The organism is Shinella sp. SUS2 (genome assembly GCF_001262505.1).
Taxonomy (GTDB): Bacteria; Pseudomonadota; Alphaproteobacteria; order Rhizobiales; family Rhizobiaceae; genus Shinella.
In genome coordinates, this window is sequence record NZ_KQ410741.1 from 57,059 (window position 1) to 111,907 (window position 54,849).

The following is a 54,849-nucleotide window of genomic DNA, read 5'->3' on the forward strand; positions in this document are numbered from 1 at the left end:
CCGGCTTTATCGGCCGTTACATGGCGCAAGTCGGCGCGGATGGGCTGCAGAGCGCCAATCTCTGCCGGGTCGACGGAGAGGGGATCCAGCTCGTCGATAGGATCGAGGGCGACTTCCTCACCGCCGCCGGGGTTCCGATGCTGCCCTTGCTTGCCGAACTGCGTCGGATCGGCGCCGTCGATTTTTGAAGCAGCCCGGTGCGATTCGGAGCGGCCAGTCCCTGGCACCAATCCCTTGCCGCGCCGTTTGCGAGAGAGAATCTCAATGACAGTTGTGACATCCGAACGCCTCAGTCGCGACATGCAATCCTCGGCGCGCAGGCTCGTCGAACAGGTTGGGCTCGTTCCCCAATCGCAAGACCAGCCGTTGAATGCGAACGATCTTCTCTTTTATCTCAGTGAAACATCGATGCCGATGGCAGGTTTTCTGCAGGAGCAGGGCCTGTTCGTCGATGGAGAGGGCCTGCATTTCGATCCGGCGCAGTTTCCGAAAATTCGTGCCATCGCTGAAACGGTGATCAGCGAATACAAAGCCGGGAACCGTGACGACCTCTGGGCGCGGTTCGATCTTTCCGAGGAGGAGGATGTCGACGGCAACGGGACCTATTTTCTGATCGTGCTCGCCGCGCTTGATCTCCTTTATGGTTCCGCCGCATGATGTTCATGGTCTTGCACATCGTGGTTGTGGCGGCGGCGGCCGTTCACATCCTCTTGCGACCGCATCGGCAACCGGAATCGCGTGCTGCCTGGCTCGTCCTTGTGCTGCTGCTCCCGTATGTCGGCGCGCTGGTCTATCTTCTCGTCGGGCAGACGAATGTCGGTCGCAGGCGGGTGGAGCGACTGAAGGCCGCCTTCCGTAAGCTGCCGCCTCCGGAGACGGCGCCGGGCTGGCCGTCGGCGTCACAGGTGCAGAACCAGCACGCCGCGCTCTTTGCCGTCGGGCGCTCGATCAGCGGCTATGCGCCAACCGGAGGCAACAGCGCCCGACTGATGGAGGACTCGGATGCCGCCATCAGAGCGTTGGTCGCGGATATCGATGCGGCGGTCGACCATGTCCACCTTCTCTTCTACATCTGGCTCGCCGACCGTAACGGCACGGCGGTCGCTGAGGCGGTGCAAAGGGCGGCGCGTCGCGGGGTCGCCTGTCGCGTTCTCGTCGATGATCTTGGCTCACGTGCGCTCGTGCGTGGCCCGCTCTGGCGCGATATGGCGGGAGCGGGTGTAGAGGTCCGCCGGGCGTTGGTGATCGGCAATCCGCTTTTGCGCGCCCTCACTGGCCGCATCGACTTGCGCAACCACCGCAAGATCGCCGTCATCGACAACCGCATCACCTATTGCGGCAGTCAGAACTGCGCTGATCCCGAATTCCTGCCCAAAGCAAGATTCGCGCCCTGGGTCGATGTGCTGATGCGTTTCGAAGGGCCGGTGGTACGGCAGAACCAGCATCTTTTCGCCAGCGACTGGATGGGCAATGGCGGCGGCGACATCGGGCACCTCCTACGCCAGCAGATGGTGGATACGAAACCTGGTTTTACCGCCCAGGTGGTCGCCACCGGCCCCACATTCCGAAATTCCGCGATGCCGGAAATGTTCGAGACCTTGATCTATGCCGCAAAGCGTTCGCTCTTCGTAACGACACCCTACTACGTACCGGATGCTGCCATGCAGGCCGCACTTTGCGCCTGCGCCAACCGGGGTGTCGAGACGACCATCATCTTTCCCGCGCGCAATGATGACTTCGCCGTTGCGGCGGCAAGCCGCAGCTATTATCTCGACCTTCTCCAAGCAGGCGTGACGATTTTCGAATACGAGGCCGGGCTGCTCCATGCCAAGACCCTGACCATGGATGGCGCCATCTCGCTGATCGGCTCGGCGAATATGGACCGGCGCAGCTTCGATCTCAACTACGAGAACAACATCCTTCTCGAAGATGTCGACCTGACAACAACCTTGCGCGCCCGGCAGGAGGCCTATCTCGAGCGATGCCGGCAGATCCTGCCGGAGGAGGTGGGACGCTGGTCTGTCTGGAAGCGCCTGAGGAACAACGGCCTCGCCATCGTCGGACCCGTTTTATAGCCTCGGTGGAGATGTGTGCCTCGTTGCCCTTTCGGCGGTATTGCCGTCCCCCGGTTTCCGGAGCGGTTGTGACAAGCGCTTCAGGTCGCTAGGCCCCGCCTTCCTCGATCTTCGGCAGGAACCAGGCGAGGAGCCCTGCGAGCGGCAGGAACGAGCAGATGGCATAGACCGTTTCGACGCCATAGCGGTCGGCGAGAATCCCGAGGAGGGCAGCGGCGATACCGCCAAGTCCGAAGTTCAGGCCGTAAAACAGTCCTCCGATCAACCCGATGCGATGTGGCAGCAGCTCGATTGCATAGATCAGGATCGATGCGAAGGCACTGGCCATGATCAGGTTGATCATCACTGTCAGCACGCCCGTCCAGAACAGATCGGCATAAGGCAGCATCAGTGTCAGAGGAAGCGGCCCGAGGACAGAGATCCAGATGATGCGGTAGCGCCCGATGCGGTCGCCGACGATGCCGCCGACAAGCGCGCCGACGGCCGAGGCGAGCAGGAAGATGAACAGCATCATCTGCGCGGCCGGGATGGAAAGGCCGAACCTCTCCATGAGATAGAAGATGTAGAACGACTTGAAGCTTTCGCCGTAGGCGTTCTTGGTGAACATGAGTGCCGTGAGGACGACGAGGCCGATGGCGATCGTCGCGGGCGCATGGCGTGCCGCTCCGCCCGCCTTCTTTACACCTATCCGCATTGCCGCGAACTCGGCACTGATCTGGCGCTGTTTGCTGCCGATCCAGGCCAGAAGCGTCATGGCGAGCAAGGCAAGGGCGGCGAACCAGGCGAGGCTCGGCTGCCCCAACGGCACGATGATCAATGCTGCAAAGACCGGGCCGAGCGCGCCTCCGGCCTGACCGCCAACCTGGAAGAGACCCTGGGCCAACCCCTGCCGGCCGCCGGCCGCATAGCGCGCCATACGGGTCGCCTCAGGGTGGAATATGGATGATCCGATGCCGATCAGCGCCACCGAGACAAGAATTATCGCATAGCTGTGGGCGAATGCGAGACTCACGAGTCCGGAAAGGGTGAACATCATGCCCACGACAGGCGAATAGGGTGCGGGGTGCTTGTCGGTCACCATGCCGATGACCGGCTGCAGCAGCGATCCGGCAATCTGGAAGGTCATGGTGATCAGGCCGATTTGCACGAAATCGAGCGCGTACGCATCCTTCAGGATTGGGTAGGCAGCCGGAATCAGCGACTGCATCAGATCGTTGAGGAGATGGGTTAGCCCCAAAACCACAAGAACTGCGAGGTGCGTCCTCGGCTGCGTCGTGGGCGTGCGGATGGCGACGGTCATATCTGCATTCGAGACCGTTCGGATGCGGTGGTCGAACGCCGTGGCGACGTCCATGAACCATACGCATCCGAGGTCGTCATCGAATAGCGCGCGCTCTTAGAGCGTTTGAACGTTTTCAGCCTTCGATTTGCCGGTCTTGCGATCCTGGCCGATGTCGTAGCTGACCTTTGCGCCATCCCGCAGCGGGCCGCCGGACTGTACCGCAGATATGTGAACAAACACGTCTGCTCCGCCATTGTCGGGGGTGATGAAGCCGAAGCCCTTGTCCTGATTGAAAAACTTAACCGTTCCGGTAGCCATGGTATCCTCAGTGATCGAGCGGCACCTTGCCGCAGCAGGAGCTTATTCGTCGTACGCTGGTCCGGCAACCGCTTATTCACGCTGGAATGGTGTCTGTGGAAATCTAGGCCTGGAAAAGTGCTCGCGACGAAGGGCTTTCGCCATCCGTCATGGGGATAACTTGCGTTTCGCAACCGAGCGATCGAGCTAACTGTTGACGGCGGAATTGCGTCCTATACCATATTTAGTGTTCGAGGTTCCTCCGATTCGAGAGAGTCGGAGGCTAAGACGGGAATCCGGTGTGGCCATGATGGCTGCGTCAATCCGGAGCTGCCCCCGCAACTGTAAGCGGCGAGCATACGTTCGACAAAGCCACTGAGGCGCAAATGCCTTGGGAAGGCGGACGGATGCCGCGACCCGCAAGCCAGGAGACCTGCCTCGTTCATGAACGTCCACGGGCGGGGTGTCCGGCAGGCGAGCGATGGGTTGTGGAATGATGCCGCCCCGCCGTCTCCCCAGATGCTCCGTATGAATAGCTTCGGGGTGAAGTCATGTCGAATTTGTTTCCAGTGCCTCCGCGCGAGTAAGCGGCGCCCCGCGTCCGGCCGTCCTTGAGGGCCGCCGTCTATCCTATTTTCAGTTCACGAACGGTCATCGGCGGATGACCGAACGCCTCTCCATGCCCAATCGCCAGAATATGAGGAAACCATGCCGATCACCGTTTACTCCAAGCCCGCCTGCGTTCAATGCTCAGCGACCACCCGCGCGCTCGACCGCCACGGCATCGATTACAGTGTCGTCGATATCTCCGAGAATGCAGATGCCTTCGCGCTCGTGCAGGGCCTCGGCTACCGTCAGGTTCCCGTCGTCGTTGCCGGTGAGCAGCATTGGGCCGGTTTCCGCCCTGATATGATCAGCGCACTGGCCTGAGGGCGGGGCGATGGGTGAGCTCGTCTATTTCTCCTCCCGGTCGGAAAACACCCATTGCTTCGTGCAAAAGCTCGGCCTCCCGGCCTCCCGCATTCCCCTTCGCGCCGACGAGGCGCTGAGGGCGCGCGCGCCCTTCGTCCTCGTCGTGCCGACCTATTGCGGCCAGGATGGCAAAGGCGCCGTTCCCAAGCAGGTGATCCGCTTCCTCAATGATGCGGAAAACCGCGCGAACCTTCGCGGCGTGATTGCCGCGGGCAACAGCAATTTCGGGGCGACCTTCGGGCTCGCCGGCGACGTCATCTCCGCCAAGTGCGGTGTGCCGTATCTCTACCGCTTCGAGCTTCTCGGCATGGATGAGGACGTCGACAACGTCAGACAGGGACTGGAACGATTTTGGACACGATGACGCTCGAGAAACCGACGAAGACGCCGGAAATCACCGCGCTGGACTATCATGCGCTGAACGCGATGCTGAACCTTTACGATGAGGATGGAAAAATCCAGCTCGACAAGGACCGGCAGGCGGCAAAGCAATACTTCCTCCAGCACGTCAACCAGAACACGGTCTTCTTCCACAATCTCAGGGAAAAGCTCGATTATCTGGTGACCGAAGGGTACTACGAGCAGGAGGTGCTCGACCAGTATTCCTTCAACTTCGTACGCGATCTCTTCGACCACGCCTATGACAAGAAGTTCCGATTCCCGACCTTCCTCGGCGCGTTCAAGTACTACACGTCCTATACGCTGAAGACCTTCGACGGAAAGCGCTACCTTGAGCGCTACGAGGACCGCGTCTGCATGGTGGCGATGACGCTGGCGCGCGGCAGCGAGCAGCTTGCCCGCGATCTCGTCGATGAGATCATTTCTGGCCGTTTCCAGCCGGCAACGCCGACCTTCCTCAATGCCGGCAAGAAACAGCGCGGCGAGCTCGTCTCGTGCTTCCTGTTGCGCATCGAGGACAACATGGAAAGCATCGGCCGCTCGATCAATTCGGCGCTCCAGCTTTCCAAGCGGGGCGGCGGTGTCGCGCTCTCCCTCACCAACCTTCGCGAGATGGGCGCGCCGATCAAGCAGATCGAGAACCAGTCGTCGGGCGTCATCCCTGTCATGAAGCTGCTGGAGGACAGTTTCTCCTATGCCAACCAGCTCGGTGCGCGGCAGGGGGCGGGGGCGGTCTATCTCCATGCCCATCATCCCGACATCCTGCGTTTCCTCGACACCAAGCGCGAGAATGCCGATGAGAAGATCCGCATCAAGACCCTGTCGCTCGGCGTCGTTATCCCCGACATCACCTTCGAGCTCGCTCGCAACAACGATGACATGTATCTGTTCTCGCCGCATGACATCGAACGCGTTTACGGCGTGGCCTTCACCGAGATTTCGGTGACGGAGAAGTACCGCGAGATGGTCGAGGACGGCCGCATCCGCAAGAAGAAGATCAAGGCCCGCGACTTTTTCCAGATCCTTGCCGAGATCCAGTTCGAGAGCGGCTATCCCTACATCATGTTCGAGGACACGGTGAACCGCGCGAACCCCATCGCCGGCCGCATCACCATGAGCAATCTTTGCTCGGAGATCCTGCAGGTAAGTGAGGCGAGCGAATTTAACGACGACCTTTCCTATGCCAGGATGGGCAAGGACATTTCGTGCAATCTCGGCTCGCTCAACATTGCTGCTGCGATGGACTCGCCGGATTTCGGACGAACGATCGAAACCTCGATCCGTGCGCTGACCGCCGTCTCCGAGATGAGCCACATCTCCTCGGTCCCCTCGGTCGAGAAGGGTAACGACGATAGCCACGCCATCGGCCTCGGCCAGATGAACCTGCACGGCTATCTCGCCCGCGAGCGTATCTTCTACGGCTCGGAGGAAGGCATCGACTTCACCAACATCTATTTCTACACGGTGACCTATCACGCCGTCCGCGCCTCCAACCGGCTGGCGGTCGAAAAGGGCGTTAGCTTCAAGGGATTCGAGAACTCGAAATACGCTTCGGGCGAATACTTTGACAAATATACCGAAGCCGAATGGTTGCCGGTGACGGAGAAGGTGCGGGGCATTTTCGAAGAGGCGGGCATTCATATCCCCACGCAGCAGGACTGGCTTGAGCTGAAGGCGGCCGTCATGGACGGCGGCCTCTACAACCAGAACCTCCAGGCCGTGCCGCCGACGGGCTCGATCTCCTACATCAATCACTCGACGTCCTCGATCCATCCGATCGTCTCGAAGATAGAGATCCGCAAGGAAGGCAAGATCGGCCGCGTCTACTACCCGGCCGCCTTCATGACCAACGACAATCTCGACTATTACCAGGACGCCTACGAGATCGGCCCGGAGAAGATCATCGACACCTATGCGGCGGCGACCCAGCATGTCGACCAGGGCCTGTCGCTGACGCTGTTCTTCCGCGACACGGCGACGACCCGCGATATCAACCGGGCGCAGATCTACGCCTGGAAGAAAGGCATCAAGACCATCTACTACATCCGCCTTCGCCAGATGGCGCTGTCCGGCACGGAAGTGCAGGGCTGCGTTTCCTGCGCGCTGTGAGATCGGGGAAGCAAATGAACATCCAAGTGAAGACCAAGGCGCCGAAGGCCGCCGTCGCCATCCGCGCCATCAACTGGAACCGCATCGAGGACGACAAGGACCTCGAGGTCTGGAACCGCCTGACCGGCAATTTCTGGCTGCCGGAAAAGGTGCCGCTCTCCAACGACATTCCCTCCTGGGCGACGCTGAAGCCACAAGAGCAGAAACTCACCATCCGCGTCTTTACCGGTCTGACGCTGCTCGACACAATCCAGAACGGTGTCGGTTCGGTAAAGCTCATGGAGGATGCTGCCACGCCGCATGAGGAGGCGGTGCTTTCCAACATTTCCTTCATGGAGGCTGTACATGCCCGCTCCTATTCCTCCATCTTCTCCACGCTCTGCCTGACGCCCGACGTCGATGACGCCTATCGCTGGTCGGAGGAAAACGAGTTCCTGCAACGCAAATCCGCATTGATCATGGAACAATATACGACGAGCGACCCCTTGAAGAAGAAGGTCGCCAGCGTCTTGCTCGAAAGTTTCCTGTTCTATTCCGGCTTCTATCTTCCGATGTACTGGTCGAGCCGCGCCAAGCTCACCAACACGGCGGACATGATCCGCCTCATCATCCGTGACGAGGCCGTACACGGTTACTACATCGGCTACAAATTCCAGCGCGGACTGGAGCGCCTGAGCATGGAAAAGCGGCAGGAGATCAAGGATTTCGCCTTTGATCTTCTCCTGGAACTTTATGACAACGAGGCGCGATATACCGAGGATCTCTATGACGACGTCGGCCTCACCGAGGATGTGAAGAAGTTCCTGCACTACAACGCCAACAAGGCCCTGATGAACCTCGGATACGAGGCACTTTTTCCGCCGGAAGCCTGCAAGGTGAACCCGGCCATCCTCTCAGCGCTGTCACCGAATGCCGATGAGAACCACGACTTCTTTTCCGGCTCCGGATCGTCCTACGTCATCGGCAAGGCGGTCGCCACCGAAGATGAGGACTGGGATTTCTAAAGGAGGATCCGGCAGGGTTTTCCCGCCAAGCCGCTCAAGGCCCCGATACCCAGACCTCTCAGGCTATCTTCCCCGGTTCGACGTTCAGTTGCTCGAGCAGGGCTCCGTGGTATTCCCAGAACCCTGCGATAAAGCGCTCCGCAAGCTGGTTGTCTGTTGCGTCGCTGCGGCGAATCGCCAGGAAGCCGGCATCGATGAAGTCGGTGAAGGGGCGGACCACGACGCCTCTGCCTCGATAGTCCGTGGCGGAGGAGGGGTCGATGATGGTGATGCCGACGCCTTCCGACACCAGCGTCAGCGCGGTGTGGGAGAGGCGTGTCTCGATCGTTGAAGCCCTCGGAATGCCCGCCAGTGCGACCTCCACGCGCATGGCAAACAACGTCCCCGGTTCCAGCGTGATCATGTGCTCGCCTTCGAGGTCTGCCGGCCCGATCCGGGATCGGGCGGTAAGTCTGTGGCCCTGCGGCATGGCGACCACGGCCGCAACGGGGCGGGATTCCGTCAGGAAACCGGGGCGGTCGAGCGGGCCGTCGGCGAAGCCGATATCGGCCTGGCCGGAAGCGACGGCTTCGATGACCATGGTCGAGGGGATGCCGCTCAGGGAGACATGAATGTTCGGGCGCTCGCGCAGGAAGCGTGCGAGGTAGCGCGGCATGATGCCATTGGCGAGCGCGGGCATCACGGCGATGCGCAGCATGCCGGCATTCTGGCGGCCGATCTCCTCGGCGAAGGCCTTGATGCGGTTGAGCCCGACATAGGCACGCTCCACCTCCCTCAGAAGCGTGGTGGCCTCGGGCGTCGGGACGAGTTGGTTGCCGCGCCGCTCGAACAGCCGCAGCTTCAGGTCGAGCTCGAAGTCGCGGATCAGCCGGCTCACCGCGGGCTGGGTAATCGCCATGAGCTCCGCTGCCGCGGTCATCTTGCCGGTGAGCATGACCAGGCGAAACGCTTCGACCTGCCGCAGGTTCATGAGCCTCTCCATAATATTTGGTTATTCTCTACCCGTAATTTCGAATTTGACGGTATGGAGCGTCACCTGCCAAAGTCAAGCCCATAACGCGCCGACACGCTATCGGCGCAAGGGAACGGACCAGGTGGACGCGTGGGCGCTTACTTCGATTTGATGGGATTTGCCGATGGTGGCTGGGGCTTCGATATGCTTCGCGCCACCGCTATCACGCTTGCCGTGGCCCTTTGCGGTTTTGGGCTGGGAGCGCTTTTCGGCATGCTCTCGGCGGCCGCGTCGCTCTCGCCGGTTTCCTCGCTACGTTATCTTGCCGACGGGTATACGACCGTGCTGCGCGGCGTGCCCGATCTTCTCGTCATCTATCTGTTCTATTTCGGCGGCAGCGCCGTCATAACGCAGCTTGGCCACCTGTTCGGTGCGGAAGGCTTCGTAAGCGCGCCGGTGTTCCTGACGGGGGCTATGGCGATCGGCGTCGTGTCCGGCGCCTATCAGGCGGAAGTCTTTCGCGGTGCGGTGCTCGCGCTGTCGCGCGGCGAGATCGAGGCGGCCAAGGCCTATGGGATGGGTGCATTCCTCCGCTTCCAGCGCATCATCCTGCCGCAGGCAGCCCGGTTTGCGATCCCCGGACTTGGCAATGTCTGGCAGCTGGTTTTGAAGGAATCGGCCCTTATTTCCGTCGTCGGTCTGGTCGAGCTCATGCGTCAGGCGCAGATCGGCGCCGGCTCGACCCGCAAGCCGTTCACCTTCTTCCTGACGGCCGGCGTGCTCTACCTGCTGATCAGCCTTGTTTCCGGTGCTGTCTTCCGGCGCGCCGAAGCCCGTGCGATGCGCGGCATCCGGAGGGCATCATGAACCTCTTTGATATTCCCTTCCTCGCCGAGAGTTTCCTTGCCCTGTGTCGCGGCATTCCGCTCACGCTGCAACTGACCGCGCTCTCGGTCGCCTCGGGCGCGCTTCTTGCCATGCTTCTGGCGGGCTTCCGCCTCTCCGGCAACCGGGTGCTCGATGGTCTCGCGCGGGGCTATATCTTCGTCTTCCGCGGCACGCCACTCCTCGTCCAGCTCTACATCATCTATTACGGGCTCAGCCAGTTTCCGGAGCTGCGCAAGAGTGTCGCCTGGCCGTTCCTGCGCGAACCCTACTGGTGTGCCGCGCTGGCGCTCTGTCTGAATACGGCCGCCTATAGCGCCGAGATCATTCGCGGGGGCGTCATCGCCGTGCCGCTCGGGCAGATCGAGGCCGCGAAGGCCTATGGCATGGGCCGGCTCACGCTTTTGCGCCGGATCATCGCGCCGCAGGCTCTTCGCCTGATGCTGCCAGCCTATTCGAACGAACTGATCCTCGTCGTGAAGTCGACGGCGCTCGCCTCGACCATCACGATGATGGAAGTCACCGGCATCGCCGCCAAGCTGATCTCGGCCAGCTACCGGCCGGTCGAGATCTTCGTCTGCGCCGGCGCGATCTACCTTCTTCTGAACTTTTCCATCACGCGGTTGCTCCGGTTTGTCGAGCACCGGCTTTCCTGTGACCAGCGTCCCTTTGTCGTCGCGACCGGAGAACAGGCATGACAGATCAGACCCGCATCCCGGCCGTGGAAATCGCACGCCTGGAGAAGTGCTACGGCCCGCTCAAGGTCCTGCATGACATTTCCCTCACGGCGCAGCCCGGGGAGGTCGTTTCCATCCTCGGTGCGTCCGGTTCCGGAAAATCGACGCTGCTGCGCTGCGTCAACATGCTGGAAGTGCCGAATGCCGGCACGGTCTCGATCTTTGGCGAGGCCTACAGACTGGATCAGCGCCCCAACCAGTCGGCACGCGTAATCGACCGGCGCCAGCTTCAAAGGCTCCGCTCCCAGGCGACGATGGTGTTCCAGTCCTTCAATCTCTGGTCCCACCTGACAATCCTTGAAAACCTGATCGAAGCTCCCGTCCACGTCCAGGGGCGAGATCGCAAGGCATGCATCGCCGAGGCAGAGGCGCTTCTGGAGCGCGTCGGCATCGCGGACAAGCGCCATGCCTATCCGGCCCATCTTTCCGGTGGCCAGCAGCAGCGGGCGGCCATCGGCCGGGCACTCGCGATGCACCCGAAAATCATGCTGTTCGACGAGCCGACCTCCGCGCTCGATCCCGAACTGGTCGCAGAGGTCCTCAAGGTCATGCGGGACCTGGCCGCAGAGGGCCGCACGATGCTCGTCGTCACCCATGAGATGGGCTTTGCCCGCGACGTCTCCAGCCGGGTCGTCTTTCTTCACAAGGGTTACATCGAGGAGGACGGCACGCCTGCGGACGTCTTCACCCATCCTCGCAGTGAACGTTTCCGGCAGTTCATTTCGACGCACGCCCATTGAGACCGGAGAACAACAAGAGGTGAACCCATGAAACTGACCCTTCTTCTCTCGGCGGTGGCCTTCGCCGTGTCGCTGCAGCCCGTCCATGCGGCGGACAAGATCCGCATTGCGACCGAGGGGGCCTACGCGCCCTGGAACTTCTCCGGCCCGAACGGCACGCTGGAAGGTTTCGAGATCGACCTGGCCAATGACCTGTGCAAGCGGATGAACCGTGAATGCGAGATCGTCGCCCAGAACTGGGACGGGATCATCCCTTCGCTGACCGCCGGCAAGTACGATGCGATCATGGCCGGCATGAGCGTCACGCCGAAGCGCGAGGAGGTTATCGCGTTTTCGACCCCCTATGCGGCAGCGATCAACTCCTTCGCCGTGCTCGGTGACAGTGATCTCGCCAACCTGCCGATGGCCGGCAAGCCGCTTTCGGTGGATTCGGACGCCGCCAAGCCCGTTCTCGAGGAGATCTCCAAGCTGATCGAGGGCAAGACGGTCGGCGTGCAAGGCTCGACGACCGCCTCCTCCTTCATGGAACAATACTTCAAGGGCGCCGATGTCCGGGAATACAAGACGACGGAAGAGCATAATTTCGACCTCGTCAGCAGCCGCCTCGATGCCGTGGTCGCCAATGCGACGGTGCTCGCTGCGGCGATGGAGAAGGAAGACATGGCAGGCACGAAGCTCGCCGGCCCGCTGTTCTCCGGTAAGGTCTTCGGCATGATCGGGATTGGCCTGCGCAAGGAAGATGCTGCGCTGAAGGCGGATTTCGACGCTGCGATCACGGCCGCCCGCGCAGACGGTACGATCAAGACCCTGTCCGAAAAGTGGTTCAAGCTCGACGTCAGCCCGCAGGACTGACGTCGCAGCGCAATTCCAGCAAAAGCGCGAAGCGGTTTTGCTGTGAAAAAACAGGCGCATTTTTGCAAATCGAAAAAAGCGAAAATGTTCTGGCGCCCATCCCGCCTTGCGGGCGGGCGCTCTCCTTTCCCTTTCAACAGCACAGACTGCGGGTATGCGGACCTTACCGGATCAGGAAATCGTCGTCGTCGGAGGCGGCCTTGTCGGCGCGGCCATCGCATGGGGGCTGGCGCGCAGAGGGCTGGCGCCGCTTGTTCTCGACGGAGAGGATCTGTCGCACCGTGCGTCACGAGCGAATTTCGCGCTGGTCTGGGTTCAGGGCAAGGGTGTGGGCGCTCCGCACTATGCCCGCTGGACGATCGCGGCCGCTCGCCGATGGTCGACGTTCTCGGCCGATCTGATGGAGACGTCAGGGATCGATGTCGGCCTTCGACAGAGGGGCGGCTTCACTTTCGCGCTTGCCGAAAGTGAGATGGCGACGTGGACGGAGGAGGTCCGTTGCGTGGCCGAAGCGCTAGGCACGGATGCACCCGACCACGCCGTGCTCGACCATGTCGAGACCGCGCGCATGCTGCCTGCGATCGGCAGGGATGTCATCGGTGCCATCTACTCGCCGCTCGACGGGGACGTGAACTCCCTTCGCCTCCTGCAAGCGCTGCATGTCGGCATGCTCAATCTCGGCGCAGGTTACCGAGCGCACTGCGATGTGACCGAGATCGTTCCTGATGCAGGCGGGTTCCTCCTCAAGGGAACCTGGGGCGAGGCCCGTGCCGGCCGGGTTGTGCTCGCGGCCGGAAACGGCAACACGCGGCTTGCGCCGATGGTAGGGCTTTCGGCCCCAACCCTCCAGAGCAAGGGGCAGATCCTGGTGACCGAGAAATGCGCACCCTTCTTTCCTTATACATCGACCACCCTGCGACAGGCCGATGAGGGTGGGGTGATGATCGGCGACAGCCAGGAGGCCGACACCCGCTCGATCGCCACCGACCAGGATATCAGCAGCGTGCTTGCCGACAGGGCGATCCGCACCTTTCCGCAGCTGGCGGCGGTGAATGTTCTGCGCAGTTGGTCCGGCTTCCGGGTGAAGACGCCTGACGGATTGCCGATCTACGAGTGCTCGCCCACCCATCCTGGGGCCTGTCTGGTCATGTGCCATTCCGGCGTGACGCTGGCCCCGAACCACGCCCATCTTGTCGCCGATGCGATCGCTTCCCGAAACCCCGTGCTGGCCGATGGCCTCTTTCCCGGCGGGAGGTTTCATGTTCCGGCGCATTGAACCCCCGAAGGACCACGTGACCATCGTCATCGATGGCAGCAAAATCGAGGTCGATGCCACGGCAAGCGTCGCGGCCGCGCTTCTTGGCGCAGGCATGACCACGCTGCGGCGTAGCGTGGTCAACGACCAGCCGCGTGCACCCTATTGCCTGATGGGCGTCTGCTTCGAATGCCTGGTGACGATCGATGGCGTGCAGAACCGCCAAGCCTGCATGGTTCCCGTCCGTGATGGAATGACGGTTGCCTTGCAACGCGGTGCGCGGACGACAGAAGGAAACGATCGATGACGCTGACGACACTCCGCAATGCCGACGCCCTTGCCGTCCGCTACGACATCGCGATCGTCGGCGCCGGCCCCGCTGGTATGACGGCGGCGAGCGAATGCGCAAGGCTGGGCCTTGCGGTTGTGGTGTTCGACGAGAATGCCGAGGCGGGTGGGCAGATCTATCGCGCCATCGAAAGAAACACGCGTACCAAGCGCCCGTATCTCGGAAGTGATTATGCGCACGGGGCCGCCCTTTGGGAGGCCTTTTCCACGGCGACAGCCACCTATGTGCCTTCCGCCATGGTCTGGAGCCTGGAGCAACAGGAAGAGGGTGGGGAAGCGATGGCCGAGCTGCGGGTTTCCGTGGCCGGCCGCAGCCGGATCGTTTTCGCAAGGCGCGTGATCCTTGCAACGGGCGCAACGGAACGGCCTATGCCGGTCCGGGGCTGGACATTGCCGGGCGTCATGTCCGTCGGCGCCGCGCAGATCGCCCTCAAAGCCTCCGCTCTTCTGCCGCAAGGGCCGGTCGTTCTCGCCGGCAGCGGCCCGCTGCTTTATCTCTATGCGGACCAGGTGCTTGCGGCCGGCGGCGCAATCGATGCGATCCTCGAAACCACGCCGCGCCGCAACTGGCTTCGCGCCGCCCCGCATGTTCTCTCCTTTTTTGCATCCCCCTATGCGTGGAAGGGCCTTGGTCTGATGCTTCGGGTAAGACGGGCGCTCCAGGTGTTCCGTGCCGTGACGGCGCTGGAAATCAACGGTACCGACCGGGCAGACGGCGTGACCTTCGTGACCGGCGGCAAGACGGTGTCGCTGCGGGCAGGGAGCATTTTTCTCCATCAGGGCGTCATTCCCCATACCAATCTGGCGAATGCCGCGGGCTGTGCGCTGGTCTGGAAGGATCGGCAGATGTGTTTTGCGCCGGTCGTGGACGAGGAAGGGCGCAGCAGTAAATCTGCGATTTTCATCGCGGGCGACGGCAGCGGCATCGGAGGCGCCGTCGTTGCGGCGCTTGACGGCCGGATCGCTGGGATCGCAGCAGCACAGGAGATTCTGGGCAGGCAATCGTCCGAGGCGTTGCGCCACATTGTTCGGTCGCGAAAAAAGGCGCTGCGCGGACGGGACTTTATCGACCTTGCCTATCAACCGGCCCTGGCATTTCGGGCGCCGCAAGCCGACGACATCGTCGCCTGCCGATGTGAAGAGGTTTCCGTCGGGGCCGTCCGAGAGGCCGCTGCGCGCGGCGTCGCAGGGCCGAACCAGCTGAAGACTATGCTGCGCTGTGGCATGGGGCCGTGTCAGGGCCGCATGTGTGCTGCGACCGTCACGGAGCTGCTCGCCGATGCACAGCAGCGCCCCCCTGCCGATGTCGGCACCTATCGCCTTCGCCCGCCGGTCAAGCCCGTGCCGCTCTGCGAGATCGCCGCACTCCCCCATACATCCGAAGCGGTTTACGCCGTGACGGGTGGTCATTCCGGACACTGAACCACGAAAGGTATCGAAAATGGTCCAACGATTTCTGCGAACGCCGATCATGCACAGAGTAGTCGAGCACAACGGTATCATCCACGTCGGTGGCACGACCTGCGACGACGAGAGCCTTGATATGGCCGGCCAGACCCGTGAGATCCTCGCGAAGCTGGACCGCTACCTGGCCGAGGCGGGTACCGACAAGACAAGGCTGCTCTCAGCCAGCATCTTCGTCACCGATCTCGGCAAGAAGCCGGAAATGGATGCAGTCTGGAAGGAATGGCTGTCGCCGGAAACCTTGCCGACCCGCGCAACGGTCGGTGTTGCTGACCTTGGCGGCGATACGATGATCGAAATCGTGGTTTCTGCGTATAAGTAGAAATACAGACCTCTCAGTCCAGATGAAACCGTCTGCCAGCGCTGTCAGACGGTTTCATCGATGCGCTCGGCGGGACCGGGGTGTTGACCTTCCCCTTGCGGGAACCTTTAGGCTCGGGTGACGTGAAGTGCGGAGCCTGCGACATGAGCAACGATCATATCCACCACGATCACGAGCGCCACACATCGCTCGTGCCGGCAGCCGAGGCGCATGCGGATAGCGGGACGGCTCTGCGCGACCCGGTCTGCGGCATGATCGTCGATCCCGCTGCGGGCAAGCCGATGCTCGACCATGCCGGCCACCGCTATCATTTCTGCAGCAGCGCCTGCCGCGACAAGTTCAAGGCGGCGCCCGACATCTACGTCAGTGCCAAGGATCCCGTTTGCGGCATGGATGTCGCCTGCGACACGGCCCGACATTTCCTCAAACATGAGGGGCGTGGCTATTACTTCTGTTCGCCAGCCTGTGAGGGCAAGTTCACTGCCGAGCCGGCACGATATCTGTCCGGTACGCCCGCGGCGCAGGCCATGCCAAAGGGCACGCAATATACCTGCCCGATGCATCCCGAGATCGTCAGGGACACGCCTGGTTCCTGCCCGATCTGCGGCATGGCACTCGAACCGGTTATGCCGGGCGCCGATGACGGTCCTAATCCCGAGCTGATCGACTTCACCCGCCGCTTCCGCGTCAGTGCAATCCTCTCCATCCCGCTTCTTGTTATCGCCATGGGGCCAATGGTCGGCCTGCCGGTTCGCGACTGGATCGGCGAGCCGCTGGCCGCCTGGCTTGAGCTTGCCCTGGCGACACCGGTCGTACTGTGGGCGGCATTGCCGTTCTTCCACAGGGGGCTGGATTCGTTCCGCAACCGCAGCCCCAATATGTGGACGCTGATCGCGCTGGGCGTCGGCGCGGCCTATCTCTATTCTGTGGTCGCAACCCTCTTTCCCGACCTGTTCCCCAACCAGTTCCGTGGCCATGGCGGTTCGGTACCGGTCTATTTCGAGGCGGCCAGCGTCATCGTCGCTCTGGTCTTCCTCGGCCAGGTGCTCGAACTTCGGGCACGCGAGCGCACCGGCTCGGCGATCCGCGCGCTGCTCGATCTTGCGCCAAAGACTGCCCGTCGCATTGCCGGTGACGGTTCCGAAAGCGAAGTGCCGCTTGATGCCGTTGTCGGTGGCGACCGCCTGCGCATCCGTCCGGGCGACAGCATTCCGGTTGACGGTCTGGTGCTGGAGGGACGTTCCTCCGTCGATGAATCGATGATCACCGGCGAGCCCGTTCCTGTCGAGAAGACCGAGGGTGACAGGCTCACGGGCGGCACACTCAACAAGAACGGATCGCTTGTCATGCGCGCGGAGCGCGTCGGCAGCGAGACCGTTCTGTCGCAGATCGTCGACATGGTCGCAAAGGCCCAGCGCAGCCGTGCGCCCATCCAGGGGCTGGCTGACCGGGTCTCTTTCTATTTCGTCCCGGCCGTGGTGCTCATCGCCGTCGCTGCCTTCATCGTCTGGGCGCTTGTCGGACCCGAGCCGAGCATGGTGTTCGCCATCGTCTCGGCGGTCTCTGTGCTCATTATCGCCTGCCCCTGCGCCCTCGGCCTCGCCACACCCATGTCGGTGATGACCGCCACCGGGCGCGGTGCCCAGGCCGGGGTGCTCATCAAGGACGCCGAGGCGCTGGAGCGCTTCGCCCGCGTCGACACGCTCATCGTCGACAAGACCGGTACGCTGACGGAAGGGCGGCCGACGCTCACCGATGTGATCACCGCTGTAGGCGTCGAAGAAGCCGACCTGCTGTCGCTCGCCGCCGGGCTTGAAAAAGGCTCCGAGCACCCGTTGGCCGAGGCCATTGTCGAGGGCGCGGCAGCGCGCGGCGTTCCAGCCCCTGACGTCCATCATTTCCAATCGATTACCGGCAAGGGTGTTACAGGTGCCGTCAGCGACCGCAGGGTTGCGCTCGGCAACGCGGCCCTCATGGCCGACCTCGGCATCGATTTCGGCGATCTTACCGCCCGTGCCGATGCGTTGCGTGAGGAGGGAAAGACAGCGATGTTCGTTGCTCTCGATGGCCGGCGGGCTGGCCTGGTCGCCGTTGCCGACCCCATCAAGGCCTCGGCTGCCGCCGCCATCCGCGAGCTGCACGCCCTTGGCCTGCGCATCATCATGGCCACGGGCGACAATGTCCGCACCGCCAGGGCAGTTGCTCAAAAGCTTGGCATTGATGAGGTCCGGGCCGACATGCTCCCCGAAAGCAAGAAGGCGCTGGTCGACGAGCTTTGCGCCAAGGGGCAGGGTGTCGCCATGGCCGGCGACGGTGTCAACGATGCGCCGGCCCTTGCCGCGGCCGATGTCGGTATCGCCATGGGCACCGGCGCCGATGTTGCCATGGAAAGCGCCGGCATCACGCTGGTCAAAGGGGACCTTGGCGGGATCGTGCGCGCCCGCAAGCTCGCCCAGGGTACCATTCGCAACATCAAGGAAAACCTGTTCTTCGCCTTCGTCTACAATGTGCTGGGCGTTCCTGTTGCCGCTGGCGTCCTCTACCCCGTGCTGGGCACACTTCTCTCGCCGATGCTCGCAGCCGCTGCGATGAGCCTGTCCTCGGTATCGGTCATCGGCAACGCGCTGCGGCTGCGGGCGATCAAGCTCTGAACCATGGCTTTTCCCCGTGCCGGACGACAGAGCGGGGAGGAGGGCCGCGGCACACAAGCATGCCGCGACTAATCCATGGTTCATGCGGCGCGGACTGTGACGCCGTAGCCTTCCAGACGCTTGACGAGATGAGCCGGATCCACGAGCGTCTCGGGCAGGAACAGGCCCTTTTCAGGGCGATCCCGGCCTGCAAGACCAAGCAGGGTTTCGATTGCGACGGCCGCGCCGCGTGCACTCATGGCCGCGTAGCCTTCGGGATCGATCAGTTCATAGCGGAAGCGGCCGGATGTGCCGTTCTTCTGCGTGCCCGTAATCTCGATGATCACCTCGTTGGACGGTCCGCGGCCCTCCTTGCTCGACGCGACCAGTCCCATCGCAAGGTCGATCCGGACACGGGCTGCGCGCGTCGCAGTGCCAAGGCTGAGAACATCCTGCAGGCCCGCGGCCTGCGCAGCGTGCGGAGAACCATCGACGCTTGTGATGAACCGCCCGGACAGCGGTGCACGCGCCCATTGCCACTGCCCGTCTTCCTTGACCAGCGGCAGCGGACCGATCTTCTCGATCCGCTCCAGATCCTTGCCCGATACCGCACCGAAGGGATCGCCGGGGTCGAAGAGGATCGCGATTTCCACGGCCTCGACGGTTTCGAAATCACGAGCGAAATGCAGCGCCGCCAGGGTTGGAGAGCCGCCGTTGCTGTGTCCGAGCAGGAGGATGGGGGAGGCCTGCGGATGGTAGGCGTGGTGGGCGACGATCGGGCCGAGCTCGAACACGCCGTCCGAAAGGGCGATATAGGGAATGCCTCGGGCCTGAGCGTAGCGCAATGTGTTGAGCGAGTGGTCCCTCAGCGCTGTCACGACGATGCTGTAGCGGGCGCTGGGATCAAGACCGAGATCGGATGCGGTGATGTCCAGTCTGGCGATCGTGGCGTTCCCGACCTCGGAAGCGAGCGCTGCCGCCTTTTCCATGTCGCGAGCGCCAATCGTGATGGATAGATCCGGATGGAGCTTGCGCAGCATCCTGGTGGTGCGGGAGCCGAGGCTTCCCGTCGCGCCGAGGATCAGGACGGAGGAATTGATTGTATCGGTCATGTCGATCCTCCTTAGCGGGCCACGTCGAAGCGGGCGCCGATTGCCATCATTTCACCGACGAAGTAGCTCGGATCGATCAGCAGTTCCGGCAGGTACAGCCCCGCAGCCGGTGCATTCGCGCGCAGGCCGAGCAAGGCCTCGAGGCCCAGAACGACACCCAGCGCGGTCAGCGGTGCCTGGCCGCGTGGATGCACGATCTCGATGTGCGAGGATGTTTCCGTGCCGTCCTTGGCGCGCCCGACAATGTCGATGATGATTTCGGTCGAGTAACTCTCTCCGCGACGGCGGCTGGCCGACTGGCCGTAGGCGAAGTCGAAACGGATCGATTCGGCGTTCGTAGCGGCCCGCAGGCTCAGGACGTCGAACGGAGAATAGGCCCGAGCGTCGAGGGGCACGCCGTCGACGCTCGTCACCGTGGTTCGTCCCTGCTCTGCTGTCAGCCAGAGATCCTTGCCCTGGTGAACGGTCAACGAGGCCGGAGCGGCCGAGGTCAGACGATCGTAGTCGGCTGCTGCCGCCGGGCCGCCCATATCCTGTTCGTCGAAGACTGCGCCGATGCGGATCGAGGTGATGCTTTCGTATCGGGATGCGGCCTGCAAGGTCGGAAAGACAGCGGCGCCGGCCAGCCACTGGCTTGCCAGAAGGACGGGTGCACGGTCGGGATGATGGATGAAGAGAGCCGCTTCAGGGCCGATCTCGAAGGCGCCGGTGGAAATATCGATATACGGGATCTTGTGGTCGAGAGCGTATCGCAGGGAATTGAGGGTTTGGTCCTTCACGAAGATCGCGATCGCGCCGAAGGTGGCATGGGCAAGGCCGAGGTCTGAACGCGAAAGATCTACGGCCGTCGCGGTGGCGTTGCCGATCTCGGCGACGGCCTTCTGCGCCCGGCCGATATCGCGGCCACCGATGGTGATGGGCAGGTCCGGATATCGGCGGCGCAGTTCTCTGGCAGCCTCGAGGCCGACGATGCCGGATCCTCCGATCAGGAGCACGGGTCGTTGTGTCTGTGGCATGTTTCCTATCCTCTTTGACGATATCTTGCAGGTGGATGTTGCACCTGATAAGCTACTATCCGTAACTTACGATTGGTAAGTTGGGTATGCGCCATTGGTTCCGTCAAGGGGGCGTTCTGAAAAAGATGATCGGCGTGACAGCAAACGAGAAGAGCGAGGCGAAGCGCCGCCTCACGAAGGAAGCGCGCCGCGAGCAACTGATTGAAAACGCGTTCGATATCGTGCGCGAATTGGGAGCTGATGCCCTGACACTGAGCGTTCTTGCCGAGAGGGCGGGGGTCAGCAAGCCGATAACCTACGAGCATTTCGAGACCCGGTCAGGTCTGCTTGTCGCGTTGTACCGGCGGATCGACCAGCAACAGGTCAAGGTGCTGCAGGAAAGCCTGTCGAGGGCGGGCGGGCAGCTAACCGAAACTGTACGCCTTATCGCGAACGCCTACATGACCTGCCATTCGGCTTCGGGGTCGGAAGGCCATGCGATTTCGGCGGCCTTGATGGGGGACCCGCAGATGGGGGCAGTCCAGCAGGAACTGATGGACAACTGCGTCGGCATTTTTGCAGACGCTCTGGCCCCGTTCTCGCGACTTTCCCACGAGGCGCTCCAGCAGCGTTGTATCGGCATTGTCGGCGCTGCGGAGGCGCTGTCTCTCGCGATGACGCGCGGCCGGATGAGCCAGGCCGCGGCCATCGAAAACCTGTCTGCCTTGTTGCTGATCGGTATCGAACCGGGTTGATATGCCGGAAAGGCCCTCTGCACGTGCGACAGCGCTTGCCGGGCGGATGTTAGTGTGCGTTGACCTTCAGCTTGGCCTGTTCGAGCGACCAGTATTCCATGTCGAAGAGATCCGCCTCGCCGATGGGTGTGAAGCGACCGTAGGCTTCTGCGGCATTGATAGCCCGGGTTGCCTGCTCGCAGAGATCTCCGCCGATCTTGGCGGCCTTGTTGCTGGCGCCGAGGGCGTAGATTCCCTGTCCACGCACCAGCACGACGCGGGGATAGACGTCGAGCATCTGCTTCGGTTCGCTGGAGCGCGTCGCATTTCGTGCGAAGTAGACCCGGTAGCGGTCGGCATAGGCGGCAAGCGCCGCCTCGATCGCGGCTTCGTCCGCATCCGGCTCGATGATGAGCGGCCAAGGTTTGATGCGGATGACGTGATCCGGCGTGACGGTCCCGCGCAGGCTGATTGCCTCCACATTGTCTTTGGCGGCATGTTCGCGGATCGCCGCGGTGGAGCGGTAGTCGAGGAACGCACCTTTGGCGAAGGGCGATCCTTCACGGACGAGGGCTTTCTCCAGCCGCGCCCGCAGCGCCATGTCCTCGGTGCCATCACTTAGCTGCGGGCCGGAGAGCGCAACGCCCTTACGGGCAAGCTCGCTCTCGGCCATGGTGACGAATTCGATCATCAGCTCGTAGGAAAGACGGGCATCATCGGCGAAGGTGAAGAGGCCGTGATTTTCCAGCCAGAGACCCTGGCAGCCTGGATGCTCACGGTAAATGCGGTCGGCAACGATGGAAAGATCGAAACCGGGCATGACATAGGGCACGTAGGCGAGGCGATCTCCATAGATATGCCTGACGGTCTCGCGCATATCAGGCTGGTCGGCAAGCGCCAGGATCGCCGTGGCATGTGTGTGGTCCACGAAGGCGAACGGCAGGAAGGCGTGCAGCAGCGCCTCGACGGAAGGATTGGGCGCGTCCGCTTCGATCAGGCTGGCGCGCAGCAGCGAGACCATGTCCGGATCCGAGAGCTTCGGGCCGTCGCGGGTCTCCAGAAGCGGCACAAGGCGCACCGCTGGCAGGCCCGGCGCTTCGATCGTGTCGAGATCCCAGCCGCTGCCCTTGATGTGCATGAGCGTTTCGCCGCCAGCGGACGTCACCTTGACGGACGTATTGCCGCCGCCATGCAGCACGAGGTCGGGATCGCCACCGATGATGCGGGAGGTGTAGATGCGAAGGCCGAGGGCCTCGCTTTGTCCCGCCGCGCGCGCGGCCTCTACGTAGCGGGCTGCATCCCCGTCGTTCCAGCGGCTTTTCATGCGTGTCGTCCTGTCCTTGAAAAAAGAATTCGGCGGGCAGCCGGAGCCGCCCGCCGTCCATGCGTGATCAGAAGTCGAAGTTTGCGATGTTGTCCTTCGTGAAGACGGTGCGTTCCGGCAGGAGGATGATTCCGTTGCCGTCGGCTTCGTAATCGTAGCCCTGCACCTTGTTGGCCGAGACCTCAACGGTGCCGATGCCGGGCACTTCCAGCTTGTCGCCGACCTTCATCGGGCCGTTCTTCAGGACGTGATCGGCAACGAAGACCGAAATCTTGCCCTGCTGGGTGACGTCCCACAGGCCGAAGCGCTGGATCGTGCCGCGTTCGATATAGGGGCGCATGACGTTCGGCGTGGAGAAGCCGACGATGGTGACGCCTTCTGCGCGCTTCAGGTTTTCCGCAGCCTGAGCGGCGGCCGGCAGGGCATTGGCGTCGGGCGCGATGATCGCGTCGAGATCCGGATAGGTCTGGAGGATGCTTTCTGCCGTCTGCAGCGACTTCTGCGCATCATTGTAACCGTACTGGGTGGTGACAATTTCCCAGCCCGGGTGCTCCTTGGCGATCTTCGCCTTGGCCGCTTCCGCCCAGGCGTTCTGGTCGGTCACGGTGGGGCTCGAATAGAAGAAGGCGACCTTGGCCTTTTCCTTCGTCACGCCCTCCGCCGCCATGTCGACCAGAAGGCCGCCGAGCTGCTCGGGCGTACCCTGGTTGATGTAGTAGCTCCGGCAATCCGGGTTGACGTCGCTGTCCCAGGTCATGACGAGCACGCCGCGGTCCATGGCGCGCTTCAGTGCCGGGCACAGGCCGTCCGGAGAGACGGAGGAGACGATGAGCGCGTTGTAACCCTGGTTGACGAAGTTGTTGATAAACTGAACCTGACCGGAAACACTGGGCTCGGTCGGGCCGTCATAGGTGACCTTCGCGCCGACTTCCTCGCCGGCCTTCACGGCGCCGGCGCCGCCGGACGTGAAGAAGCCGACACCCACCAGCTTGGGGATGAAGGCGATCTGGTTTTCGGCATGTGCCGTGCCCGAAGCGAGCATGGTGCCGGCAACAAGGGCCGCGGCGAGGGCGCTGGATTTCAGTACAGTCTTGATCATTCTCATTCTCCTCCTGAAGTGACTGCCGCCCGGGCTTGTTTTTTTTGCCGGGCGACGGCGATGAAATCAGTCAACATTGCGCTTCCGTGGCGCAATGCGACCGCGACAACCAGCAACCCTCCCGAAAGTGCGCTGGAAATCTGGCTGGGCACGCCGGCTGCCTGCAGGCCTTGCTGCAGGTAGCCGATGACGAAGGTGGCGATGAGCGTGCCGAGGATGGATCCCTGGCCGCCATAGATGGAGGCACCGCCGAGCACGGCCGCGGTAACGGCCGGCAGGAGCGTCGCCGAGCCGAGATCGACACGCGCGGAGCCGAAATAGGCTGACATGACGAGGCCGGCGATGGCGGCAGAGACACCCGTGATGACATAGGTGATCGTCTGCACGCGGCCGACCGGGATGCCGGCGAAGCGCGCCGCGCTTTCCGACTGGCCCGAGAGGAAGATGGCACGGCCGAAGCGCGTGAAGTGCAGCAGCACGACCAGCACGAGGGAAAGGGCAAGGAAGAGGGCGAGAGGTGCCGGCAGGCCGAGAATTTCGGCATAACCGAAGGCATTGAAGGCCTCCGGGAAGTTGCCGATGCCCTCATAGCCGCCCGCCCCCACGAGGCCGGAGGCGACCGTTGCCGTGCCCTGGAAGAGATAGAGGCTGCCGAGCGTGACGACGAGCGGCTGGATCTTCGACAGATGGATGACGGTGGCGTTGAGAAGGCCGCAGAGCGCGCCGGAGACGAGCGCAAGCGCAATCGAGAGCGGCAGGGGCACGCCATAGAAAGTGGCAACGCCGAAGACGATGGCGGCAAGACCAATCACGGAGGCGAAGGAGACGTCGATGCCGCCGGCGATGATGACGAGGGTCAGCGGCAGGGCGACGAGGCCGATCTGCACGAAATCCGACGTGCCGTAGATGAGGTTCGCGACATTGAGGAAGCGCGGATTGACGAGGCCGAAGATGACGAGCTCGGCGACAAGCATGGCGAGGAGGGCGGTTTCCCAGCGGAAGATCAGCTTCTTCATCGGCCTGCCTCCACAGTGCGCGCCGTCGTCGTTTCGGTGGATGGGACAGGGCTGCGCTCGTGCACGGCGTAGCGGCGGGCGCGGATGCGGCGGTCGATGATCTGGCGGATGCGCCCGTCGAGCAGCAGCACCGACAGCAGGATCGCGCCGGCGATGAAGTCGTTCCAGTAGGCGGGAATCTTCAGGAAAACGAGGGCGCTGTCGATCGAGGTGATGAAGATGACGGCGGAAAAGACACCGGCGACAGAGCCCGTGCCGCCGAGCAGACTTACTCCGCCGAGCACGTTGACGGCGATCGCCTTCAGTTCGATACCACTGCCGGCCTGATTGGGAATGAAGCCGATCTGGGCGGCGAAGACGAGGCCGGCGAGCGCCGCGCAGAGGCCCGTCGCAATGAAGGCGGTAAACTGCACGCGCTTGACGGGTACGCCAAGATGGTGCGCGGCCGCGCGATTGTCGCCGACGGCATAGAAGTAGCGACCAAAGCGCGTCTTGCGCAGCACCAGCCAGGCAAGCACGACGAGAACGAGAACGACGATCGTCAGCGCCGAAAAGCCGAGGCCGAGATTGGCAGCGAGCCCCTTCAGGTCTTGTGGCAAATCCTCGATCCAGCGACCACCGGTCAGGACCAGCATGATGCCGCGATAGAGGCCGAGCGTGCCGAGGGTGGCGACGATGGAGGGGATGCCGAGATAGGCGACCATCAACCCGTTGAAGGCACCGGCGAGCGCGCCGGTCGCAAGGCAGAAGGCGATGGCGAGTGGCAGGCCGATGCCCGCATTGAGCGAGAGGCCGAGCACAGCGGCGCTGAGGCCGAGCACCGAGCCGCTCGACACGTCAATGTTCCGTGTCAGGATGACGATCATCGTGCCGAGGGAGATCAGCATCAGGACGAGGCTGTTGGAGAGGACGACCGAGGCGGTGGCGCCGGAGAGGTAGCCGGGTGCCGCAGCGCCGATGGCGACATAGGCAATGGCAAGGACGACGATGAGTGTTGCGACGCGGTTGCGCGCGAAAAGGTCAAGCATGGCGGGCCTCCGAGGCGCCGAAGGCGAGGCGGGCGATGGCATCGACCGAGATGTTTTCCGTGAGCTCCCCGCCGGATTGGCCAAACGCCATGACCTCGACGCGGTCGGCGAGCTGCTCGATCTCATCGAAATCGGACGAAATGAGAATGATGGCCACACCGTCGGCGGCGAGCTGGCGAATGAGGGTGTAGATGTCGTTGCGGGCCGCAACGTCGACACCGCGCGTCGGCTCGTCGAGGATCAGCACCTTCGGCCGGGCCGAGAGGCACTTCGCCAGCAGCACCTTCTGCTGGTTGCCGCCGGAAAGGCCACGGGCCTCCTGGCTGGCGCCGCTGCATTTGATGCCCATGCGGCTGCGGAATTCGTCGAACACTTTCCGCTCCGCGCCGGGTCTCAGGAAGAAGGGCAGGCGGTGAACGAGATAGGATGAGACGTTCCAGAAGAGCGGTGCCTCCAGGAACAGCCCGTGCTGCTGGCGGTCCTCCGGCAGATAGACGAGGCCGCGGTCGATGCACAGTCGCGGCGACCGCTTCTTCAACTCCGCGCCGTCGTAAACGACGCTGCCGGCCGTCTGGGGGCGCAGGCCAAAGAGCGTCTCGGCGAACTCCGTGCGCCCGGCGCCCACAACGCCGGCAAGACCAAGGATCTCACCGGCCCGCACGTCAAGGCTGATATCGCGAAACCCTTCGCCGCTGAGCCGGCGCACGCTGAGGCGCGGCTTGCCAATTTGCGCGACCTTGCGGTCGGCGCGGTCCTTCCCGGAAGCGTCAGTGATCTGCACACGGCTCATCGCGTCGATGACCTCCGCGTCGGTGTAGCCATCGAGCGGGCCGGAAAGCACGATGACGCCGTCGCGCAGCACACTGATTGTTCCGCAAATCTCGCGGATCTCGCGCAGCTTATGCGAGATGAAGAAGATGCCGACGCCCTGCGCCTGCAATTTGCGCACGCGCTGGAAGAGGGCGCTCGTTTCGAACGGGGTGAGGGCGGAGGTGGGCTCATCGAGGATCAGCACGCGCGCATCACGCACGAGGCCGCGCAGGATCTCGACGATCTGCCGCTCGGCAATTTCCAAGGCGGCGGCCTGCGCATCCAGATCGAGCGATACCGAAAGTTCGGCGACCAGCTGTTCGACGCGCGGACGCAGCGCCCGAGGCGAGGCGGCAAGGCCAAGGCAGATGTTTTCCAGAACGCTCTGATTGGGCAGGATATGCGCTTCCTGCGGCACGAGGTAGAGGCCAAGTTCCTGGGCATGGGCTGGCGATGCATGGGAAAGCGGCCGGCCATTGATCTCGATCGCACCGGAATTGGCTGGAATCACGCCGGACATGATCTTCATGAGGCTCGACTTGCCGGCACCGTTGCCGCCGAGAAGCGCATGCACCTCTCCAGCCTGCAAGGCAAGGGAAACGCCCTTCAGCACCGGAACGGCGCCGTAGGACTTCCAGATGTCCGTCAGCTTCGCGACCCTCCCGGTCGTCGGGCTCCCAGTCATTCTGCACCTGTTCATATGTAATTCACTGCAATCATGTGATCATAGTGATTGGTAGCCGTCAATATGCTCAGAACATAATCCGAGGCGATGGAGTGCCGATATTGCGCTGCAAAATATGATTTATCAGCGGAAATCAATGAATTGCGGTCAACAAGAATTTTTCACCGCGTTGACGCGTTGACGTATCAAAAGTTTTTTTGCTATTCAAATGATCACAAATGGACCGAGGGAGCCGCTTGCATGGCGTCGGACAACGGGGAATGGAGCTACGCCGATACGGACGAGGAGATCCTCACCCGCATCGCTTGGTATTACTACAACGACGGCCTCACGCAGAACGAGATCGGCGAGAAGCTCAACATGTCTCGCATCAAGGTGTCGCGCCTGCTGGAGAGTGGCCGTCGCTCGGGCATCATTCAGGTGCGCATCAATTCGCGCTATCAGGGATGCCTTGCGCTGGAGCGGCAGATCAAGGAGCGCTACGGGCTGCTCGAAGCCTATGTGGTGCCCCAGCTCCCCGATCAGGACCCGAGCGACCGGCTCGGCCAGGCGGCCGCGCAATTCCTCATGCAGCGGTTGCAGACGAACGATCTTCTTGCTGTCGGCTGGGGCGCGACAGTCTCGAACACCATTCAGCGGCTGGGTCATCTCGCCAACGAGCGTAATATCGGCCTCGTCAGCCTTACCGGCGGTGTCGGCACCTACGTCGACGGCATGCGCACGGCCAATTGGGGCAGCGGCGTGCATCTCGTGCCCGCGCCGCTTGTCGTGCGCGACCCGGATGTGGCGCGTAATCTTTCTTCCGAGCCGGCGGTCGCAAACCTCCTCGACATGGCGCTAAACGCCACCTACCAGCTCGTCGGCATCGGCGAACTTTCCTCCGCTTCGACGGTGGTCCGATCCGGCTATGTCAGCCCCGACGAGGTGGAGCCGCTGCGCCGCAAGGGTGCCGTTGGCGACATTCTCTGCCAGTTCTACAACGAGCGCGGCGAGCCGCTTGACCTGCCCCTGCACGACCGGGTGATCGGCGTGAAGCTTGCGGCGCTGTCGCGCGCGGAAAAGGTTGTGGCGGCGGCAGGCGGCGTCCAGAAGGTGCAGGCCATCCACGCGGCGCTGCGCGGAAAGTTCGTCGGCATCCTCATCACCGACGAGACAACGGCCGCCGGCCTCATCGAGATCAAGGACTGAACCATGACGACTTCCTATCTGCTGGCCGTCGATGCCGGCACCGGCAGCGGCCGTGCCGTGATCTTCGACGAAAACGGCAACCAGATCGCCAGCGCCCAACACGAATGGTGGCACAAGACCGATCCGCGGTTTTCCGGCTCGATGGACTTCGATGTAGAGGGCAACTGGTCGCTCCTATCGCGCGCCATCCGGCAGGCGATCGCCGAGGCAGGCATTTCGGCCGCCGATATCCGCGCAGTCAGTGCCACCAGCATGCGCGAGGCCTTCGTCGCCTATGATCGCAACGGCCGTGAGATCTGGGCCTGTGCCAACGTCGACAGCCGTGCCGTCAGCGAAGTGCGCGACCTCAAGCGCGATTTTCCCGGCCTCGAGCGCGACCTCTACGTTGAGACCGGCCAGACCTTCGCACTTGGCGCGCTGCCGCGCCTTCTCTGGCTCAAATGCAACCTTCCGGATGTTTATGCGCGTATCGACCGGATCAGCATGCTCTCCGACTGGGTGCTCGCGCGGCTTTCCGGGGTCATCGCCAGCGATCCCTCCAATGCCGGCACCACCGGCCTCTACAGCCTGACAAAGCGTGGCTGGTTGCCAGAGGCGATGGCAAAGGCCGGCATGCGTGACGACATCTTCCCCGAGAGCGTCGAACCCGGCACGGTTATCGGCCGGGTGACTGAAAGGGCGGCGGATGAGACCGGCCTCACAGCCGGCACGCCTGTTGTCATGGGAGGCGGCGACTGCCAAAGCGGCGCGGCGGCGATCGGCGTCGTCAATGAAGGCGATTGCGCCGTGCTCGGCGGCACTTTCTGGCAGCAGGTCGTGAATGTCGGCCCGTCCGTCTCCGACCCGTCGATGGATTTGCGCATCAATCCGCATGTTGTGACCGGTCTCAACCAGGCCGAAGCGATCAGCTTCTTCGTCGGCATCGTCATGCGCTGGTTCCGCGACAGTTTTGGCGCGGAGGAGGTGGCCGCGGCTGGCCCAGGCGGCGATGCCTACCGGTTGCTGGAAGAAAAGGCGGCGGGTGTGCCCGTCGGCGCCTATGGCATCATTCCCGTCTTCTCCGACGTCATGCGCTACGGCAACTGGTACCATGCCGCGCCGTCGCTGCTGAACCTTTCCATCGATCCGCAAAAGTCGGGCAAGGCCGCGATTTTCCGCGCATTGCAGGAGAACGCAGCCATCGTGGCGGCCCGCAACCTTTCGGCCATCTTCAAGCTCTCCGGCAAGACGCCCGACAAGATCGTCTTCGCTGCAGGTGCATCGAAATCTGCCCACTGGTCGCAGATCCTGTCGAGCGCCACCGGGCTTCCGGTCGTCACGCCCGTCGTCAAAGAAGCGACTGCGCTCGGCTGTGCGGCGGCGGCAGCGATCGGCATCGGCCTGCGCCGGGATTTCGTCGAGGCGGCAGAGGGCTGGGTGCGCTGGGACAAGCGCTTCGAGCCGGATTTTGCGCACAAGGCCATCTATGACGAGGCGGGGGAACGCTGGGCGCGAGCCTATGCGCTGCAGCGCCAGCTCGTCGACGAAGGTGTCACCACGGCCATGTGGAAGGCGCCGGGCCTCTGATCGACTAACCGAAGATTCAACACAGCAGGGATTAAGACATGCTCATCCAGATGGTCAGCATCAACGTCAAGCAGGGCCATGCCGCAGAATTTCTGGAGGCATTCCGCATCAACTACGAAGGAACCCGCCGGGAGCCCGGCAATTTGCGCTTCGACGTGCTGCGCAACCCGGAAGACGACCACAGCTTCACGATCTATGAGGTCTTCACGTCCTCCGAAGCGCTCGACGAGCACCGTAAGACCCCGCATTATCAGGAATGCGTGCGCCGGATCGACCCGATCCTCGCCGGCCCGCGCACCAAGACGTTTTATGAGGTCGAGATGGCGGATTTTCTCAGCACCTGATGCTGGCAGCCGTCCCGGCGGCGTGCCGACCTATCCGCGAATGCGGGCAAGGACACGATCGAGCGCCCCCAGTGTCGCCCGACTGCCGCCGTTCGCTTCGAAATCGCGGAAGACCTGCTCGTTCAGGCCGCCCTTGGTGGCAAACTCGTGGCTCATCTCGATGAAGGCAATGTCCTTGCCGCCAAGGAGGGCCGTATCGGACAGGCCGGCAAAAAGCGGAGCGAGATAGGCTCGCCCTTTTTCTTCCGGCAGGCCGTTTTGCGCAAGCCATTCCGTCGTGCGGTGCATGATGCCGAAATAGGTAGCCATGAGGGCGCTGGCGGCAGCGAGGAGGTCGTATTCCTCCTTCGTCTCGCATTCCACGGCATTGCCGAGCACATTGAAGAGGGCAGCGGTGCCTGCATCCGGTGGATAGATGGCGGTGACGCCCTTGCGGCGGGCGACGAAAGGCAGGGGGATTGCATGCGAGAGCTTCACATCGCCGCCGATCCAGCGAAGGAGAGCGGAGCGGCTGGTTGCAGCGACGACGCTGACTACGGCTTGGCCATCCCGGAATTTCAGCGGACGGACAACTTCCTCGGCGATTTGCGGGCGGATGGCGAGCACCACGGTGTCGCACGCATCGACAATCGCCTGATTGTCAATGGAAACAGATACCTGCGGGAAGTCGACTGCAAGTTTCGCCGAAATCTCGGCACTGCGCTGGGAGACCACGACATGCGGTACCGCCGCGGGGTCGCTGAGCAATCCACGCACCATGGCGTCGGTGATGGCGCCGGTTCCGATGAATCCAATTTTCTGGGACAGGGGCATGATCATTCCGCAGCAGCAAGAGGGCCGAAGGAGACGTCGGTCGTATAATTCTCGCGCAGGAACGCGATGAAATTGTCCTGAAACTGCCGGGTGTGTGCATGGGCCAGCTCGTCGGCAAGTTCGACGTTCTTTGTACGGATCGCCTCCAGCATCAACTCGTGCTCGTCCGTCAGCAGATATCCGTCACCGGTACGCTCCAGATACTCGAAATGCAGGTGCAGCATACGCTGGCCCTGATTGAGAAGCCGCTCGTAGAAGGACGCGAGATAGGCATTCTTGCCGGCATAGGCGACGGCCATGTGAAACTGTTTGTTGGCTTCCGACATCTTCAGGTGCTGGCCGGTCCTCACCGCCGCTTCGAATTCCTTCTGGCGCTTGGCGATGATCTTGAGGTCCGCCTCCGTGCGCAGCGCCGCGGCCAGACGCGTGTTCATGCGCTGGGCGACGTCGAGCGCCTCGACATATTTCGGAAAACTCGCGACCTCGATCGGCGCGACGATGGTGCTGCGGTTGGAGAGCGTCACCACCAGCTCCTCCCCGGCCAACCGGATCAGCGCCTCGCGGATCGGTGAGCGCGACATGTCGAAGCGCTCGGCCAGCGTGGTTTCGTCGAGCAACTGGCCGGGCGGCAGGGTGAGTGCCAGGATTTCATTGCGCAGCGTGTCGTAGACGCTTTTCGAGCCCGTGCCGCGCACGCGTTTCGATTCAATTTCCTCAGACACTTACATCCCTTTCCGCATTTCGCGGCCATTGGGCCAGAAAAACCGGCATGCAGCAATCGTAAATTTTCCGCTTGACTTTGTCGACATGGAAACGACATAAATTATCTAGTCGACATGGAGCCGACAAAAGAAGACGCAAGAAACGGCCAAAGCCGACGGGTGGAACCGCGCTTTCAGCGCTCAAAAATGGGGAAATGCACATGCTTTCGAATGTGATGACGTCCGCTCTGCGGGCGACGGCGGCGCTCACGCTGATGGCCGGGCTTTCGACCGCGGCGGTGGCGGAGACGGCAGAGGGCTATTGGCAAGGTGTTCAAAAGAGCGGCACGTTGCGGTGCGGCGCCGCGGTTGCACCGCCCTATGTGATGCGCGATCCGGCAAGTGGCGAGTATTCCGGCTTCTATGCAGACCTCTGCCGTGAGTTTGCCGAGGTGCTGCAGGTAAAGCCTGAATTCGTCGATACGACCTGGGACAACATCGTGGCAGGCCTTCAGGCCGGCAAATGGGATGTCTCGCTGGCGCTGAACCGAACGCCCGCCCGGGCCATGGCGGTTCAGTTCTCCATTCCGGCGATGGAGTACCAGATCTCGCTCGCCTACAACAAGGACAACCCGAAGGTCCCCGCAGGAGCCACGTCTGTCACCGATATCGACAAGGCCGATGTGACGCTCGCCGTCATGTCCGGCACAGCGCAGGACAAGGCGATCTCCGCCGCGGTCAAAACCGCGACGATCCTGCGCCTGCCGACCAATGACGAGACGCGCCTCGCGCTCGTCTCCCGCCGTGCGGATATCCTTGTCGATGCCTCCGACACCAACCAGCTTTTCACCCAGTCGAACCCGGATTGGGCAGTTGCGCTGAACCCGACGCCGGCACTTGCCAAACAGGGCGTTTCCTTCGGTCTGCCACACCAGCTTTCCGCTGCCGATGTCGAAGTGGTCGATATCTTCCTTGAGGAGCGGGTCGCCACCGGACATGTCGAGGGCCTGATCAGGAAGGCGGTCGACGAAGTCCTCAAAGCCAGCAACTGAGCCGAGCCGGAGCCGCTCCACAGCGGCTCCGCTTGCCTGTCTGAAGGAGGAGAGTTCGCATGATGTCGGCTGCTGCACCGCTGGTTCGGATCGAAGGACTGCACAAGAGTTACGGCGGCGTCGTCAAGGTGCTGCAGGGTCTCGATATCGAGATGAAGGCCGGCGATCGCGTTGTCGTCATCGGTCCGTCCGGCGGCGGGAAGTCTACCCTCCTGCGGGTGCTGATGGGGCTTGAGCAGATCGACAGAGGCTCCGTCGTCTTTGGCGGCAAGCCGTACATTTCCGCCGACGGCAGCGGCAAGACCACGATCGACCCCAAGGTCCGCCGCTCGATCGGCATGGTGTTCCAGCACTATACGCTGTTCCCACATCTCGACGTGATCGGAAACCTGGTCCTGGCCCCGATGAAGGTGCGGGGCGAAGGGAAGGCCGATGCAGCAGCGCGTGCCATGGGGCTCCTCACGCGCTTCGGCCTTGCACAGAAGGCGAACGCCTATCCCGCCCAGCTTTCCGGAGGCCAGAAGCAGCGTGTAGCGATCGCCCGGGCGTTGATGCTTGATCCAAAGCTCATGCTCTTCGACGAGGTGACATCTGCGCTCGATCCGGAGCTCGTGGCCGAGGTCGAGCAGGTGATCCTGCAGCTTGCCCAGCAGCAGATGCCGATGGTCATTGTGACCCATGACATGTGGTTTGCCAGAAACATCGCCTCCCGCGTGATCTTCTGTGCAGGCGGCGTCGTGGTCGAGGACGGGCCACCGGAACAGGTGCTCGGCTCCCCGAAGGAGGAGCGCACGCGTGAATTCATCGAGCGGGTGTTCCACATCAAGCATTGAGGGAAGGGGTCATGACCTACAGTTTCGACTTTGCATCCGTCTTCCGCAATCTTGGCCCCCTCTGGGATGGCCTCATCGTCACGATCCAGCTCACCATCGCGGCGAACGTTATCGGCCTGACGCTCGGCTTTGCCCTGGCGCTGCTCGTCATGAGCCGGTGGGCGATGATCCGCCTGCCGGTGATGCTCTTCATCGAATTCTTCCGCTGCACGCCAGCGATCATTCAGATCGTCTGGTTCTTCTATTGCGTGCCGATGTTGTTCAATGTGTTCCTCGGCTCGGTCACCATGGGCATCCTGGCGCTCGGGCTCAATCTTGCAGCCTTCAATGCGGAGGCCTATCGCGCCTCGATCCAGGCGGTGCCACGCGAGCAGCTCGATGCGGGCATCGCACTCGGCCTCAGCCCCTTCCAGCGCATCCTCCACATTACCCTGCCGGCGGCGGTGCGAAACTCCATTCCTGTGCTCCTGACCAATGGCATCGGCACCTTCCAACAGAGCGCGCTGGTGGCGATCGTTGCCGTCCAGGACCTTATGTACCAAGGCAAGACGCTTGCCACGCAGACCTATCGTCCTATCGAGACCTTTACGGTTGTCGCCATCGTCTATTTCGCCGTGTCTTTCCCGGTCTCTCAGGTCGTTGGCTATCTTGAACGCCGCCGCGAAGCGCTAGCGAGCTGAGGAGACGAGCGATGACCTTCAACTTCGCCATCGTGCTCAAATACCAGGAGGCGCTTCTTCTCGGCCTCTGGATGACGCTCAAGCTGACCTTGATCTGCATCCTGCTCGGCTGCGCCCTTGGGTTCCTGCTTGCGCTCGCCCGCACCTCGAAGAGCGCGATCCTGCGGGGCGCATCGAGCGTCTATGTGGAATTCTTCCGCGGCACGCCCGTGCTGGTGCAACTGTTCTGGATCTTCTTCTGCCTGCCGCTGGTGCTGGGGGTCGAGCTCTCCAATCTTGCATCCGGCATTATCGCCCTCACGCTTTATATGGGCGCGATCAGCAGCGAGACGTTTCGTGCGTCGCTGAAGGCTGTCGGCCGTGAGCAGCTGGACGCCTGCGTGGCGCTGGGGCTTTCCCCCTTCGTGCGCACGACAAGCGTCATCCTCCCGCAGGCGATATTGCGCGCTGCGCCGACACTCTTGTCCAACTGCGTCAGCCTTTTCAAGGAAAGCGCACTCGTCTCGGCGGTCGGCATGGCGGATCTCATGTTCGTCGGCCAGAACATTTCCAACAACACGGCCCGCCCCATCGAGGTGCTGAGCGTCGTCGCCCTCATTTATTTCGCTATTGCCTTCCCGCTGACGCGCGCCGTCACGGTCATCGAACAACGTATCCTCAAGCGGCTGGCCGTGTGACGCGCCCGCCCGATCCTCGAATGGAGACTTCCATGAAACTGTCAGGCGTCATGCCCGCCCTCGTTACCCCCTTCGATGCCAATGGCCACATCGATTTCAAGGCCTTCGAAAAGCTGCTCGCGCATCTGCGCGACGCCGGCGTGACCGGCTGGGTGCCGAACGGTTCGACCGGGGAATACTTCAGTCAATCGACGGAAGAACGCCGCGATGTCCTCCAGTTCGTCAAGGATTTCGCAAAGCCCGGCGAAGCCTTGATCGCCGGTACGAATGCGCCTGCAACGCGCGAGGTCATCGAACAGACCGCCATGGCGAAAGACATCGGTTACGACACGGTTCTGCTCGCGCCGCCCTTCTATACCCGCCCGACCCAGGCCGAGCTCGTCAAGCACTACGAGGCCGTGCTTGCCGCCGTTGATATCGATCTCGTGCTCTACAGCTATCCCGCGAAGGATGGATCGGACATCGGCTTCGAGCTGATGGATCACTTCGCCGCCAATCCGCGCGTTATCGCCATCAAGGAAAGCTCGGGAGTGCTGCAACGCGCGATCGACATTGCCAGCCGCTATGAGGGCCGGATCCAACTTGTTTCGGGTTCGGACGACATCGCGCTCGATTTTATGTTCTGGGGCGCAGACAGCTGGATCTGCGGCCCGTCGAACTGCATGGCGAGGGCCTGCTGCGATCTCGACAGGACCTATAGGTCAGGCGACCTCCGCAAGGCGCGCGAGATGATGAAGACGCTCTACCGGGCAATGAACATCCTCGAATCCGGCAAATTCGTTCAGAAGATCAAGTATGGCTGCGAATTGCAGGGATTGCCCGTCGGGGAATGCCGTGCCCCGCTCGGCCCGCTGACGGACGAGGAAAAGGCCGAATTCCGCGCTGCCATGCAGCCCATCCTCAACTGGTAAGCCGGTGTCGACCGGCGGAAGGCCGCCCGGCCGCAACCAGCAGCGGGAGAGAAGAGCATGACCACCGTCGTTGTCGGCGCGGGCATTATCGGCACGACCATCGCCTACGACTTGCAGAAACGGGGCCGGCAGGTCGTGCTTCTCGACAAGGGCGAGGTCGGGCGTGGTGCGTCCTATGGGAACATGGCATCGATTGCCGTGACCGAATTCATGCCAGCCTCGCGCCCCTCCATCTGGAAGCAGATTCCGGGCTGGATGCTCGATCCCGAGGGGCCGGTGTGTGTTCGCCCTGGCTACATGCCGAAACTTCTTCCCTGGTTCGCCCGCTTCGTCGCCGCATCGCGGCCGAACAAGCTGCGCCAGCTGGAGGCGGACGGTGCAGCCCTTTGCGGGCGCGTCTATGACGACCTCCTGCCCCTCTTGCGGGAAACGGGCCTGGAGGGCGAACTGACGGAGGAGGGGTGCCTCTCGCTCTACCGTGATGAGGCGGAGTTCCGTGCCGACCGTGAGCACATCGAAATCCTGGAGCGCTTCGGTTTTCCGCACCGGCGGCTGTCGGGTGCGCAGGCACGCGAGCTGGAGCCCGTGCTGTCCGAAAGCATCGGTATCGCAGTGCTATTTCCTCAGAACCGTAGCTTGCGCGACCCGTTCCGTCTTGTGACGCGCCTTGCGCAGCGCTTCCTTGCACAGGGTGGCGAAATCCGTCGTGGTGATGTTGCCGGCTTCGAGCGGTTGGGCCGCATCACCGCTGTGCGCCTCACGGACGGCGATCGCATTGCTGCCGGCGACGTGGTGATCTGCGCAGGCGCCTATAGCGGCCTGCTCTCGAAAATGTTGGATGAGCCGATGCCGCTGGAAACAGAGCGCGGCTATCACACGCAGATCATGTCCCCCGGCATTGCCATGCGTCATTCGATCATCTGGCCCGCTAAGGCCTTCATGGTCACACCGACGGCCGGCGGCATCCGCGTGGGCGGCACGGTTGAAATGGCGGGCCTCGACGCCGTACCCGACTACCGTCGCGCGAAGACAACCGTGCGACGGGCGCAAACGGCCCTGCCGGATCTACGCTGTGAGGATTTCTCCGAATGGATGGGCCATCGACCGGCTCTTCCCGATGCGCTTCCAGTCATGTCGGCTTCGGCGAAGACGCCAGGCGTCTTCTACGCCACCGGACACGGCCATCTCGGCGTCACCCATGCCGCAACGACCGCGCGCCTGATGGGTGACCTCATCACGGGCGTGGCGCCGCCCATCGACATGCGTCCCTATCGCGTCGACCGCTTCTAACGCGCGGTCGGCAAACCCATTCCTTTTGAGGACACTATGCAGAACAAGCTTTTCATCGACGGACAGTGGATTGCTCCGATTGAGGGAAACACGCTTCCCGTGATCGATCCGGCAACAGAGGAAATCTTCCATCACATCGCCGCCGCCGGCGTTGCCGAAGCCGATGCGGCCGTGAAGGCGGCCCGGGAAGCCTTCGACAACGGACCCTGGCCACGTCTTTCCGGCAAGGAGCGTGCCGGATATCTTCGCGCCATCGCGCAGGGCATCCGCGACCGTCTGCCGGAACTCGCGCGAATGGAGACCCGGGACAACGGCAAGCCTCTGGCCGAGTCCGAATGGGACCTCGCGGATGCTGCGGGCTGCTTTGATTTCTACGCCGATCTTGCTGAGGAACTGGATGGCGAGATCGAGACGATCAAGCTGGCAGATGCACGCTTCGTCTCAAAGGCCGTACGCGAGCCGCTCGGCGTCGCGGTCGCCATCGTTCCCTGGAACTATCCGCTTTTGATGGCCTCGTGGAAGGTCGCCCCGGCGCTCGCGGCCGGCTGCACCATGATCCTGAAACCCGCCGAAACCACCTCGCTGACGGCGCTCGAACTCGGCGTCATCGCGGAGGCTGCGGGTCTTCCGAAGGGCGTGCTGAACATCCTCTCCGGCAAGGGTTCCGTCGTCGGACAGGCGCTGGTCGATCATCCCGCGGTCGACAAGGTCGCCTTCACCGGTTCAGGGCCGGTCGGCTCGCGCATCATGGCTGCCAGCGCCAGGGACATCAAACGCATCAGCCTGGAGCTTGGCGGCAAGTCGCCCTTCATCGTCTTCGCCGACAGCGATATCGAGAAAGCCGTCGAATGGATCATGTTCGGCATCTTCTGGAACCAGGGCCAGGTGTGCTCGGCGACCTCGCGCGTCCTCGTTGAAGCCCCGCTATATCTAACGCTGCTGGAGCGGCTGGTCGAAGAGGCAAAGAAGATCACGATCGGCAACGGCCTCGATGCGGGCACGCTGCTCGGCCCACTTGTCAACGAGGGGCAGTATGCAGATGTACTGCGCCATATCGACCGCGCCGTCGAGCAGGGCGCAACCATCGCCTGCGGCGGCCGGTACGATGGTTTCGACAAGGGTTTCTGGGTCGCTCCGACCATCCTTACCGGCATGGCGCTCGACAGCGACGCCTGGGTGGAGGAGATCTTCGGTCCGGTCGTCTGCATCCGGCCTTTCGAAACCGAGGCGGAAGCGATCCACCTTGCCAACGATTCCCGCTTCGGCCTCGCCGCCGCCGTCATGTCGGCGGACGACGCGCGGTGCGAGCGCGTCGCCAGTGCCTTCCGGGCTGGCATCGTCTGGATCAACTGCTCGCAGCCGACCTTCACCGAAGCACCCTGGGGTGGCTACAAGCAATCCGGCATAGGCCGTGAGCTCGGGCGCTGGGGCCTCGACAACTATCTGGAGACAAAGCAGATCACGCGCCTTGTCAGCGACGAACCCTGGGCATGGTATCTGAAATGACCTTCGACAAGACGCTCGATATCCTGCTCGTCCATTGCGAGGGCGAGAGCGGCAACGTCCTCATCGGTGGCGCTCCCGAAATCCCGGGGGCCACCATTCTCGACAAGATGAACCATCTGAACGCCGTCGATCCGTCGTTGCGCCTGTTCCTGACGCGCGAACCGCGGGCGCAGGTCGTACACACGACGAACCTCGTCCTGCCGCCCACCCGGCCGGATGCCGACGCAGCTTTTATCGTGCTGCAGCCCGACCGTGCCCATCCGATGTCCGGCTCCAACTGCATTTGCGTGGTGACCGCACTGCTGGAGACAGGGCGCATCGCGATGGTGGAGCCTGAGACGATCGTGCGGCTGGACACGGCAGCCGGGCTGATCGTTGCCCGTGCGCGCTGCGAGAATGGCCACTGCCTGTCGGTCAGCCTCGACAACGTGCCGGCCTTCGTACACGCACTCGATGTCACAATCGACACGCCGAAATGGGGCCGGATCATGGGGGATATCGCCTTTGGCGGCGTTTTCTATGCCCAGATCGATGTCGACCGTGTCGGATTGCGCATCGTACCCGAAGCGGCCCGCGCGCTCGCCGAGGCAGGCACGGAGATCAAGGCGCTGCTGGCCGACGAGGTTTCCCCGGCGCATCCGGAAATACCCGGCTTCGACGAGATTGCCTATGTGATGTTCCGCGACCATCAGCCGGACGGTTCGCTCGTCACCTGCACGACGCTGAAGCCTGGCCGGGTGGACCGTTCGCCCTGCGGCACGGGATCCTCGGCCCACCTTGCGATCCTTCATGCGCGGGGCCTGGCGAGAACCGGCGACAGGCGCATTTCGCGCAGCATCATCGGCGGCACGTTCACCGCTGAAATCCTCGGTGAGGTTACCGTTGGCGGCCGCCCGGCGGTGCTGCCGCGCATCACGGGCCGGGGCTATGTCTTCGGCCGCCAGCAATTGCGGCTCGATCCGCAGGATCCGTTCCTGCAGGGGTTCGCCCTGTCGGACACCTGGGGATTGCAGGTGGGGGATCTATGAAACTTTCCGGGCAAAACATCCTCGTCACCGGCGCGACAGGCGCCATCGGGCAGGCGGTCTGCCACGCTCTCGTGGCGGACGGCGCAAATGTCGTCGTGCATTGCAGCCGCAACCGCGATACCGCCGAAACGCTTGTGAAAGCGCTGGATGGCAGAGGTTGGTGCGTGTCGGCCGACCTGTCGGATCCCGCCGGCCCACAAGTCCTGTGGGACCAGGCACTGGCCGTTGCCGGCCGGTTGACCGGTCTCGTCAACAATGCCGGCATTCGCTCAGAAGTAGCGGTCGACGCGCCGATGGAGGAATGGCAGCAGGTCTGGGCGCGCGAAATGCAGGTCAATTTCCTGTCGGCCGTCGACCTGTCGAAACTCGCCATCCAGCATTTCCGGACCCATGGCGGCGGGCGGATCGTCAACATGGCGAGCCGGGCCGGCCAGCGCGGCTACTCTTCCAGCGCCATGGCCTATGGCGCTTCCAAAGCCGCCCTGATCAACCTGACAAAGTCCATCGCGCAGAGCCATGGGCACGAGGGGGTGACGGCGGTGGCACTGGCACCCGGCTGGGTGCGTACCGAAATGGCCGAAGCCTACATCGCCGAGCATGGCGAGGCAGCGGCCCTGGTCGGCATTCCCATCGCCAGGATGGCCGACCCGCAGGAAATCGGCGAGATCACCGCCTTTGTCTTCCGTCCCTCGCAGGCCTCTCTGAACGGCGCCGTGCTGGATGTGAATGGCGGCAGCTACATGAGGTAATTTCGATGCGTTTCAAGGACAAAGTCGTCATCGTCACCGGCGCTGCCGGGGGCATCGGAGGCGCGATTAGCGCCCGGTTCGCGGCAGAGGGCGCGCAGGTCATCGCCACGGACATGAACGGCGATGGTGCGAAGGCGACGGTCGCGCAGATCGCTGCCGAAGGCGGCAAGGCGCGGGCATTTGCCAGCGACATCTCGGCCGCAGAGGGTTGCAGGGCAATCGTCGACGATGTCATCGCCGTGGAAGGCCGCATCGACGTGCTCTGCAACAATGCCGGTCTCAACAGGCGCGGCAATCTTCTCGCGCTGACGCCCGAGGACTGGCGGCTAAGCTTCGCCGTCAATATCGATGCGATGTTCCACCTGTGCCAGGCGGCGCTGCCCCACATGATTGGGGCCGGTGGCGGTGCCATCGTCAACACCGCCTCTCAATGGGGGCTTCACCCGGCTCCGAACCATATCGCCTACAATGTGACGAAGTCGGCCGTGGCGAGCTTCACCCAGAACCTTGCCCGCGACTATGCGCCGGACAAGATCCGCGTCAACGCCGTCTGCCCGGGCGAAATCCACACGCCCATGCTGGAGGCCGGGGTGAAGCGCTCCGGGCGCACCATCGCCGATCTAGACAGGCTCGTACCCTTCGGCCGGATCGGCAGGCCCGAGGAGGTCGCCGCCCTCGTTGCGTTCCTTGCATCCGACGAAGCCGCGTTCATGTGCGGCTCACTCGTCGAGATCACCGGGGCGCAGGCTGTCGCGTGATCCGCCCGCGTCATTCACGGCCGCTGGAAAAACCGGACAACATCTGAGGGGCAGGAGGCTGCAGGCGCTGCGTCACGCCCGGCACGTTGGATTCGATCCACATTTACGGTGTGCACTCTGCTTTGCCGAATCCACAGAAAGGCGGTGAGCCCCATTCCAAACTTTCCGTAACCCCTTGTCCCTGATGGGCGCACGCCCTAGCTTCCCTGGCGATTTCAGCGCGCTTGGCCTGTATCGGCCCGGGCTCGCCCCTTCCGATGAGAGCGCTGTGGGTCAGAACATTGGGAACGTAGGCGTTTCCGATCGTGGAGGACGGTTTGGGTCACAGTGAACGACGGTTCGATCTTAGAAGGCGGACACAGCATGCGCATGAACGGCTCGACGCTGCCGTTGGCGATTTTCATACGCAGCAGGACTATCGCCGCTATGTTGCACGGCTCGGCGCATTCCGGTCCGCCATGGATACAGCACTCGGCGGGATCGTCTGGCCGTCGGGCTGGCTCTGGCAACCGACGGTCATTGCCGGCGCCCTTGCCGCTGACGCGGCAGACCTCGACCTGCCACCGGCATTACCGAGGGGAGCGGATTTCGACCTATGTGACACAAGCGTTCTCCTTGGCGCCCTCTACGTGCTGGAGGGGTCCACGCTCGGCGCGCGGGTGCTCCGCCAGCGCGCGGCCGCGCTCGGATTTGACGAGACGTTCGGTGCCCGGCACCTTGCTCTTATGTCAAAGGACATAGCGCAATGGCAGTCCTTCCTTCTATTGTTGGATGGCGTTTCGGACTTTGAAGCCGAGCGGGCCGCCGCGTCGGCCAATGCCGTTTTCGCATTCGCGTTGCGTTGCTTTGAAAGTGATCGTGTTGCCGCCGTCTGAACCCGTTACGCTCGACACCTGTGATCGCGAGCCGATCCACATTCCCGGAAGCATCCAGCCGCACGGGTGCCTCATCGCGTGCGACATCGGCCTCACGACCATCGAGCGTGCCTCTGCAAATGCCGCTGCCATCCTTGAGTGCGAGGCAAGCCTTCCAGGCCGAAGTGTCGTGGACGTGTTGGGGCATAGGCTGCTGCATGACCTTCGCAACGCGCTGGCGACGACCAACACGGCGTCGCGGCCGGCGCTGTTGCTGGACGTCGCCTGCGGCGACCGCATGTTCGACATCGCGATCCATCATCACAAATCCGCGGTCATCATCGAGTTCGAACCTGCCCCCTCGGTCGGTCAGCCCCTGCATATCGCGCGCGAGATGATCGGCCGCATCAGCGATATCACGGATGTCGATCGTCTCGTGCAGCGCGCCGGACGTATCGTTTCTGGTGCGACGGGTTATGATCGCGTGATGATCTACCGCTTCGAGCAGGACGGCTCGGGCAAGGTGGTGAGCGAAACGAAGCGCGCGGATCTCGAGAGCTTCCTCGGGCAATACTTCCCTGCGAGCGATATCCCCCAGCAGGCACGCGCGCTCTACCTCCAGAACACGATCCGCGTCATTTCGGATGCAGACGGCGCGCGCGTGCCGATCGAACCGGTGCTCGATGCGTCCGGGGAACCGCTCGACCTCAGCTTCGCGCATCTGCGCAGCGTCTCTCCCATCCATTGCGAGTATCTCCGCAACATGGGGGTCGGCGCGTCCATGTCGATTTCGATCATCCTCGATGGCATGCTCTGGGGGCTCATCGCATGCCACCATTATTCACCGCGCGCTCTGCCCATGGCACAGCGTGTCGCAATGGAGGTGTTCGGCGAGTTCTTCTCCCTGCACCTGAAGTCGCTTAAGGAGCGCCGCCGCGTGGCAGCGGTCGCTGGAACACGTGAGGCACTCGATCGCTTCCTCATCCTGTCATCCCACCACGAGGATGTCGGCGAACTGCTGCGCCAGAGCCTGCATGAGTTCTCGCGGCTTTTGCAAAACGACGGCATCGGCATAATGTTCGACGGCAAGTGGACCGGCCTCGGCGCGACCCCGCCGGACGCGGCCGTGCCCGACGTCCTGGATTTCATCCGAACGGTCAGCGACGGCCGTGTCTGGGCAACGCACGCCCTGTCACAGAAGCTGCCTGAAGCCGCCGCCTATAGCGACCGCGTATCGGGCGTCCTTGCCATTCCTCTGTCTCAGACCGGTTCGGATTGCCTGGTGTTTTTCCGTAAGGAGCTTGTACAAACACTGAACTGGGCGGGAAACCCGGAGAAAACCTACGAAACAGGCCCCTTTGGCGACCGGTTGACGCCGCGCAAGAGCTTTGCGATCTGGAAGGAGACCGTCAAGGGGCAAGCACAGGCCTGGGCAGACGCTGAGCGCGAGATCGCCGAGATCGCACGGATGGCGATCGTAGAAGTCGTGCTCCGCCATAACGAACTGATGGCCGGCGAGCGACGCAAGTCCGAGGTTCGTCAGCGCATGCTGAACCAGGAACTCAGCCACCGCGTGAAGAACATTCTCGCAGTCATCAAGTCGCTGGTGACAAGCCCGCAGCACCACAAGAACACGCTGGAGGACTATGTCGCAACCCTGCAGGGCCGTATCGAGGCACTGTCGATCGCCCACGACCAGGTGGTGCGTGGCGACGGCGGCGGCATCCTCGTCGATCTCCTGGAAGCCGAACTTCAACCGTACCGGTCGCGGGCATCAACAATCAGCCTTGCCGGACCGGATGTCTGGCTCGATAGCCGCGCATTTTCCGTGCTGGCACTGGTTTTGCATGAGCTTGCGACCAATGCTGCGAAGTATGGCGCACTTTCCGTATCGACGGGTATGGTGACGATTTCCTGGACGATGACCGAGGGACGAGGCTGCGAGATCTTGTGGCGCGAAAGCGGCGGCCCGCTCGTTGATGTGCCTTTGCGCAGGGGGTTCGGCAGTGCGCTCATCGAGCGCAGCGTACCATACGATCTTGGCGGCGAGAGCATGGTCCGCTTCGAGGCATCCGGTCTTGAGGCCAGCTTCCGGATTCCCTTGCCACATGTGAAGCTCACCGTGTCCAGCACGAAAGCGGCGGTGGCGATGGCGGACAATGGGGGGGGCGCAGACAGGTACGCTTCGCGGGTTGGATCCGGCAGTCCTCATCGTCGAAGACCAGATCCTGATCGCCCTTGATCTTGAGGCAATGCTCTCCGAGGAAGGCCTGTCCAGGGTTTCGACCGCAAGCTCGGTGCGTCAGGCCATGGCCGCGATCGAAGCGGGCGCTCCGGACCTTGCGATACTCGATATCAACCTCGGCTCTGGCAATTCCTTTCCTGTCGCCGACGAGCTTCGCCGCAGGGGCATACCCTTCGTCTTCGCGACTGGATACGGGGAGGGCGCCGAATTGCCGGAAGGCCTGGCCAACACCCTGATCGTGCGCAAACCCTACAGCGGAAAGGCCATCATCGCAGCCCTTGTCGCGTTGACGGAAACGCGCTCCTGAGGCTTCTTCAATTTCGGTGAGCAGCGTAAAAAATCGCGGGGAGCTGCGGTCACGGCTTCTGCGCCTTGAGGCGGTACGAAAAAGGCGGATGTGTAGAACCGGTCAAATCCCGCCGTCCAATCTCGGAGATCGATCGGCAAGGTCAACGGTCCGTTGCCCGCGGCAAGCCCATGCCCCGGTGTGCCATACAAGCAAACATGTGAACAGAGGACGGGGCGTAGGGTCGCGTGACGCGGCCTATGAAGACCGCCTCGCAAACTTTAGTGTCGGCTCCTGCCTGGATGCCCTCCGGGCTCGCCATTCGGTTGGGCTCACGCCCGTTACGCGACGGAACTCACGATTGAAGTTCGATTTCGTGAGAAAGCCGGCATCGTAGGTGAGGGTGGTGATGGGAATGTCGGCATTCTCCAGCAGCCGGCAGGCCTCGGCCACACGGAAATCATTTATGAATTGCGACAGGTTGCGCCCGCAAACCCCGTTCACGGCCTGGGACAGCAGACGGGCAGGGATCCCGGCTTTGCGGGCAAGCCTTTGGAGCGTCAGGTTGTGATCGCGATAGAGTTGCTGCTCCTCGATCAGAGCGATGAGCGTCGCGACGACGGCACTATCCGAATCGGGCACCAGCCGCGGTGTCTCGCCCTTTTCAGGAGGTGTCGTGTTTCGTGAGGCAATGGCCGCCCCTATCCCGAGAAGCAGGATAAGCGGGACCGTCGCGGCACTGACAATGATGGCGGCAAATGCGCCCTCGAACCACCGAATGCTTACCGATATCAGGCTGTCCGCGATCGCCGCCAGAAGAAGCGTCGCGGCCATTGCCTGCAGTGCCCGGTGAACCAGAGGAGCCTCCTCGATGCGGGCCAGATCGAGCGCATCCGAACCGCGCCAGGCAAGACGCGCCAGAAGGACGGCATACCACGCGAAGATGACGATCAGGGTCACGTCGAGCCACTGGGGCCTGGCGATCGCGAGCACGCCAATCAGCGCCGTTGGCAAGGCATGAGGCCAAAGGCGGCGGACGTTTTGGCTTTCCTGCCGCGAGACAAAAGCCGCAAAACCGATCCAGGCGAGGGGGCCGACAGCGGAAGCGAACAAGGCCTGAACCGGTAATAGCCGTTCAGTGCTGTAGCCCCATCGTATGCCGATCAAGACAGACAAGGCTGCAAGCAGAATGACGAGAGACCGAAAGGAGCGGTTCGCGGTGGGCTCTCGCAGACTCATTTGCGCCAGAAGGACAAGCAGCAGGAGTGCGGCGACAAACGGCAGCGGGATAAAAAGCATCGGGTCGATCCTGTTTGACGCGAGTATTGACCGGATCGTGATCCAAGACGACCTCGAACATGATCAAGGTCTCGATTGTGCCCGGAGTACACCACGGTGCCCCGCGACATTCCAACCGAGGCAACCTTGATGACCATACCTAGACTTCTGCTTTGGCTTCTCCTCCAGTACCTGCTCTTCGCGTCCTCCCCGACCCTTGCTGGCGTCGGTTTCCAGGAGATGGAAATCCCCGATCCGTCCCGTGGCACGATGCAGATACTTATCTGGTATCCCTCGACGGGCGAGCCACGACTGCAAAAGCTTGCGGCCTATGAGCAACGGATTGCGCAAAGCGGCAGGATTGACGGTGGTCCGTTGCCCCTGGTGGTCATATCGCACGGCACGGGCGGCAGTGCGCATGGTCATCACGACACGGCATGGGCATTGGCCGATGCGGGCTTTGTCGTCGTTGCCTTGACGCATCCCGGTGACAATTATGCTGACACACGCCACTACGCCAGACGCGAGCAACTGACGGAACGGCCTCGGCAGGTCTCCCGTGTGATCGACTACATGCTGGGCGCCTGGCCGGACCGCCGGGCGGTCGATCAGGGCCGGATCGGGATTTTCGGGTTCTCGATGGGAGGATTCACCGCACTCGCCAGCCTCGGGGGACGGCCGGAGACGTCCGGCCTCGTGGCGCAATGCAAGGCAATGCCCCGCAAGGCGGCCTGCCTGGCACTGGGCAGCGCGCAGGACGTCCGCCGGAAATTCGGACAAGCCGCACTTGGCGTCGTGCCCGATCCGCGGCTGAAGGCGGCATTCGTTGCAGCACCGGCCCTGCCGGCCCTGTTCCTGCCGGATGGCCTGCGTGACCTGCACAAGCCGGTGGAGTTGTGGGCGGCAGAACTGGACGAGCTGGTGCCCTTGGATCCCGATATTCTCATCGTCAGGGACGGGCTGCCTGTCCCGCCTGCCCGTCATATCGAACCGGGTGCGGGGCATTATTCGTTCCTGGCGCCGTGCACGGAGGCGCAAAAAGATGCTGCACACGACATCTGCGCCGACGGTCCGGGCTTCGATCGCGCTGCCTTTCACAGGCGCTTGAATGCCGCAGTCGTCGCATTCTTCAGGCGGAACCTCTGACCATTCTGAAACGCATCCGACTGGCACAGGAATTGGCCGAGCGGCGCCATGGCGCTCGCTCGGCAATGGGTGGGGCCTGATCTATGCGGTCTTGAGCTCAACAAAAAATTTGCGCAGCCGCCGCGGCATCACCCACAGGCCGCGGAACTGCTTTTCTATGATGAACAGGTCTCCGGCCTTAAAAGCGTCCTGTTGGCCGCTTTCGTCGACGAGGCTCACCTCGCCTTCGACGATGATGCACAGTTCGTCGAACGGGTAGGGGTCGAAGCGCAGGGTGCCGGACTCGGATTCCCAGATGCCGATCGTCGCCTGCGAAAGCGGTCGGTCGTAGAAGATGTGGGCTTTCTCCTGTGGGTTTCCCTCGAGCACGAGGTCGGGAAAGGACAGGCCGATGTCCTGCATGCCCTTCACGATGTCGCCGTGCTGGTGAAGGCGATGAAAAGATGGTTTGCTCATTGGCGGACTTTTTTCAAGGGTTCCAGGCGCTGACCGGCGGCTTGCGACCGATCCAGGGCATTGCCTGCTCGATTTGACCGGCCAGACGAAAGAGGGTGTCCTCCGCCCCGAAGCGACCGGTAAACATGATGCCGATGGGCAGGCCGCTCGAATCGTGATGAAGCGGGAGCGTCATCGAAGGCAGGCCGGCCGCGTTGGCGAGTGGGGTAAACGGGATAAACGCGAAGTATCGCTCAATGTAGCGGCGCCAGTCGGGATCGTTGGCGGTGATGACCCCATGCTTTATCGGCGGTGCGCCGAGGGTGGGCGTCAGCCACAGGTCGTAGCGCTGGAAGAACGGCGCGACCTGCCGGGCAAGGGAGCCGAAATACTCCAATGTCGCGAGCAGCGTCGTGGCGGGCAGGCTGCGACCGTATTCGCTAAGATTGAAATGGGCGCTTTCGATGATGCTTGCCGATGCCGTACGCCCTGTCGCGGCGGCAAGCTGATCGATGCCGTGGGCCAGATGGATGGCGAGGAGATTTGCGATGTGGCTGGCCAGTTCCTGCCCGCTGTAGTTCGGGGCGTCCTCCTCCACCTCGTGTCCGAGGTCCCGGCAGAGCCGGGCCGCTTTTTGCACCGCCTCGATGCAGGGTGGATCGACCATCGTACCGGCAGGTGAAATGGTGGACACGGCAATTCGCAGCCGCCCGGGCGGTGTCGAGACGTCCTTGAGGTAGGGACCGGTTTTACCGGGTGCGGCATGGCTCGAACCGGGCTCCCATCCATCCGATGCGTCGAGGAGGGCGGCACTGTCACGTACGGTGCGGGCAATCGCATGCTGGACAACAAGCCCGTTCCAGTATTCTCCGTCGACAGGGCCTGTCGGCGTACGGCCGCGTGTCGGCTTGAGGCCGAAGCAGCCGGTGCAGGAGGCCGGTATGCGGATCGAGCCGGCGCCGTCATTGGCATAGGCGACGGGCACCATACCGCTCGCAACGGCCGCGGCCGAACCGCCGGAGGAGCCGCCGCTGGTGTGGCCAAGATCCCAGGGGTTGTTGCAGGCGCCCTTGGCGACGGGCTCGGTGGTCACACTTGCCCCGAATTCCGGCAGGTTTGATTTCGCGGTGATAAGGAGGCCGGCCGCCCGGTAACGCTGGATCAGGGTGGAGTCATAGGGGGCCGTCGTACCCTCGCCGAGCCGGCTGGCAAAATCACAGGGAAAGCCGAAATAGAAGAGGTACTCGTCCTTCAGCGCGATGGGTACGCCTTTGAACGGTCCGTCCGGGAGCCCCAGGCGGATGTCCCTTTCGGCAATGCCGCGCATCGATGCAACGATGGCGTTGATGCGCGGGTTCAGTTTCTCGATCGTGTCCCAGGCCGCGTCCAGCACTTCGCTTGGATGGACCTGCCTGGTCTGAACCAGCTCGGCAAGACCCAGTCCATCGTAGTTGGCGTAGTCAGAAAACAATTGCATTGCCCTCCATTTATTGTATTTCTTATCTGTAAATACAATTTATGCAAGGGCCACGATGTTCACTTCCACCAGCTTTGGCGAGGCCGACGAGCGGGAAATCCGAGACCTGATCGGCCGATACGGATTGGCCACTCTTGTGTCGCACAGTCCTTCGGCGGGCTTGCAGGCGACGGCTCTTCCTGCGCTCTTCGATCCCGACGATCCGTCAGGGCAAACCCTTATCGGCCATATGGCGAGGGCCAATCCCCATTGGCGCAGCATCATGGACGGGGATGCGGTGCTGCTCCTGTTCCGAGGGCCGGACGCCTATGTATCGCCGGGTCACTACCGGGCGGAGGAGGATGTTCCGACCTGGAACTACTCCGCCGTGCAGCTGCGTGGCCATTTGCGCCACGCTCCGGACGCGGCGGAAAATGACCGTGTACTTCTGCGAACCGTCGAGCATTTCGAGGCGCAGCTTGGCCAAGGCTGGCGCCTCGGCGATATCAGTCCCGAAACGGTGAAGATATATTCGAAGGGGACGGCCTCGTTTTCGATTGCCGTAACGTCGATCGAGGCCGCCCACAAGATGAGCCAGGACAAGCGCCGGACCGATGTCGTTGCCGTCATCGAAGGTTTGGCCACCTCCGACGATGAACAGGCCCGCGCCGTGGCAGAAACCATGGAGCGCATAACCTTGCGCCCCGGGCGCCACCGGCCCGATTCGTAGTTGATACAGACCGATTGCCGTGGCCGCCCGGCGGCGCAACGCTTGAAACAGACGGGCAGGTGCGCATAAAACAGCACATGCCCGATGAACCCGATGTTACCGAAACCGCGACCGCACTCGAACTGGATATCGCCGACAGGATTCTCGCCTTCGCCCATGGCTCAAGACTGCCTGTCGGGGCGCATCTGACCGAGGCGGCCTTGTCTGCGGAATTCGGCGTATCGCGCACGCCGGTTCGCGGGGCACTCAACCTCTTGAAGCGCCGCGGCCATGTCGAACGCATCGCCAATCGCGGCTACTTCCTCACCGTCGATGTTTCCAGGATGCAAGCACCGGAAATCAGGCAGGAGCGACAAAGCGACCTCATCTACGAAGGCATGATCGGCGATTATCTCGGAGGCCGGCTGGAGGGGAAGGTGAGCGAAGCCCATCTCCTGCGGCGGTACAATGCCGACCGCCCTGCACTGGTGGAAGCGCTGGCGCGCCTGCAGGCTGAAGGCATCATTCGCGCCAATCCGGGCTATGGCTGGCAGTTCGAGGATCTGCTGCGTACGCTTGGCGCCAGCGACGAGAGCCAGCACTTTCGCCTGATCCTGGAGCCCGCGGGATTGCGGCAACCGACCTTTCGCATTGATCGCAAGCGGCTTCTGGCGTGCAAGAAGGAGCAGACGCATCTCCTGCAAAACCTCAGCGACAGGACACGCCCCTCGGATATCTTTGCCGCCAGCGTGCGCTTTCACGAACTGCTCGCCGAACTCTCGGGCAACCGCTTCATCCTGCAGGCTATCCAGCAGCAAAGCCGCACGCGGCGCCTCGTCGATTATCGCAGCTACCAGGACCTGGAGCGCGTTCGCAGCTTCTATCGGGAGCACGTCGCCATGATCGACCTCGTACTGGAGGGCCGGATGGAAGAGGCTGCGATCCTGATGGAGAAGCACATCCTCGACGTCGTCCATTTCAAGCCTGGCGCTTTCTCCGCCACCACGTCCGGCAATCCGTAAGCCGTCGATCAGACATCCAGGCCACCAACGCGGCGGTCGTCGGGTTTCTTGCGCCCTCGGTATCGGACTCCGCGGAAAATGGTTGTTGTGCCCGCTGAAGATTCCTGAGGAGGTGCAATACAGGCATTGTTTTTTTCAAGATAAAAGTCTGCGAATTGCTCGCATGAAGCCTGAATGACACGTGTCGCCCGCTAGGTCATCGCCTCTGTATGCGGTTGCCCGCGCCGGCGAGGCGCAGGTCTCATTGATTGACACCATAAGATGACCGGTGCTGCGGTGCAGATTGCCGAGAGAAATATATGGACACATCGGCCGTATCGAGTTGCAATGCGCCGCCAGTCGCTGAGCTGGACAACAGGTCCTCCACCTTGCGACATCGTCTATAGAGCGCTTTCTCGTGGCGATATGGTGTCTGCCTGCTGCAGCTGATGTCGCGGGCCGCGAGCGCCGGCAGGCCGAAGACGGGTCAGGCAGTGTCCCGATAGCTTGCGGCTTCGGGTGCAGGTGGGCTGGAGCGGAATCGCGCGCCCTTCAGCCAGAGCTTGAGCGCCTCCCAATGGATGCCGGCGATCACCTTCAGAGTCATGAAAGGAAAACGCAGGAGGCAGCGGGCGAGGTTGGCGTCGGTCAACGGCGCAGCATCCGCGTTGAACGTGGCGGCCAGCACGGGCTCCTTGCCGGCGGTCTCATGGATGCGCACGCGAACCGTTTTGCCCGGCGGCAGGATGCGGAAATGGTAACGCAACCCCATGTCCATGAAGGGCGAGACGTGAAAGATCTTCGTCCGTGTCTGGCGGATGCCGGCAGCGCTCCCTTCCCCCGCAAGTACCGGCGCCACATAGCTGTGCCGCTCGCCGAAGGTGTTGCGCACCGCGTAGATGAGCGCGACCAGCCGATCTTCTTCATCATAGGCGAAGTAGGTCGAGAGCGGGTTGAAAACGTAGCCGAACATGCGCGGATAGGCGAGCAGAAGGATGCGCGCGGCAGGCCTTTCAAGCCCGGCATGCGCCAGCAGACGGTCAGCGAACCGGCGCAGCGTTTCGTCCTCCTCTTCGACATGATCTCGCTCGTGGACCGACAGGATACCGGCCCGGTTGACCGAGAGCAGGCGGGTGAGTTCGGCAAGCTCGCCAAGGCGGTCGATATCCACCAGCAAGGAGAAAACGCTGTAGCTGAAACGGTGGCCAAAGGGATTGAGCCTCTGGTGCATGACCTTCCCGAGATAGAGCGTGCCGGCGGCTGGAGGCGGCGGGCCGTTCTCTGCCATGCTGGTGATGCGGGCTTCCCTCATGCCTTACCCCTTGCCGAAACCCTCACCGCGCCAGCTGCCAGTGGACGTTCCTGCACAACACACCGCCCAGAATGCAGCCGCGCGTAAGAAGGGACCTGTCCGAAACCTGAACGGTAATCGAATAGGTGCGGTCGCGTTTGGCGTCGTAGGCGGTGCCGGCCAGCGTGTCGGGCGATTTGGGCTTAAGCGACATGACCAGGCGGTCGCCGGCTTCCTCTCCCTTGCTGGTATCACGGATCCAAAGATTGGTGGCGCAGATGTTACTGCCACAAGGTGCGATGCGCACGCGCGCGTTCCCGTCGTCCCGTAGCCAGACACCGCTCGGATCGGCGGATTGCTGTGCGTAGGAGGCGGTGGCAGTCGACATCACCGCGGCGTATGCAGCCAGAATGGCTAGCCTCATCGGTCCATCCTCGTCGCTTTTGGTGAAATACGCACCGGCGGGCCGATCGGTTCACTCAAGGTGATCCGTCATGGCGAGAAAATCGTAGAAAATGCCGGGTACATCATCGGAGATATCGGCATGAAAACCGCCATCGCAGCCTATCTGGCAACCGGCATCGCCTTTCTGATCGTCGATGCCATCTGGCTTTCGACGATGGCAGACGTGCTCTATCGGCCGCTTCTGGGCGACAAGCTCGTACCGCAGTTTCATCTGATCCCGGCGATCGCCTTCTACCTGATCTATGTCGCCGGCATTGTGTTCTTCGCCGTCTTGCCGGCTCTCGAGAGCGGTGGCCTCGGCAGGGCTGCGCTGAACGGTGCAGTGCTTGGGCTCGTGGCCTATGCGACCTATGACCTTACCAACCAGGCGACCTTGAAGGACTGGCCGCTTTCCATCACCCTCGCCGACATCCCCTGGGGTGCCTTCGTGACCGCTGTCGGCGCATCAGCGGGCTTTTTTGTCGCCAGCCGCGTCGGTTGATTGTTCGGCCTGCGCCAGGAGGCTGGAGAACATGAGGGCGACGAAAGCGGTAAGTGCGCCTGCGCTGATGACGTTGAGCCGCGCCAGCGCGGCATATTCGGCGGCGTCGTACCGTGCAAGGGGTGGTCCATAAGCGTCGGGTAACCCCAGGAAGACGCCAAAGGCGAGGGCGGTGAGCATCAGGCCTGCCCAGCGTTCGCCCGGGCGGAACAGCAAGAGGGCAAGCACCCCGCAGGGAACAAGAAAGATCTCGACCGCCGATGCTGCGCCGAACAGCCATGTCGAAACCACGGTGTTACCGATACCCGCCAGAGGCAGAAGTCCCCGGCCGGCGACGGTGTTCCATCGGGCGATGGCCGGTACGGCGAGAAAGAACGGTGTCGACAGGAACGTGAACCAGGCGGGGGTGATGTCGGGGCTTACAAGCCAGAAAAGATAGAGCGGATAGAAAGGCTGGTTCGAGGCGACGAGCAGTGCGATCACATTTGCCGCAGCGACACGCGGATCCGGATGGCGGGCGTAAGCCTGTACCGTCTTGATCAGAGCAGGGAACAGGGAGATCATGGCCCCGCGCCGGCGGGTCGGAGGCGGTAGTGACTGACGCCCCATTCTTCGCCGCCGGCATGGCCGAAAAGCCCGGCGGTTGCGAGAAAGAACATCCGCCATCGGCGTATCCAGAGCGCCGCCTCCTGTCCATAAGTCGCATTGAAGATGGTGCGGATGGCCTCTCGGTTGCGGTCGAAATTGTCGAGCCAGTCAAGCGCCGTGCGTTCGTAGTGCTTGCCGTTCCAGCGCCAGTCCCTTTCGACGGTGAAGCTGTCGCTGAACTCCCGCAGCAGACCGTGGCTCGGCATGACGCCGCCTGTGAAGAAATACTGGGCGATCCAGTCCGCCTTGTCGGCGTGGTCGAAGCGGTAGGCGGTTTTGCGATGGGAGAAGACGTGCAGGAAGAGCCGCCCGTCCGGGCGGATCCAGCTGCTTGCCCGCTCGAGAAGCATCTGCCAGTTGGACATATGTTCGAACATCTCCACCGAGACGATCCGGTCAAACCTGCTGCCAGGGGAAAAACTGTTCATGTCGGCGGTGATGACGGTCAGATTTCGCAGGCCGCACCGCTCAGCTTCTCTCTCGATAAAGGCGCGCTGCGACGATGAATTCGACACGCTGACGATACGTGCAGCCGGGTAGCGCTCGGCCAAGAACAGGGAGAGGGAGCCCCAGCCGCAACCGAGCTCCAGAATGTCCTGACCATCCGCAAGGTCTGCATGGGCGCAGGATTCGTCCAGCGCCGCAATCTCGGCCTCCGCAAGCGTGGTGCCGGGTGAGGCATAAAGACAGGAGGAATACTTGCGGCGCGGACCGAGCGTCAGCGAAAAGAACGCCGCCGGAAGCTCGTAGTGCTGGGCGTTCACTTCATCGGTGTGAACGGCAATCGGCCATTCGGTCATTGATCGCGCAAATTCGCGGTCAGTCGGGCCTCCGTCCTGCGCCAGCAGGCGGCGCGTGCGGCTTACAAGTCGGTTGATGCCAAAGCGCACTGCGTGATCGGGCAGTGGCAGGCGCTCGGCGGCAGTGATGGCGGCAACGGCAAGGTTCATGTCATCCTTCCCTTCTTTTGGGGGCCAGGCCAGAAGGCATTGACACGTTCGACATAGGCAGCAAAAGCGACGCCACGCGAGCGCATCATATGTGCCTCAAGCGGCGGAATCCCCGAGACATGGACGAGCAGCCAGTACATGAAGGCGGGCCCCGCAAGTGCCGTCCAGCCCCAGCCCCAGACGCCCGCGGGACCGATGGCGATGACCGCGTAGCCTGCCCATCCAAGCCACTGGAAAAAGTAGTTCGGATGACGCGAAAGGCTCCAGAGGCCATGATCGCAGACCTTTCCCGTGTTTGCAGCTTTACTGCGGAACTGCGCCAGCTGCGTATCGGCGACACCTTCTCCGATCACGGCTATGACGAGAATGGCAATACCGGCAG

At 62.6% G+C, this 54,849-nt stretch carries 55 protein-coding genes, 2 pseudogenes and 1 riboswitch (2 of these 58 only partly in view); of the genes and pseudogenes, 36 read left to right on the plus strand and 21 right to left on the minus strand.

Going from position 1 to position 54,849, the window contains the following annotated elements; all coding sequences use genetic code 11:
• The 3 genes from AKG11_RS25730 to cls form a co-directional block, all read left to right on the plus strand.
• On the plus strand, positions 1-188 hold the end of the coding sequence (locus AKG11_RS25730) for a Maf family protein (RefSeq protein WP_050745983.1). Its footprint begins 412 nt before the window's first position; the window shows 188 of its 600 coding nt (coding positions 413-600); its start codon lies off the left edge, out of view; it ends in the stop codon at positions 186-188.
• 85 nt (positions 189-273) lie between these two features.
• Positions 274-657 carry a hypothetical protein gene (locus AKG11_RS25735; RefSeq protein ID WP_156334137.1) on the plus strand — a complete coding sequence of 128 codons (384 nt, stop codon included), beginning with the start codon at positions 274-276 and terminating at the stop codon, positions 655-657.
• Positions 654-2,075 (plus strand): cardiolipin synthase, encoded by a 1,422-nt coding sequence (cls, locus tag AKG11_RS25740; protein ID WP_050745985.1) that lies wholly within the window; start codon positions 654-656, stop codon positions 2,073-2,075. The genes AKG11_RS25735 and cls overlap by 4 nt, the downstream gene beginning before the upstream one ends.
• Positions 2,076-2,163: 88 nt before the next feature.
• Here cls and AKG11_RS25745 read toward each other — a convergent pair whose 3' ends face one another.
• Together AKG11_RS25745 and AKG11_RS25750 are read right to left on the minus strand one after the other, a co-directional pair.
• Entirely contained in the window at positions 2,164-3,375 is a 1,212-nt protein-coding gene (locus AKG11_RS25745; protein ID WP_050746051.1) for an MFS transporter, read from the minus strand.
• Positions 3,376-3,471: 96 nt separating this feature from the next.
• On the minus strand, positions 3,472-3,675 hold the full coding sequence (locus tag AKG11_RS25750; protein WP_024269913.1) for a cold-shock protein: 204 nt from the start codon (positions 3,673-3,675) through the stop codon (positions 3,472-3,474).
• A 216-nt stretch (positions 3,676-3,891) separates the two neighbouring features.
• Positions 3,892-4,110, plus strand: a riboswitch (cobalamin riboswitch).
• Positions 4,111-4,362: 252 nt separating this feature from the next.
• Here AKG11_RS25750 and nrdH point away from each other — a divergent pair.
• Genes nrdH through nrdF form a run of 4 tightly spaced genes read left to right on the plus strand, consistent with a single transcriptional unit; the run spans position 4,363 to position 8,138 of the window.
• Complete coding sequence (nrdH, locus tag AKG11_RS25755) at positions 4,363-4,584, plus strand: glutaredoxin-like protein NrdH (protein WP_050745986.1); 222 nt, start codon at positions 4,363-4,365, stop codon at positions 4,582-4,584.
• A 10-nt stretch (positions 4,585-4,594) separates the two neighbouring features.
• Complete coding sequence (nrdI, locus tag AKG11_RS25760) at positions 4,595-4,990, plus strand: class Ib ribonucleoside-diphosphate reductase assembly flavoprotein NrdI (protein ID WP_050745987.1); 396 nt, start codon at positions 4,595-4,597, stop codon at positions 4,988-4,990.
• A complete protein-coding gene (nrdE, locus tag AKG11_RS25765; protein ID WP_050745988.1) occupies positions 4,978-7,134 on the plus strand; it encodes a class 1b ribonucleoside-diphosphate reductase subunit alpha in 2,157 nt (718 codons plus the stop codon). Before nrdI ends, nrdE begins: the two co-directional genes overlap by 13 nt.
• 14 nt (positions 7,135-7,148) lie before the next feature.
• The gene (nrdF, locus tag AKG11_RS25770) at positions 7,149-8,138 is read left to right on the plus strand and encodes a class 1b ribonucleoside-diphosphate reductase subunit beta (RefSeq protein WP_050745989.1); all 990 of its coding nucleotides are present in this window, start codon (positions 7,149-7,151) and stop codon (positions 8,136-8,138) included.
• 58 nt (positions 8,139-8,196) lie between these two features.
• Here nrdF and AKG11_RS25775 read toward each other — a convergent pair whose 3' ends face one another.
• Positions 8,197-9,108 (minus strand): LysR substrate-binding domain-containing protein, encoded by a 912-nt coding sequence (locus AKG11_RS25775; protein ID WP_050745990.1) that lies wholly within the window; start codon positions 9,106-9,108, stop codon positions 8,197-8,199.
• Between the two features lie 153 nt (positions 9,109-9,261).
• Here AKG11_RS25775 and AKG11_RS25780 point away from each other — a divergent pair, with 153 nt between their 5' ends.
• The 9 genes from AKG11_RS25780 to AKG11_RS25820 all read left to right on the plus strand — a co-directional run bounded on the left by AKG11_RS25780 (position 9,262) and on the right by AKG11_RS25820 (position 18,344).
• On the plus strand, positions 9,262-9,957 hold the full coding sequence (locus AKG11_RS25780) for an ABC transporter permease (protein ID WP_037404843.1): 696 nt from the start codon (positions 9,262-9,264) through the stop codon (positions 9,955-9,957).
• Positions 9,954-10,673, plus strand: coding sequence for an ABC transporter permease (locus tag AKG11_RS25785; RefSeq protein ID WP_050745991.1), 720 nt, complete (start codon positions 9,954-9,956; stop codon positions 10,671-10,673). The genes AKG11_RS25780 and AKG11_RS25785 overlap by 4 nt, the downstream gene beginning before the upstream one ends.
• Positions 10,670-11,452, plus strand: coding sequence for an ABC transporter ATP-binding protein (locus AKG11_RS25790; RefSeq protein WP_050745992.1), 783 nt, complete (start codon positions 10,670-10,672; stop codon positions 11,450-11,452). The genes AKG11_RS25785 and AKG11_RS25790 overlap by 4 nt, the downstream gene beginning before the upstream one ends.
• A gap of 27 nt (positions 11,453-11,479) precedes the next feature.
• Complete coding sequence (locus tag AKG11_RS25795; RefSeq protein WP_050745993.1) at positions 11,480-12,304, plus strand: lysine/arginine/ornithine ABC transporter substrate-binding protein; 825 nt, start codon at positions 11,480-11,482, stop codon at positions 12,302-12,304.
• A 154-nt stretch (positions 12,305-12,458) separates the two neighbouring features.
• Positions 12,459-13,580 carry an NAD(P)/FAD-dependent oxidoreductase gene (locus AKG11_RS25800; RefSeq protein WP_050745994.1) on the plus strand — a complete coding sequence of 374 codons (1,122 nt, stop codon included), beginning with the start codon at positions 12,459-12,461 and terminating at the stop codon, positions 13,578-13,580.
• Positions 13,564-13,866 carry a (2Fe-2S)-binding protein gene (locus tag AKG11_RS25805; RefSeq protein WP_050745995.1) on the plus strand — a complete coding sequence of 101 codons (303 nt, stop codon included), beginning with the start codon at positions 13,564-13,566 and terminating at the stop codon, positions 13,864-13,866. The genes AKG11_RS25800 and AKG11_RS25805 overlap by 17 nt, the downstream gene beginning before the upstream one ends.
• Positions 13,863-15,329 (plus strand): FAD-dependent oxidoreductase, encoded by a 1,467-nt coding sequence (locus tag AKG11_RS25810; protein ID WP_050745996.1) that lies wholly within the window; start codon positions 13,863-13,865, stop codon positions 15,327-15,329. Before AKG11_RS25805 ends, AKG11_RS25810 begins: the two co-directional genes overlap by 4 nt.
• 19 nt (positions 15,330-15,348) lie before the next feature.
• Entirely contained in the window at positions 15,349-15,693 is a 345-nt protein-coding gene (locus tag AKG11_RS25815) for a RidA family protein (RefSeq protein ID WP_050745997.1), read from the plus strand.
• A gap of 143 nt (positions 15,694-15,836) precedes the next feature.
• Complete coding sequence (locus AKG11_RS25820; RefSeq protein ID WP_082342656.1) at positions 15,837-18,344, plus strand: heavy metal translocating P-type ATPase; 2,508 nt, start codon at positions 15,837-15,839, stop codon at positions 18,342-18,344.
• Positions 18,345-18,424: 80 nt separating this feature from the next.
• Here the strand turns inward: AKG11_RS25820 and AKG11_RS25825 are convergent, their stop codons facing one another.
• A complete protein-coding gene (locus AKG11_RS25825) occupies positions 18,425-19,435 on the minus strand; it encodes a saccharopine dehydrogenase family protein (RefSeq protein ID WP_050745998.1) in 1,011 nt (336 codons plus the stop codon).
• Positions 19,436-19,446: 11 nt separating this feature from the next.
• Positions 19,447-20,451: a saccharopine dehydrogenase family protein gene (locus tag AKG11_RS25830; protein WP_050745999.1), complete on the minus strand. Its 1,005-nt coding sequence runs from the start codon at positions 20,449-20,451 to the stop codon at positions 19,447-19,449.
• 86 nt (positions 20,452-20,537) lie between these two features.
• Between AKG11_RS25830 and AKG11_RS25835 the strand changes: the two genes are divergently transcribed.
• A complete protein-coding gene (locus AKG11_RS25835) occupies positions 20,538-21,185 on the plus strand; it encodes a TetR/AcrR family transcriptional regulator (RefSeq protein WP_197032852.1) in 648 nt (215 codons plus the stop codon).
• Between the two features lie 49 nt (positions 21,186-21,234).
• Here AKG11_RS25835 and AKG11_RS25840 read toward each other — a convergent pair whose 3' ends face one another.
• From AKG11_RS25840 to lsrA, 5 genes are all read right to left on the minus strand, one after another.
• Positions 21,235-22,488 (minus strand): class II aldolase, encoded by a 1,254-nt coding sequence (locus AKG11_RS25840; protein ID WP_050746000.1) that lies wholly within the window; start codon positions 22,486-22,488, stop codon positions 21,235-21,237.
• Between the two features lie 67 nt (positions 22,489-22,555).
• Positions 22,556-23,587 (minus strand): autoinducer 2 ABC transporter substrate-binding protein LsrB, encoded by a 1,032-nt coding sequence (lsrB, locus tag AKG11_RS25845; protein WP_023516675.1) that lies wholly within the window; start codon positions 23,585-23,587, stop codon positions 22,556-22,558.
• A 2-nt stretch (positions 23,588-23,589) separates the two neighbouring features.
• Positions 23,590-24,603 carry an ABC transporter permease subunit gene (locus AKG11_RS25850; protein WP_050746001.1) on the minus strand — a complete coding sequence of 338 codons (1,014 nt, stop codon included), beginning with the start codon at positions 24,601-24,603 and terminating at the stop codon, positions 23,590-23,592.
• On the minus strand, positions 24,600-25,631 hold the full coding sequence (gene lsrC / locus AKG11_RS25855) for an autoinducer 2 ABC transporter permease LsrC (protein WP_050746002.1): 1,032 nt from the start codon (positions 25,629-25,631) through the stop codon (positions 24,600-24,602). The genes AKG11_RS25850 and lsrC overlap by 4 nt, the downstream gene beginning before the upstream one ends.
• A complete protein-coding gene (lsrA, locus tag AKG11_RS25860; RefSeq protein ID WP_023516678.1) occupies positions 25,624-27,126 on the minus strand; it encodes an autoinducer 2 ABC transporter ATP-binding protein LsrA in 1,503 nt (500 codons plus the stop codon). The genes lsrC and lsrA overlap by 8 nt, the downstream gene beginning before the upstream one ends.
• Positions 27,127-27,366: 240 nt before the next feature.
• Here lsrA and AKG11_RS25865 point away from each other — a divergent pair, with 240 nt between their 5' ends.
• From AKG11_RS25865 to AKG11_RS25875, 3 genes are read left to right on the plus strand one after another with little or no spacing between them, the layout of a single operon-like run.
• Complete coding sequence (locus AKG11_RS25865) at positions 27,367-28,314, plus strand: sugar-binding transcriptional regulator (protein WP_024269916.1); 948 nt, start codon at positions 27,367-27,369, stop codon at positions 28,312-28,314.
• Positions 28,315-28,317: 3 nt separating this feature from the next.
• The gene (gene lsrK / locus AKG11_RS25870; RefSeq protein ID WP_023516100.1) at positions 28,318-29,880 is read left to right on the plus strand and encodes an autoinducer-2 kinase; all 1,563 of its coding nucleotides are present in this window, start codon (positions 28,318-28,320) and stop codon (positions 29,878-29,880) included.
• Between the two features lie 38 nt (positions 29,881-29,918).
• Positions 29,919-30,224, plus strand: coding sequence for an antibiotic biosynthesis monooxygenase (locus AKG11_RS25875; RefSeq protein WP_023514172.1), 306 nt, complete (start codon positions 29,919-29,921; stop codon positions 30,222-30,224).
• Between the two features lie 30 nt (positions 30,225-30,254).
• Here AKG11_RS25875 and AKG11_RS25880 read toward each other — a convergent pair whose 3' ends face one another.
• Both AKG11_RS25880 and AKG11_RS25885 read right to left on the minus strand, forming a co-directional pair.
• Positions 30,255-31,037, minus strand: a complete 783-nt coding sequence (locus AKG11_RS25880) for a pyrroline-5-carboxylate reductase (RefSeq protein ID WP_050746003.1) — start codon at positions 31,035-31,037, stop codon at positions 30,255-30,257.
• 2 nt (positions 31,038-31,039) lie between these two features.
• Positions 31,040-31,759, minus strand: a complete 720-nt coding sequence (locus AKG11_RS25885) for a GntR family transcriptional regulator (protein WP_024269917.1) — start codon at positions 31,757-31,759, stop codon at positions 31,040-31,042.
• A gap of 200 nt (positions 31,760-31,959) precedes the next feature.
• Between AKG11_RS25885 and AKG11_RS25890 the strand changes: the two genes are divergently transcribed.
• The 12 genes and pseudogenes from AKG11_RS25890 (at position 31,960) to AKG11_RS25945 (ending at position 44,628) form a co-directional block, all read left to right on the plus strand.
• Positions 31,960-32,790 carry a substrate-binding periplasmic protein gene (locus AKG11_RS25890; RefSeq protein WP_023515791.1) on the plus strand — a complete coding sequence of 277 codons (831 nt, stop codon included), beginning with the start codon at positions 31,960-31,962 and terminating at the stop codon, positions 32,788-32,790.
• 62 nt (positions 32,791-32,852) lie between these two features.
• Positions 32,853-33,623: an amino acid ABC transporter ATP-binding protein gene (locus tag AKG11_RS25895; protein ID WP_050746053.1), complete on the plus strand. Its 771-nt coding sequence runs from the start codon at positions 32,853-32,855 to the stop codon at positions 33,621-33,623.
• A gap of 11 nt (positions 33,624-33,634) precedes the next feature.
• The gene (locus AKG11_RS25900; RefSeq protein ID WP_024269918.1) at positions 33,635-34,303 is read left to right on the plus strand and encodes an amino acid ABC transporter permease; all 669 of its coding nucleotides are present in this window, start codon (positions 33,635-33,637) and stop codon (positions 34,301-34,303) included.
• A gap of 11 nt (positions 34,304-34,314) precedes the next feature.
• A complete protein-coding gene (locus tag AKG11_RS25905) occupies positions 34,315-34,980 on the plus strand; it encodes an amino acid ABC transporter permease (protein WP_024269919.1) in 666 nt (221 codons plus the stop codon).
• 32 nt (positions 34,981-35,012) lie between these two features.
• Entirely contained in the window at positions 35,013-35,891 is an 879-nt protein-coding gene (gene dapA, locus AKG11_RS25910) for a 4-hydroxy-tetrahydrodipicolinate synthase (RefSeq protein WP_050746004.1), read from the plus strand.
• A gap of 57 nt (positions 35,892-35,948) precedes the next feature.
• Positions 35,949-37,181 (plus strand): NAD(P)/FAD-dependent oxidoreductase, encoded by a 1,233-nt coding sequence (locus AKG11_RS25915; protein WP_050746005.1) that lies wholly within the window; start codon positions 35,949-35,951, stop codon positions 37,179-37,181.
• Between the two features lie 36 nt (positions 37,182-37,217).
• Positions 37,218-38,687, plus strand: coding sequence for an aldehyde dehydrogenase family protein (locus AKG11_RS25920; protein ID WP_050746006.1), 1,470 nt, complete (start codon positions 37,218-37,220; stop codon positions 38,685-38,687).
• Entirely contained in the window at positions 38,684-39,715 is a 1,032-nt protein-coding gene (locus AKG11_RS25925) for a proline racemase family protein (protein WP_050746007.1), read from the plus strand. Before AKG11_RS25920 ends, AKG11_RS25925 begins: the two co-directional genes overlap by 4 nt.
• A complete protein-coding gene (locus AKG11_RS25930) occupies positions 39,712-40,464 on the plus strand; it encodes an SDR family NAD(P)-dependent oxidoreductase (RefSeq protein WP_050746008.1) in 753 nt (250 codons plus the stop codon). Before AKG11_RS25925 ends, AKG11_RS25930 begins: the two co-directional genes overlap by 4 nt.
• Before the next feature lie 5 nt (positions 40,465-40,469).
• Positions 40,470-41,222, plus strand: a complete 753-nt coding sequence (locus AKG11_RS25935) for an SDR family NAD(P)-dependent oxidoreductase (RefSeq protein WP_050746009.1) — start codon at positions 40,470-40,472, stop codon at positions 41,220-41,222.
• A gap of 317 nt (positions 41,223-41,539) precedes the next feature.
• Positions 41,540-42,097 carry a biliverdin-producing heme oxygenase gene (locus AKG11_RS25940; protein ID WP_050746010.1) on the plus strand — a complete coding sequence of 186 codons (558 nt, stop codon included), beginning with the start codon at positions 41,540-41,542 and terminating at the stop codon, positions 42,095-42,097.
• Positions 42,039-44,628: pseudogene (locus tag AKG11_RS25945) on the plus strand (HWE histidine kinase domain-containing protein). The gene AKG11_RS25940 and the pseudogene AKG11_RS25945 overlap by 59 nt, the downstream one beginning before the upstream one ends.
• A 237-nt stretch (positions 44,629-44,865) precedes the next feature.
• Here the strand turns inward: AKG11_RS25945 and AKG11_RS25950 are convergent.
• Entirely contained in the window at positions 44,866-45,906 is a 1,041-nt protein-coding gene (locus AKG11_RS25950) for a helix-turn-helix domain-containing protein (protein WP_050746011.1), read from the minus strand.
• Positions 45,907-46,002: 96 nt separating this feature from the next.
• On the opposite strand from AKG11_RS25950, the gene AKG11_RS25955 reads away from it, so the two are divergent.
• Positions 46,003-47,031: an alpha/beta hydrolase family protein gene (locus AKG11_RS25955; protein WP_156334138.1), complete on the plus strand. Its 1,029-nt coding sequence runs from the start codon at positions 46,003-46,005 to the stop codon at positions 47,029-47,031.
• An 81-nt stretch (positions 47,032-47,112) separates the two neighbouring features.
• Here the strand turns inward: AKG11_RS25955 and AKG11_RS25960 are convergent, their stop codons facing one another.
• Complete coding sequence (locus AKG11_RS25960) at positions 47,113-47,487, minus strand: cupin domain-containing protein (RefSeq protein ID WP_050746013.1); 375 nt, start codon at positions 47,485-47,487, stop codon at positions 47,113-47,115.
• 13 nt (positions 47,488-47,500) lie between these two features.
• Positions 47,501-48,943 carry an amidase gene (locus tag AKG11_RS25965; RefSeq protein WP_050746014.1) on the minus strand — a complete coding sequence of 481 codons (1,443 nt, stop codon included), beginning with the start codon at positions 48,941-48,943 and terminating at the stop codon, positions 47,501-47,503.
• 55 nt (positions 48,944-48,998) lie between these two features.
• On the opposite strand from AKG11_RS25965, the gene AKG11_RS25970 reads away from it, so the two are divergent.
• Together AKG11_RS25970 and AKG11_RS25975 are read left to right on the plus strand one after the other, a co-directional pair.
• Positions 48,999-49,652 carry an FMN-binding negative transcriptional regulator gene (locus AKG11_RS25970; RefSeq protein ID WP_050746015.1) on the plus strand — a complete coding sequence of 218 codons (654 nt, stop codon included), beginning with the start codon at positions 48,999-49,001 and terminating at the stop codon, positions 49,650-49,652.
• A gap of 77 nt (positions 49,653-49,729) precedes the next feature.
• Positions 49,730-50,653, plus strand: coding sequence for a GntR family transcriptional regulator (locus AKG11_RS25975; RefSeq protein ID WP_050746016.1), 924 nt, complete (start codon positions 49,730-49,732; stop codon positions 50,651-50,653).
• 254 nt (positions 50,654-50,907) lie between these two features.
• Here AKG11_RS25975 and AKG11_RS35865 read toward each other — a convergent pair.
• The 3 genes and pseudogenes from AKG11_RS35865 to AKG11_RS25985 all read right to left on the minus strand — a co-directional run.
• Positions 50,908-51,000, minus strand: a pseudogene (locus AKG11_RS35865) (IS5/IS1182 family transposase); the annotation flags it as partial.
• Between the two features lie 119 nt (positions 51,001-51,119).
• Complete coding sequence (locus AKG11_RS25980) at positions 51,120-51,944, minus strand: DUF1365 domain-containing protein (protein ID WP_050746017.1); 825 nt, start codon at positions 51,942-51,944, stop codon at positions 51,120-51,122.
• A gap of 22 nt (positions 51,945-51,966) precedes the next feature.
• The gene (locus tag AKG11_RS25985) at positions 51,967-52,347 is read right to left on the minus strand and encodes a DUF2147 domain-containing protein (RefSeq protein WP_050746018.1); all 381 of its coding nucleotides are present in this window, start codon (positions 52,345-52,347) and stop codon (positions 51,967-51,969) included.
• A 120-nt stretch (positions 52,348-52,467) separates the two neighbouring features.
• Between AKG11_RS25985 and AKG11_RS25990 the strand changes: the two genes are divergently transcribed.
• Entirely contained in the window at positions 52,468-52,869 is a 402-nt protein-coding gene (locus AKG11_RS25990) for a DUF2177 family protein (RefSeq protein ID WP_050746054.1), read from the plus strand.
• Here AKG11_RS25990 and AKG11_RS25995 read toward each other — a convergent pair.
• The 3 genes in view from AKG11_RS25995 to AKG11_RS26005 are tightly spaced (each overlapping or abutting the next) and all read right to left on the minus strand, a layout consistent with a single transcriptional unit that may run on beyond the window.
• Positions 52,834-53,433: a hypothetical protein gene (locus AKG11_RS25995; protein WP_050746019.1), complete on the minus strand. Its 600-nt coding sequence runs from the start codon at positions 53,431-53,433 to the stop codon at positions 52,834-52,836. The two genes, AKG11_RS25990 and AKG11_RS25995, sit on opposite strands and share 36 nt — an antisense overlap.
• Positions 53,430-54,467, minus strand: a complete 1,038-nt coding sequence (locus AKG11_RS26000; RefSeq protein ID WP_050746020.1) for an SAM-dependent methyltransferase — start codon at positions 54,465-54,467, stop codon at positions 53,430-53,432. The genes AKG11_RS25995 and AKG11_RS26000 overlap by 4 nt, the downstream gene beginning before the upstream one ends.
• Positions 54,464-54,849: the 3' portion of a DUF1295 domain-containing protein gene (locus tag AKG11_RS26005; RefSeq protein ID WP_050746021.1), read on the minus strand. Its footprint extends 430 nt past the window's final position; the window shows 386 of its 816 coding nt (coding positions 431-816); its start codon lies off the right edge, out of view; its stop codon occupies positions 54,464-54,466. Before AKG11_RS26005 ends, AKG11_RS26000 begins: the two co-directional genes overlap by 4 nt.

What these genes read in the sequence shown, in the direction of transcription:
- cls (WP_050745985.1), top strand. Translation starts at nt 654, where the DNA reads ATGATGTTCATGGTCTTGCACATCGTGGTTGTGGCGGCGGCGGCCGTT.
- AKG11_RS25745 (WP_050746051.1), bottom strand. Translation starts at nt 3,375, where the DNA reads ATGACCGTCGCCATCCGCACGCCCACGACGCAGCCGAGGACGCACCTC.
- AKG11_RS25750 (WP_024269913.1), bottom strand. Translation starts at nt 3,675, where the DNA reads ATGGCTACCGGAACGGTTAAGTTTTTCAATCAGGACAAGGGCTTCGGC.
- nrdH (WP_050745986.1), top strand. Translation starts at nt 4,363, where the DNA reads ATGCCGATCACCGTTTACTCCAAGCCCGCCTGCGTTCAATGCTCAGCG.
- nrdI (WP_050745987.1), top strand. Translation starts at nt 4,595, where the DNA reads ATGGGTGAGCTCGTCTATTTCTCCTCCCGGTCGGAAAACACCCATTGC.
- nrdF (WP_050745989.1), top strand. Translation starts at nt 7,149, where the DNA reads ATGAACATCCAAGTGAAGACCAAGGCGCCGAAGGCCGCCGTCGCCATC.
- AKG11_RS25775 (WP_050745990.1), bottom strand. Translation starts at nt 9,108, where the DNA reads ATGAACCTGCGGCAGGTCGAAGCGTTTCGCCTGGTCATGCTCACCGGC.
- AKG11_RS25780 (WP_037404843.1), top strand. Translation starts at nt 9,262, where the DNA reads ATGGGATTTGCCGATGGTGGCTGGGGCTTCGATATGCTTCGCGCCACC.
- AKG11_RS25785 (WP_050745991.1), top strand. Translation starts at nt 9,954, where the DNA reads ATGAACCTCTTTGATATTCCCTTCCTCGCCGAGAGTTTCCTTGCCCTG.
- AKG11_RS25790 (WP_050745992.1), top strand. Translation starts at nt 10,670, where the DNA reads ATGACAGATCAGACCCGCATCCCGGCCGTGGAAATCGCACGCCTGGAG.
- AKG11_RS25795 (WP_050745993.1), top strand. Translation starts at nt 11,480, where the DNA reads ATGAAACTGACCCTTCTTCTCTCGGCGGTGGCCTTCGCCGTGTCGCTG.
- AKG11_RS25800 (WP_050745994.1), top strand. Translation starts at nt 12,459, where the DNA reads ATGCGGACCTTACCGGATCAGGAAATCGTCGTCGTCGGAGGCGGCCTT.
- AKG11_RS25805 (WP_050745995.1), top strand. Translation starts at nt 13,564, where the DNA reads ATGTTCCGGCGCATTGAACCCCCGAAGGACCACGTGACCATCGTCATC.
- AKG11_RS25810 (WP_050745996.1), top strand. Translation starts at nt 13,863, where the DNA reads ATGACGCTGACGACACTCCGCAATGCCGACGCCCTTGCCGTCCGCTAC.
- AKG11_RS25815 (WP_050745997.1), top strand. Translation starts at nt 15,349, where the DNA reads ATGGTCCAACGATTTCTGCGAACGCCGATCATGCACAGAGTAGTCGAG.
- AKG11_RS25820 (WP_082342656.1), top strand. Translation starts at nt 15,837, where the DNA reads ATGAGCAACGATCATATCCACCACGATCACGAGCGCCACACATCGCTC.
- AKG11_RS25825 (WP_050745998.1), bottom strand. Translation starts at nt 19,435, where the DNA reads ATGACCGATACAATCAATTCCTCCGTCCTGATCCTCGGCGCGACGGGA.
- AKG11_RS25830 (WP_050745999.1), bottom strand. Translation starts at nt 20,451, where the DNA reads ATGCCACAGACACAACGACCCGTGCTCCTGATCGGAGGATCCGGCATC.
- AKG11_RS25835 (WP_197032852.1), top strand. Translation starts at nt 20,538, where the DNA reads ATGCGCCATTGGTTCCGTCAAGGGGGCGTTCTGAAAAAGATGATCGGC.
- AKG11_RS25840 (WP_050746000.1), bottom strand. Translation starts at nt 22,488, where the DNA reads ATGAAAAGCCGCTGGAACGACGGGGATGCAGCCCGCTACGTAGAGGCC.
- lsrB (WP_023516675.1), bottom strand. Translation starts at nt 23,587, where the DNA reads ATGATCAAGACTGTACTGAAATCCAGCGCCCTCGCCGCGGCCCTTGTT.
- AKG11_RS25850 (WP_050746001.1), bottom strand. Translation starts at nt 24,603, where the DNA reads ATGAAGAAGCTGATCTTCCGCTGGGAAACCGCCCTCCTCGCCATGCTT.
- lsrC (WP_050746002.1), bottom strand. Translation starts at nt 25,631, where the DNA reads ATGCTTGACCTTTTCGCGCGCAACCGCGTCGCAACACTCATCGTCGTC.
- lsrA (WP_023516678.1), bottom strand. Translation starts at nt 27,126, where the DNA reads ATGACTGGGAGCCCGACGACCGGGAGGGTCGCGAAGCTGACGGACATC.
- AKG11_RS25865 (WP_024269916.1), top strand. Translation starts at nt 27,367, where the DNA reads ATGGCGTCGGACAACGGGGAATGGAGCTACGCCGATACGGACGAGGAG.
- lsrK (WP_023516100.1), top strand. Translation starts at nt 28,318, where the DNA reads ATGACGACTTCCTATCTGCTGGCCGTCGATGCCGGCACCGGCAGCGGC.
- AKG11_RS25875 (WP_023514172.1), top strand. Translation starts at nt 29,919, where the DNA reads ATGCTCATCCAGATGGTCAGCATCAACGTCAAGCAGGGCCATGCCGCA.
- AKG11_RS25880 (WP_050746003.1), bottom strand. Translation starts at nt 31,037, where the DNA reads ATGCCCCTGTCCCAGAAAATTGGATTCATCGGAACCGGCGCCATCACC.
- AKG11_RS25890 (WP_023515791.1), top strand. Translation starts at nt 31,960, where the DNA reads ATGCTTTCGAATGTGATGACGTCCGCTCTGCGGGCGACGGCGGCGCTC.
- AKG11_RS25895 (WP_050746053.1), top strand. Translation starts at nt 32,853, where the DNA reads ATGTCGGCTGCTGCACCGCTGGTTCGGATCGAAGGACTGCACAAGAGT.
- AKG11_RS25900 (WP_024269918.1), top strand. Translation starts at nt 33,635, where the DNA reads ATGACCTACAGTTTCGACTTTGCATCCGTCTTCCGCAATCTTGGCCCC.
- AKG11_RS25905 (WP_024269919.1), top strand. Translation starts at nt 34,315, where the DNA reads ATGACCTTCAACTTCGCCATCGTGCTCAAATACCAGGAGGCGCTTCTT.
- dapA (WP_050746004.1), top strand. Translation starts at nt 35,013, where the DNA reads ATGAAACTGTCAGGCGTCATGCCCGCCCTCGTTACCCCCTTCGATGCC.
- AKG11_RS25915 (WP_050746005.1), top strand. Translation starts at nt 35,949, where the DNA reads ATGACCACCGTCGTTGTCGGCGCGGGCATTATCGGCACGACCATCGCC.
- AKG11_RS25920 (WP_050746006.1), top strand. Translation starts at nt 37,218, where the DNA reads ATGCAGAACAAGCTTTTCATCGACGGACAGTGGATTGCTCCGATTGAG.
- AKG11_RS25925 (WP_050746007.1), top strand. Translation starts at nt 38,684, where the DNA reads ATGACCTTCGACAAGACGCTCGATATCCTGCTCGTCCATTGCGAGGGC.
- AKG11_RS25930 (WP_050746008.1), top strand. Translation starts at nt 39,712, where the DNA reads ATGAAACTTTCCGGGCAAAACATCCTCGTCACCGGCGCGACAGGCGCC.
- AKG11_RS25935 (WP_050746009.1), top strand. Translation starts at nt 40,470, where the DNA reads ATGCGTTTCAAGGACAAAGTCGTCATCGTCACCGGCGCTGCCGGGGGC.
- AKG11_RS25950 (WP_050746011.1), bottom strand. Translation starts at nt 45,906, where the DNA reads ATGCTTTTTATCCCGCTGCCGTTTGTCGCCGCACTCCTGCTGCTTGTC.
- AKG11_RS25960 (WP_050746013.1), bottom strand. Translation starts at nt 47,487, where the DNA reads ATGAGCAAACCATCTTTTCATCGCCTTCACCAGCACGGCGACATCGTG.
- AKG11_RS25965 (WP_050746014.1), bottom strand. Translation starts at nt 48,943, where the DNA reads ATGCAATTGTTTTCTGACTACGCCAACTACGATGGACTGGGTCTTGCC.
- AKG11_RS25970 (WP_050746015.1), top strand. Translation starts at nt 48,999, where the DNA reads ATGTTCACTTCCACCAGCTTTGGCGAGGCCGACGAGCGGGAAATCCGA.
- AKG11_RS25975 (WP_050746016.1), top strand. Translation starts at nt 49,730, where the DNA reads ATGCCCGATGAACCCGATGTTACCGAAACCGCGACCGCACTCGAACTG.
- AKG11_RS25980 (WP_050746017.1), bottom strand. Translation starts at nt 51,944, where the DNA reads ATGAGGGAAGCCCGCATCACCAGCATGGCAGAGAACGGCCCGCCGCCT.
- AKG11_RS25985 (WP_050746018.1), bottom strand. Translation starts at nt 52,347, where the DNA reads ATGAGGCTAGCCATTCTGGCTGCATACGCCGCGGTGATGTCGACTGCC.
- AKG11_RS25990 (WP_050746054.1), top strand. Translation starts at nt 52,468, where the DNA reads ATGAAAACCGCCATCGCAGCCTATCTGGCAACCGGCATCGCCTTTCTG.
- AKG11_RS25995 (WP_050746019.1), bottom strand. Translation starts at nt 53,433, where the DNA reads ATGATCTCCCTGTTCCCTGCTCTGATCAAGACGGTACAGGCTTACGCC.
- AKG11_RS26000 (WP_050746020.1), bottom strand. Translation starts at nt 54,467, where the DNA reads ATGAACCTTGCCGTTGCCGCCATCACTGCCGCCGAGCGCCTGCCACTG.